This is a genomic window from Parasediminibacterium sp. HNIBRBA5674 (assembly GCF_056745525.1).
Map to the genome: position 1 here is coordinate 1 of NZ_JBQWIE010000023.1, position 57,671 is coordinate 57,671.

At 36.5% G+C, this 57,671-nt stretch carries 46 protein-coding genes (1 of these 46 running past the window's edge); 24 read left to right on the forward strand and 22 right to left on the reverse strand.

The window, feature by feature from the left end; all coding sequences use genetic code 11:
- Nucleotides 1-7 precede the first annotated feature (7 nt).
- On the forward strand, nucleotides 8-94 hold the full coding sequence (locus tag ACT9TX_RS11955) for a PID-CTERM protein-sorting domain-containing protein (RefSeq protein WP_481338585.1): 87 nt from the start codon (nucleotides 8-10) through the stop codon (nucleotides 92-94).
- Between the two features lie 102 nt (nucleotides 95-196).
- On the opposite strand, the gene ACT9TX_RS11960 is transcribed toward ACT9TX_RS11955, so the two are convergent.
- From ACT9TX_RS11960 to ACT9TX_RS11970, 3 genes are all read right to left on the reverse strand, one after another.
- Entirely contained in the window at nucleotides 197-1,204 is a 1,008-nt protein-coding gene (locus ACT9TX_RS11960; protein ID WP_481338528.1) for a hypothetical protein, read from the reverse strand.
- 80 nt (nucleotides 1,205-1,284) lie between these two features.
- Nucleotides 1,285-2,742 carry a hypothetical protein gene (locus tag ACT9TX_RS11965; RefSeq protein ID WP_481338529.1) on the reverse strand — a complete coding sequence of 486 codons (1,458 nt, stop codon included), beginning with the start codon at nucleotides 2,740-2,742 and terminating at the stop codon, nucleotides 1,285-1,287.
- On the reverse strand, nucleotides 2,742-3,278 hold the full coding sequence (locus tag ACT9TX_RS11970; protein ID WP_481338530.1) for an RNA polymerase sigma factor: 537 nt from the start codon (nucleotides 3,276-3,278) through the stop codon (nucleotides 2,742-2,744). Before ACT9TX_RS11970 ends, ACT9TX_RS11965 begins: the two co-directional genes overlap by 1 nt.
- A 266-nt stretch (nucleotides 3,279-3,544) precedes the next feature.
- Here ACT9TX_RS11970 and ACT9TX_RS11975 point away from each other — a divergent pair, with 266 nt between their 5' ends.
- From ACT9TX_RS11975 to ACT9TX_RS11995, 5 genes are all read left to right on the forward strand, one after another.
- Nucleotides 3,545-4,537 carry a YpdA family putative bacillithiol disulfide reductase gene (locus ACT9TX_RS11975; RefSeq protein ID WP_481338531.1) on the forward strand — a complete coding sequence of 331 codons (993 nt, stop codon included), beginning with the start codon at nucleotides 3,545-3,547 and terminating at the stop codon, nucleotides 4,535-4,537.
- 51 nt (nucleotides 4,538-4,588) lie between these two features.
- The gene (gene ftsY / locus ACT9TX_RS11980) at nucleotides 4,589-5,545 is read left to right on the forward strand and encodes a signal recognition particle-docking protein FtsY (RefSeq protein WP_481338532.1); all 957 of its coding nucleotides are present in this window, start codon (nucleotides 4,589-4,591) and stop codon (nucleotides 5,543-5,545) included.
- Between the two features lie 108 nt (nucleotides 5,546-5,653).
- A complete protein-coding gene (locus ACT9TX_RS11985) occupies nucleotides 5,654-6,061 on the forward strand; it encodes a hypothetical protein (protein WP_481338533.1) in 408 nt (135 codons plus the stop codon).
- Between the two features lie 161 nt (nucleotides 6,062-6,222).
- On the forward strand, nucleotides 6,223-6,588 hold the full coding sequence (locus tag ACT9TX_RS11990) for a BlaI/MecI/CopY family transcriptional regulator (protein ID WP_481338534.1): 366 nt from the start codon (nucleotides 6,223-6,225) through the stop codon (nucleotides 6,586-6,588).
- Between the two features lie 4 nt (nucleotides 6,589-6,592).
- Nucleotides 6,593-8,878 (forward strand): N-acetylmuramoyl-L-alanine amidase, encoded by a 2,286-nt coding sequence (locus ACT9TX_RS11995; protein WP_481338535.1) that lies wholly within the window; start codon nucleotides 6,593-6,595, stop codon nucleotides 8,876-8,878.
- Here ACT9TX_RS11995 and ACT9TX_RS12000 read toward each other — a convergent pair.
- From ACT9TX_RS12000 to ACT9TX_RS12015, 4 genes are all read right to left on the reverse strand, one after another.
- Entirely contained in the window at nucleotides 8,868-10,820 is a 1,953-nt protein-coding gene (locus ACT9TX_RS12000) for a DEAD/DEAH box helicase family protein (RefSeq protein ID WP_481338536.1), read from the reverse strand. The genes ACT9TX_RS11995 and ACT9TX_RS12000 overlap by 11 nt on opposite strands.
- A gap of 22 nt (nucleotides 10,821-10,842) precedes the next feature.
- Nucleotides 10,843-11,445 carry a hypothetical protein gene (locus ACT9TX_RS12005; RefSeq protein ID WP_481338537.1) on the reverse strand — a complete coding sequence of 201 codons (603 nt, stop codon included), beginning with the start codon at nucleotides 11,443-11,445 and terminating at the stop codon, nucleotides 10,843-10,845.
- Nucleotides 11,446-11,448: 3 nt separating this feature from the next.
- Nucleotides 11,449-13,419, reverse strand: coding sequence for a DNA methyltransferase (locus tag ACT9TX_RS12010; RefSeq protein ID WP_481338538.1), 1,971 nt, complete (start codon nucleotides 13,417-13,419; stop codon nucleotides 11,449-11,451).
- Between the two features lie 177 nt (nucleotides 13,420-13,596).
- Nucleotides 13,597-14,532: a hypothetical protein gene (locus ACT9TX_RS12015; RefSeq protein ID WP_481338539.1), complete on the reverse strand. Its 936-nt coding sequence runs from the start codon at nucleotides 14,530-14,532 to the stop codon at nucleotides 13,597-13,599.
- Nucleotides 14,533-15,075: 543 nt separating this feature from the next.
- Between ACT9TX_RS12015 and ACT9TX_RS12020 the strand changes: the two genes are divergently transcribed.
- The 5 genes from ACT9TX_RS12020 (at nucleotide 15,076) to ACT9TX_RS12040 (ending at nucleotide 19,294) form a co-directional block, all read left to right on the forward strand.
- Complete coding sequence (locus tag ACT9TX_RS12020; protein ID WP_481338540.1) at nucleotides 15,076-15,459, forward strand: helix-turn-helix domain-containing protein; 384 nt, start codon at nucleotides 15,076-15,078, stop codon at nucleotides 15,457-15,459.
- A 147-nt stretch (nucleotides 15,460-15,606) separates the two neighbouring features.
- Nucleotides 15,607-16,782, forward strand: coding sequence for a YHYH protein (locus ACT9TX_RS12025; RefSeq protein WP_481338541.1), 1,176 nt, complete (start codon nucleotides 15,607-15,609; stop codon nucleotides 16,780-16,782).
- A 17-nt stretch (nucleotides 16,783-16,799) separates the two neighbouring features.
- Nucleotides 16,800-17,321: a YbhB/YbcL family Raf kinase inhibitor-like protein gene (locus tag ACT9TX_RS12030; protein ID WP_481338542.1), complete on the forward strand. Its 522-nt coding sequence runs from the start codon at nucleotides 16,800-16,802 to the stop codon at nucleotides 17,319-17,321.
- 39 nt (nucleotides 17,322-17,360) lie between these two features.
- Nucleotides 17,361-18,884: a purple acid phosphatase family protein gene (locus ACT9TX_RS12035; RefSeq protein WP_481338543.1), complete on the forward strand. Its 1,524-nt coding sequence runs from the start codon at nucleotides 17,361-17,363 to the stop codon at nucleotides 18,882-18,884.
- A 137-nt stretch (nucleotides 18,885-19,021) separates the two neighbouring features.
- The gene (locus ACT9TX_RS12040) at nucleotides 19,022-19,294 is read left to right on the forward strand and encodes a hypothetical protein (protein WP_481338544.1); all 273 of its coding nucleotides are present in this window, start codon (nucleotides 19,022-19,024) and stop codon (nucleotides 19,292-19,294) included.
- Between the two features lie 24 nt (nucleotides 19,295-19,318).
- Here ACT9TX_RS12040 and ACT9TX_RS12045 read toward each other — a convergent pair whose 3' ends face one another.
- Together ACT9TX_RS12045 and tgt are read right to left on the reverse strand one after the other, a co-directional pair.
- Nucleotides 19,319-20,413: an LptF/LptG family permease gene (locus ACT9TX_RS12045; protein ID WP_481338545.1), complete on the reverse strand. Its 1,095-nt coding sequence runs from the start codon at nucleotides 20,411-20,413 to the stop codon at nucleotides 19,319-19,321.
- Between the two features lie 302 nt (nucleotides 20,414-20,715).
- Nucleotides 20,716-21,855: a tRNA guanosine(34) transglycosylase Tgt gene (gene tgt / locus ACT9TX_RS12050; RefSeq protein WP_481338546.1), complete on the reverse strand. Its 1,140-nt coding sequence runs from the start codon at nucleotides 21,853-21,855 to the stop codon at nucleotides 20,716-20,718.
- Nucleotides 21,856-22,050: 195 nt separating this feature from the next.
- Here tgt and ACT9TX_RS12055 point away from each other — a divergent pair, with 195 nt between their 5' ends.
- Nucleotides 22,051-23,178 carry a glycosyltransferase gene (locus ACT9TX_RS12055; protein WP_481338547.1) on the forward strand — a complete coding sequence of 376 codons (1,128 nt, stop codon included), beginning with the start codon at nucleotides 22,051-22,053 and terminating at the stop codon, nucleotides 23,176-23,178.
- A gap of 103 nt (nucleotides 23,179-23,281) precedes the next feature.
- Entirely contained in the window at nucleotides 23,282-23,908 is a 627-nt protein-coding gene (gene rsmG / locus ACT9TX_RS12060) for a 16S rRNA (guanine(527)-N(7))-methyltransferase RsmG (protein ID WP_481338548.1), read from the forward strand.
- 83 nt (nucleotides 23,909-23,991) lie between these two features.
- On the opposite strand, the gene ACT9TX_RS12065 is transcribed toward rsmG, so the two are convergent.
- Nucleotides 23,992-24,738 (reverse strand): lysophospholipid acyltransferase family protein, encoded by a 747-nt coding sequence (locus ACT9TX_RS12065; RefSeq protein ID WP_481338549.1) that lies wholly within the window; start codon nucleotides 24,736-24,738, stop codon nucleotides 23,992-23,994.
- Nucleotides 24,739-24,748: 10 nt separating this feature from the next.
- The gene (gene ung, locus ACT9TX_RS12070) at nucleotides 24,749-25,438 is read right to left on the reverse strand and encodes a uracil-DNA glycosylase (protein ID WP_481338550.1); all 690 of its coding nucleotides are present in this window, start codon (nucleotides 25,436-25,438) and stop codon (nucleotides 24,749-24,751) included.
- 193 nt (nucleotides 25,439-25,631) lie between these two features.
- Here ung and ACT9TX_RS12075 point away from each other — a divergent pair, with 193 nt between their 5' ends.
- The 6 genes from ACT9TX_RS12075 to ACT9TX_RS12100 all read left to right on the forward strand — a co-directional run bounded on the left by ACT9TX_RS12075 (nucleotide 25,632) and on the right by ACT9TX_RS12100 (nucleotide 31,772).
- The gene (locus ACT9TX_RS12075) at nucleotides 25,632-27,761 is read left to right on the forward strand and encodes a carboxy terminal-processing peptidase (protein WP_481338551.1); all 2,130 of its coding nucleotides are present in this window, start codon (nucleotides 25,632-25,634) and stop codon (nucleotides 27,759-27,761) included.
- A 205-nt stretch (nucleotides 27,762-27,966) separates the two neighbouring features.
- Complete coding sequence (locus tag ACT9TX_RS12080; RefSeq protein WP_481338552.1) at nucleotides 27,967-28,506, forward strand: UpxY family transcription antiterminator; 540 nt, start codon at nucleotides 27,967-27,969, stop codon at nucleotides 28,504-28,506.
- Between the two features lie 39 nt (nucleotides 28,507-28,545).
- On the forward strand, nucleotides 28,546-29,031 hold the full coding sequence (locus ACT9TX_RS12085; protein ID WP_481338553.1) for a KdsC family phosphatase: 486 nt from the start codon (nucleotides 28,546-28,548) through the stop codon (nucleotides 29,029-29,031).
- A 50-nt stretch (nucleotides 29,032-29,081) separates the two neighbouring features.
- Nucleotides 29,082-30,101, forward strand: coding sequence for a Gfo/Idh/MocA family protein (locus ACT9TX_RS12090; protein WP_481338554.1), 1,020 nt, complete (start codon nucleotides 29,082-29,084; stop codon nucleotides 30,099-30,101).
- 3 nt (nucleotides 30,102-30,104) lie between these two features.
- Nucleotides 30,105-30,566 (forward strand): acyltransferase, encoded by a 462-nt coding sequence (locus ACT9TX_RS12095; protein ID WP_481338555.1) that lies wholly within the window; start codon nucleotides 30,105-30,107, stop codon nucleotides 30,564-30,566.
- 90 nt (nucleotides 30,567-30,656) lie between these two features.
- Nucleotides 30,657-31,772, forward strand: coding sequence for a DegT/DnrJ/EryC1/StrS family aminotransferase (locus tag ACT9TX_RS12100; protein ID WP_481338556.1), 1,116 nt, complete (start codon nucleotides 30,657-30,659; stop codon nucleotides 31,770-31,772).
- Here ACT9TX_RS12100 and ACT9TX_RS12105 read toward each other — a convergent pair.
- Together ACT9TX_RS12105 and ACT9TX_RS12110 are read right to left on the reverse strand one after the other, a co-directional pair.
- Nucleotides 31,764-34,472, reverse strand: coding sequence for a PKD domain-containing protein (locus ACT9TX_RS12105; protein WP_481338557.1), 2,709 nt, complete (start codon nucleotides 34,470-34,472; stop codon nucleotides 31,764-31,766). The two genes, ACT9TX_RS12100 and ACT9TX_RS12105, sit on opposite strands and share 9 nt — an antisense overlap.
- 181 nt (nucleotides 34,473-34,653) lie before the next feature.
- Complete coding sequence (locus tag ACT9TX_RS12110; RefSeq protein WP_481338558.1) at nucleotides 34,654-35,508, reverse strand: alpha/beta fold hydrolase; 855 nt, start codon at nucleotides 35,506-35,508, stop codon at nucleotides 34,654-34,656.
- A 367-nt stretch (nucleotides 35,509-35,875) separates the two neighbouring features.
- Between ACT9TX_RS12110 and ACT9TX_RS12115 the strand changes: the two genes are divergently transcribed.
- Entirely contained in the window at nucleotides 35,876-36,193 is a 318-nt protein-coding gene (locus ACT9TX_RS12115) for a hypothetical protein (RefSeq protein ID WP_481338559.1), read from the forward strand.
- Nucleotides 36,194-36,413: 220 nt separating this feature from the next.
- Entirely contained in the window at nucleotides 36,414-37,418 is a 1,005-nt protein-coding gene (gene gap / locus ACT9TX_RS12120) for a type I glyceraldehyde-3-phosphate dehydrogenase (protein ID WP_481338560.1), read from the forward strand.
- A 155-nt stretch (nucleotides 37,419-37,573) separates the two neighbouring features.
- Here the strand turns inward: gap and ACT9TX_RS12125 are convergent, their stop codons facing one another.
- On the reverse strand, nucleotides 37,574-39,961 hold the full coding sequence (locus ACT9TX_RS12125) for a TonB-dependent receptor domain-containing protein (RefSeq protein ID WP_481338561.1): 2,388 nt from the start codon (nucleotides 39,959-39,961) through the stop codon (nucleotides 37,574-37,576).
- Between the two features lie 183 nt (nucleotides 39,962-40,144).
- Here ACT9TX_RS12125 and ACT9TX_RS12130 point away from each other — a divergent pair, with 183 nt between their 5' ends.
- Nucleotides 40,145-41,203 (forward strand): sensor histidine kinase, encoded by a 1,059-nt coding sequence (locus tag ACT9TX_RS12130; RefSeq protein ID WP_481338562.1) that lies wholly within the window; start codon nucleotides 40,145-40,147, stop codon nucleotides 41,201-41,203.
- A 2-nt stretch (nucleotides 41,204-41,205) separates the two neighbouring features.
- Nucleotides 41,206-41,949 carry a LytR/AlgR family response regulator transcription factor gene (locus tag ACT9TX_RS12135; RefSeq protein ID WP_481338563.1) on the forward strand — a complete coding sequence of 248 codons (744 nt, stop codon included), beginning with the start codon at nucleotides 41,206-41,208 and terminating at the stop codon, nucleotides 41,947-41,949.
- 17 nt (nucleotides 41,950-41,966) lie between these two features.
- Here ACT9TX_RS12135 and ACT9TX_RS12140 read toward each other — a convergent pair whose 3' ends face one another.
- Both ACT9TX_RS12140 and glmS read right to left on the reverse strand, forming a co-directional pair.
- Nucleotides 41,967-44,183, reverse strand: coding sequence for a DUF4954 family protein (locus ACT9TX_RS12140; protein WP_481338564.1), 2,217 nt, complete (start codon nucleotides 44,181-44,183; stop codon nucleotides 41,967-41,969).
- Nucleotides 44,184-44,270: 87 nt separating this feature from the next.
- Nucleotides 44,271-46,109 (reverse strand): glutamine--fructose-6-phosphate transaminase (isomerizing), encoded by a 1,839-nt coding sequence (gene glmS / locus ACT9TX_RS12145; protein WP_481338565.1) that lies wholly within the window; start codon nucleotides 46,107-46,109, stop codon nucleotides 44,271-44,273.
- A gap of 91 nt (nucleotides 46,110-46,200) precedes the next feature.
- Between glmS and ACT9TX_RS12150 the strand changes: the two genes are divergently transcribed.
- Nucleotides 46,201-46,803, forward strand: a complete 603-nt coding sequence (locus ACT9TX_RS12150) for a GNAT family N-acetyltransferase (protein WP_481338566.1) — start codon at nucleotides 46,201-46,203, stop codon at nucleotides 46,801-46,803.
- Between the two features lie 133 nt (nucleotides 46,804-46,936).
- Here ACT9TX_RS12150 and ACT9TX_RS12155 read toward each other — a convergent pair whose 3' ends face one another.
- The 6 genes from ACT9TX_RS12155 to ilvB all read right to left on the reverse strand — a co-directional run.
- Complete coding sequence (locus ACT9TX_RS12155; protein ID WP_481338567.1) at nucleotides 46,937-47,356, reverse strand: clan AA aspartic protease; 420 nt, start codon at nucleotides 47,354-47,356, stop codon at nucleotides 46,937-46,939.
- Between the two features lie 102 nt (nucleotides 47,357-47,458).
- The gene (locus ACT9TX_RS12160) at nucleotides 47,459-48,964 is read right to left on the reverse strand and encodes a glutamate synthase subunit beta (RefSeq protein WP_481338568.1); all 1,506 of its coding nucleotides are present in this window, start codon (nucleotides 48,962-48,964) and stop codon (nucleotides 47,459-47,461) included.
- A gap of 111 nt (nucleotides 48,965-49,075) precedes the next feature.
- Nucleotides 49,076-53,593 carry a glutamate synthase large subunit gene (gene gltB / locus ACT9TX_RS12165; protein ID WP_481338569.1) on the reverse strand — a complete coding sequence of 1,506 codons (4,518 nt, stop codon included), beginning with the start codon at nucleotides 53,591-53,593 and terminating at the stop codon, nucleotides 49,076-49,078.
- Nucleotides 53,594-53,970: 377 nt separating this feature from the next.
- On the reverse strand, nucleotides 53,971-55,461 hold the full coding sequence (gene ilvC / locus ACT9TX_RS12170) for a ketol-acid reductoisomerase (protein ID WP_481338570.1): 1,491 nt from the start codon (nucleotides 55,459-55,461) through the stop codon (nucleotides 53,971-53,973).
- A 231-nt stretch (nucleotides 55,462-55,692) separates the two neighbouring features.
- Nucleotides 55,693-56,334 carry an acetolactate synthase small subunit gene (gene ilvN, locus ACT9TX_RS12175; protein ID WP_481338571.1) on the reverse strand — a complete coding sequence of 214 codons (642 nt, stop codon included), beginning with the start codon at nucleotides 56,332-56,334 and terminating at the stop codon, nucleotides 55,693-55,695.
- A 135-nt stretch (nucleotides 56,335-56,469) separates the two neighbouring features.
- On the reverse strand, nucleotides 56,470-57,671 hold the 3' portion of the coding sequence (gene ilvB / locus ACT9TX_RS12180; protein WP_481338572.1) for a biosynthetic-type acetolactate synthase large subunit. The gene runs 574 nt beyond the window's last position; only the last 1,202 of its 1,776 coding nucleotides appear in the window; its start codon lies off the right edge, out of view — the gene reads right to left on this strand; the stop codon is at nucleotides 56,470-56,472.

Here is a 57,671-nt window from a genome sequence, read left to right on the forward strand (position 1 = left end):
TGTACCCATAGATGGCGGCCTAAGCTTACTAGTAGCCGCAGGTGTTGGTTACGGGGCTAAAAAATTGAAAGAAAGAAAGGCAGCAATAAAATAAGCTTTCCCTCTTAGCAATAGTTAATATTAACAGGGCATTCAAATTAATTTGAATGCCCTGTTTTATTTTCATCTGATACGTATAAATGCAGTTATGCTTTAATTAAAGTTTATCAATAAACTCAAGCATAAAGGCAAGTGTTTTCTTTACTGGATAAAAACTTATAGGATTCGCATTGGCATTTTTAATTACTCTACTATCAAAATAATAATCACCATTAATTTTTGAAGTCGCAACAAGCGTAAACTCTGTATTTACAGGAATGTTATGAGTAAAAAACGTTTTACTATCAGCATCAACAAGTAAACTGACAATTGTTTTGCTATTTTTTAGTACTGCAAAAACAATTGTGTTTTTGTTGGTGAAATTTGGAGATAATGTAACGTTCAGTTTAGTTTTTGCGAGGTTACTATCTGCATAGCTAGCAGCGCCAAACCATCTAATTCTGTTGGTTGTAAATTCATAACCTAAAATTCTGCTGCCGCTACCGTTGCTGTTGTCTCTCCAAAGGTCCGCTTTGCCATCATTTGATGGTGACCATGCAAATACGCTATCCTTAAAATATTTGACAGCATTGCCAGCAAAAAACTTCATATTACTACTAGCAGCGCTGTCTTTAATTCTAATTTTTACTTGGCTGTTAGGTGCTACATTTACCTCTTGCCCATCTTTTGTTAATCTAATATCACAGTAGTTACTTGCTTCTAGTAACGAGAAGATATTGGTTGTTGGTACAGCATATTTTACAAAATCACCCTTCTTTTTTAATAACGTAATTTCTACTTTTATTTTACTGTTATTGCTTGTAATTGGGCTGCCATTTGCATTGGTACAGCTATTGGCAGGAAAGGTAATTTGTAAACTATCGCCAGAAGATAATTTGCTTTCTGATAAGCAATCAAAGCTGTCTACAATAGGTGTGCTTCTGGTTATTTCTGGGAAAATGATTTTATTGAGTGTGGTTGCATTGTAGCCTGTATTAGCCCATACAGTATCGTTCAATTGGTTATTTGCGTAAGAAACAAATTCGTCTGAAATGGCTTTGTTGCATGCGCTAAAAGCCGTTGTAGCCGCAAGTATTATTAAGATATGTTTGAAAAATTGTTTCATTTTTTACTACTTTTTTGCAAGCATTGTAATTATCACTTTTTGAAAAGCTTCTTAACTATTTGCTTTACATTGATGATGCTTTAATTACCTACACCGCTGCCTTTACTGTTTAGTTTGAATCTTATACCAAGTGTTAAACCTGCAGCATTAAACCTTTGGCTATAGCCAGCTACAGAGGTATTTGTATTAGAAATGCCATATCTAAAATATGGTTCGGCAAAAACATCTAATCGCTCACTAATGTTGCGAATAATGCTTACACCAGCATACAAACTCAGGTTTAAATTGCTCTTATAAAAGCCATTATTGTTTTTAGCACTTAACGGTACTAATTGAAACGATGTATCTAAGGTTTCGCCTTGATACCATGATGTAAGGTTTGCGATAATACCACCGTTAATAGCATAATGCCATTTATCGTTACCATTTTCATAACTCAGTAGTAATGGTATCTCTAGGCTTTTGTAATGGTTATTAGTTACGCGTTTTCTGTAACCAATTTGTTGTACCGTAGCAGTATCTCTTACTGTAGTATCACTAAGGCCACCACCACGCACAATGGTTCGCACAGTAACCACACTTGTAGTGGTAATAATGCTGTCTGATTTACTGGTAAACTGTTCGTTGCGTTGTGTGTATTGTAAGCCAGATTTAATTAAAAAATTATCATTAATCGTTTTACTTACTCTAAGGCCGAAAGTAAAGCCCCCATTCATTTTGGTGGTGCTATCTATGCGTTGCAAATAATTGTCACTTACACCATAAGCAAATACATTCTTCATGGTATAATCTGCAGAACCATAGGCTTCTAAATACCACGTTGCAGGTTTGTAATTAGGGCAGTCTAAGCCAAAAATGTTGCTTTGATTTTTTAGTTTTAATGATGTGATGTCTTTAGTGTTATAACTAAATAACTTAGAAAGTGATACGGTATTTGCCTGTGCAAATTTCGCTACAAGTTCATCAGAATTATCCTGTGCTACACCATCGTTTTGTGTAAACGGTAATTGTTGTTGCTGTCTTTTGGTGTCAGCAAATTGATTATCGTTTTGAGTGTTTGCTTTGCGCTTTTTATTACGTGTCGCTTTGAAAATATTATTTTTAATTCTATCTTCTTTGTTTACAGCAACACTAGTTGTGTTGTTGTTGTCATCGCTTTTGTCATCATCATTAGCAACAGCATTATTATTGTTATCGTTATTACGGCTTTTATTTTGGCTTAATGTAGTATTGTTATCTATAGTTTCTGTTTTTGATGGTTGTGATGGGTTATTGTTTAGCTGCTTGCTTGGTACTTGGCTTTTCGTGGCAACCTCTTCTGAATTGTTTTTGTTGCTGATAACGAAGCAAGTACCGCAAATCAGTATGAGGCAGGCCGCAGCCACCATATACCACCGCTTATCTGTCCACCAATAAACAATGGGCTTTTTAGTTTCTTTCTCGGCCACAATTTTATCCCACAGGCCATTAGGCACGGGGCTTTTGTGGTTGTGAAGCATGTCCTTCACAAAGTCATCAAAATTTATTTCGTTCTGCATTACACTGCAATTTTTTCTAATTGTAAAATCTGGCTTTGTAGCGTTTTTCTTGCTTTTACAAGTTGGCTACGGCTTGTGCTTGCTTGAATACCTAGCATATCAGCTATTTCTTCGTGGCTATAACCTTCTATAACGTTTAAATTAAATACTATTCTATAACCGTGAGGCAAGTTATTTATTAGCTTCATCAATTCTTCTTGCCCCAAACTACTATATGCATACGATGGTAGTTGTGGATCGTTATTACTATCGTCTTTTATTTCTGCAAAATGAATACGCTTTTTTTGCAAATGCTTTAAAGCCACATTTACAACAATGCGTCTCATCCAGCCTTCAAAAGAGCCTTCAAACTTAAATTGATGCATGTGTTTGAATATGCGAATAAAACCTTCCTGCAACATATCTTCTGCCTCCATCGCATCATTTGCGTAGCGCATACATATAGACATGAATTTACCAGCGTATTGCTCAAAGAGTAATCGCTGACAAGTCGCATTGTCATTTACACAACCTTTAATAAGTTCGTGTTCAGTCAAGGGGTATAGTGGTTTTAAGATGTACACGAATAAGACTAGATGCCTTATTAATTATGTTTGATGCCTGACCAAATCATAATTTTAACATGAAGATAAAAAAAGCTTGTGAATAGCGGCTAAATTGCACTGTTAAAGATTTAACTGTTACCACATAGGCAGATAGATACAATAGATATTAGCGAGATAATGCATTAGATTTTTAAGATTCCCTGTGAAAATGTTTTCAGCGTGAATCTGCGAAATCTGCGAGAAAAATTAAAATAAAAATGACTCAATTTGATATAGCAATTATTGGTGGTGGGCCTATTGGTTTAGCATGTGGTATTGCCGCCAAGCAAGCAGGCTTAAGTTACGTGATTCTTGAAAAAGGCTGCTTAACTAATAGCTTGTACAATTATCCTTTGAACATGACTTTTTTTTCTACACCAGAAAAACTAGAAATAGGTAATGTGCCTTTTATGAGCTTGAATGCCAAACCTACAAGGGCAGAAGCACTTGAATATTATAGACGTGTAACGCAGTTGCATCAACTGAATGTAAAATTATTTGAAGCCGTTACTAGTACAGAACGTTTGCCCAATGGCAGTTTTACAATTACTACTTCAAAAAATACTTATCAAGTTAGTAATATTATTGTGTCAACTGGCTTTTACGATATACCTGTATTATTAAATGTACCGGGTGAGCATTTACCTAAAGTAAATCATTACTACAAAGACCCGCATTTTTATGCTTTTCAAAAAGTGTTGGTGGTTGGTGCTAATAATTCATCGGTAGATGTGGCATTGGAAACTTGGCGTAAAGGCGCAGATGTAACCATGGTTATTCGTGATGAAGAAATAGGTACAAGGGTAAAATATTGGGCAAGGCCAGATATTATTAATCGTATTAAAGAAGGTAGTATTAAAGCCTATTTTCAATCGTCTATTACTGAAATAACTGAACAAACTGTAACCATACAAACACCTGAAGGCTTAGTGACTGTAGAAAATGATTTTGTAATGGCTATGACAGGCTACCAACCCAATTTTACCGTACTTGAAAATTTAGGTGTGGCACTTAGTGATGATGAGATGAAACAACCAGTTTACAATTCTGAAACTATGGAAACAAATCAGCCAAATGTGTACTTGGCAGGTGTGGTTTGTGGCGGCATGAACACACATAAATGGTTTATAGAAAACTCTCGGGTGCATGCAGACATGATTACAAACGCTATCGTTAATAAACTATCTAGAAATCCACAGCAGCAGTCTTAAAACTTTAATTACTTTCGTCCGCAACATCTTATCTCAAAAAAACACGTTTATATGGGCTTCTTCGATAAATTATTTGGCAAAAAAGAAAAAGAAAGCTTAGATGAAGGGTTGCAGAAAACCAAAGAAGGTTTTTTTGCCAAAATAACCAAAGCCATTGCTGGTAAAGCTTCTATAGATGATGAAGTGCTAGATAATTTGGAAGAAGCATTAGTAGGTGCAGATGTTGGTATTGAAACCACGTTGGCCATTATTAAGCGTGTAGAAGCAAGAGTAGCCAAAGATAAATATGTAAGCACTAGCGAACTTAATACGCTTTTACAGCAAGAAATAGAAGCGGTTTTGGTAGATGCAGATAATACATCCTACAAAAACTTTGAAATACCTGAAGGGCAAAAACCTTACGTGATTTTAGTAGTGGGTGTAAATGGTGTGGGGAAAACCACCACCATTGGTAAGCTAGCCCATAATTATAAAAAAGCTGGTCACAATGTAATACTTGGTGCTGCCGATACATTTAGAGCAGCAGCGGTAGATCAATTGACTATTTGGAGCGAAAGGGTAGGAGTGCCAATTGTAAAGCAAGCTATGGGTAGCGATCCTAGTGCTGTAGCTTTTGATACCGTAACAAGTGCTGTAGCTAAAGGCAGCGATATTGTAATAATAGATACTGCTGGTAGGTTGCACAATAAGGCTTATTTAATGGATGAGTTGACCAAGATAAAACGTGTCATTAAAAAAGTATTACCTACTGCACCAAACGAAGTAATGTTGGTGCTAGATGGTTCTACAGGGCAAAATGCCATTGAACAAGCGAAACAATTTACAGCAGCTACTGATGTTACTTCGCTTACCATTACTAAACTAGATGGTACCGCAAAAGGTGGTGTGGTATTGGCTATTGCCAATCAATTTAAAATACCTGTGAAGTTTATAGGTGTGGGTGAAAAGATAGATGATTTGCTAGTGTTTGATAAGCACGAATTTGTTGATAGCTTATTCAAGTTGTGATAATATATCTCTCGCTGATGTCGCTGATAGACGCAGGATTTTAAGAAAATATAAGTACTAATTTGCGAAATCGGCAGGCAAAATTCTAAAAACTAAAAATAAAAACGTATGAAAAAAATGATGATTGCTTGTGTGATTGGGTTATTTACTATCAATGCGCAAGCGCAAATAGGCGGTATGCTAGATAAAGCAAAAGCCGTAGCTGGTGCTGCCGGTGTAGATGCCAATAAACTAACCACAGGTATTATGAGCAAACTAACGCCAGGCCTTGGTTTAACTGCTGAACAAACACCTAAAGTTACTAATGCTATCAATACTTTTTTAGCTGCAAAAGCACAAATAATGCCTTTGTTACAAAGCAACAAAGCCGATTATGCACAAAAGCAATCTACACTGTTTAGTAATTTAAAAACAAAGCTTACTGGCATTTTGCTGCAAAACCAAATGAACAAGTTTCTAGGGCTAAAACCTGCAACTAATACACCTACTAATATTTTATCGCAGTTGTTTTATTAAGCGAATTGTAACGCAATTTTCAAAAAGGTTCAAGGCATCAGTTTTGGGCCTTTTTTGTTGCCAATAAGTTACTCAGAAAAATATTTTTCTTAAAACTAAAAAAATAGTTGGCAAACTAAAAAATTAGTTATTACATTTGTTCAACTAAATTTATAGTTATAATGATAAAGCCATTAACCAAAGCAGAAGAGCAGATAATGCAAAGCATTTGGAAATTAGAATCTGCTTTTTTAAAAGACATTGTAGACGCACAACCTGAACCAAAACCACATAGCAACACGGTAGCTACTATTTTAAAAATATTGGTTGATAAAGGTTTTGTTGGTATTAATGTGATTGGCCGTATGCACCAATATTATCCTTTGATATCAAAGCAAGATTATTCTAGCAATAGCATTGGCGCCTTGGTAGAAAGCTATTTCGAAGGTTCTTTTAGTGATGTGGTATCTTTTATGGTGCAACAGCAAAAGCTAAGTGTGAAAGAACTTGAGTTGCTTTTAAACGAAATTAAAAAAACTAAAAAATAGTTGTATGCTGTCAATTGCTTACTATTTTCTGCAAGTATCGCTTTGTAGCGCCTTAATGATGTTGTATTACGCATTGGTCTTGCGTAACAAACGCTTTCACCAGTACAATCGTTTTTACCTATTAGGCGTAGCCGTTTTACCTTGGTTAATGCCTTTGGTAAAAATAGACATTAACAAACCCAAAGAGGCTGTTTCTATGCCTATTCAACTGTTTTCTGTAATAGCCGATACCAATTCTGAATTTGAGAAAACTGTTGCTGATAAAGGCTTTCAGTTTACATGGGAAACATTGGTAGCTACACTGTATATCGCTGTTTCAGCTGTATTACTTACCATGTTGTTGATTGCGATGGTAAAAATTTACAAGCTATTGAAGACCAATTCTTGCAAAAATTTAGACGATGTTTATCTAGTATTAACGCAGGCAAATGGTACGCCTTTTTCCTTTTTTAAATTCATTTTTTGGCATACTGATATTGATGTAACGACTACCGCTGGCAAGCAAATGCTACAACATGAACTAACGCATGTAAGAGAAAAGCACAGCTTAGATAAGTTATTGCTACAAATAGTGTTAATCATAGGTTGGGCTAATCCTATTTTCTGGCTACTAAAACGTGAACTAGGAACCATACACGAGTTTATTGCAGATAACAAAGCCATAGATAATGGCGATACAGCAGCGCTTGCTACCATGCTATTAGCAGCAGCTTATCCGCAACAGCGTTTTGCATTAGCCAATCCATTTTTTTACTCACCAATAAAACGAAGAATCGCCATGCTTACCAACAACAAACACCCAAGATTCTCTTATGCAAGAAGGCTAGTGGTACTGCCTTTGCTAGTTGCTGTTACCTTATTATTTGCGTTTAGGAAAAAAGAAATCAAACCAATTACTTTATCTGTAGCTAGTGCTTTAGAAAATGTGGTAGGTACTGTGGCTGATGTTACCAACACGGCTGATTACTTACCTGTAGATGGTATCAACGCTAAATTGACTAAAACCTACACCGTAGTAATAGATGCTGGCCACGGTGGTACTGATGCAGGCGCACCTAGTATTGATGGCAAAAGTTTTGAAAAAGATATTGCACTAAGCATAGCCAAATTGGTAAAAGCACAAAATGCAAATGCCAACATTAATATTGTATTGACTAGAGATAACGATGTATTTATGTCACCCCAAGAACGAGTTACTTATGTAAATAAACTTGGTGCAGATTTGTTTGTGAGTTTGCATTGTAATTCTAAAGCTTCAGCAAGTGATTTAAATGGTAGAGCGAAAGGTAATCCAATGGAGGGCGTTGAAATAATTATTGCGAATAAACAAAAAGCCAAAAATTATCAAGCCAATTATGATTTTGCTAATTACCTGCAAAATAGTTTGCAACCTTTAAATGCTAGAGATAAAGGTATTTTAACAAGACAAGTAGGTATTTGGATATTACAAGAAACCAATTGCCCTTCAACACTTATTGAGTGCGGCTATATGGATGTGCCAAATGATCTCAAAAAATTAACAAAATCTGACTATCAACAAACATTGTCAACCAATATTTTAAAAGGTATTGAGACATATTTGGTGAGTAAAGAGAAGGGTATAAGTGATTTGGTTGTTGATACTGTGCCAAAGAAGAAGGTAGTAATTATCGATAGTAATAAAGTACTTACGTTGACAAGCAAGTCAACAGCTTTAAATAGTAAGCTGCTAAATGATACAGTATCAATAAAAACTAAGAATTCAGTTCTAGATAGTGTTTTGATAGTAGTAGCTGGAAAGAAAGTTACTAAAGCTGAAATGGGAAAAATTCATGTATCTAGTTTTAAAAGTGTTAATATACTAAAAGACAAAAATGCTACCGATAAATATGGTGAAGCAGGTAAAAACGGGGTAATTGAAATTGAATTGCTAACAGAAAGTGATGATCCAAATAATGACAAAGTTTTTACCGAAGCACAAACATCTGCAGAATTTCCTGGTGATGTTTTGGCTTGGAAAAAATATTTAGACCGCAACCTGAAAATACCTGAAGAGGCGAGAACTAAAAATGCGCCAGCTGGTAACTATTCAGTTGAAGTAGCTTTTGTAATACATGAAGATGGTAATTTAAGTAATATTAAAGCAATGACTGACCCTGGTTTTGGTACAGCTGATGCTGCTATTGCTTTGATTGCAAAAGGCCCTAAATGGCAGCCTGCAGTACAAAATGGTATAAAGGTTGTTTCTATAAAAAAGCTAACTATCACTTTTATAATTGATGAAAATTCAAAAACTAGTTCTAGTAAATAATCTTCCCAACTTCTTCTAAAACATTTCTACAAACTGCTAATTTTTCTACTACTGAAAGATTAGCAGTTTTCGTTTCTATACTTTTAATTTCTACTTGTATGTCGTTTAAATAGTCGTTAATAAAGCTGTTGATACTATTTAAAAATGGTAACTGAGCCTTTATTTTTTGAAATTGATATTGTGGCAACTGTTGTAAGGCTTTTCGTATAATGGCTTCGCCAAAATCTTTTAAATGGCAATGTGCTACAACCGTTGTTGCAGTTGCTTTTGGTACTAGTTTAAAGGCAGATTGTTGTATTGCTAAGCCTGTACTTATTGCCGCTTCAAAAATTGTTGTGCTAAGTATCTTTTGTAAATCTTCAGCTTTTGTAATTGAAGATTTAGTCTTTTTTGCAACTTGCTTTGTCACCTCTTTTAGTACCTTTTCATTTGCTACGATACCAATATCTACAAGGGCTGTACGTAATTCAGTAATGTAGGCAGGATTGTAAGTGCAGTGGTATAAAAGAGTTTCGCACCATCGCAATGGTTGTTTATCGTCAGCATCAAATTGCCTTACAAAATGTATTGCTTTTTGAGGCAATGCAAAAGGGCAATATCTAGCGCCACGGCCTATTAACTGTGCCTCGCTTACTGTTGTTTTATCTGCTTTTTTATTGGTGGTTGTAGCGCTTTCGTACAATCTTACAATGTCAAACAAATTCAAAACATCCCAGCCTTCATTTAATTTATCTACTGCAAAAATGGCTCTGTATTTGTTTGTTTCATCTTCTAGCGTGTTTACTGCTATTTGCTTTTGCTCGCTATCATCTTTGCTATTTACCACCAATAACTTATCTGCACTAAAATCTGCCTGTAGCATTAATACAATATTTTCTAAGCTTACTTTTTGCGCAGCAAAAAAGTTAAAAGCATCTTTAACAATGCCATGTGTTTGCTTGCTTTGTATTTGTGCAAGGTCTTGTATGGTTAATTGCTGTATACGATTACAAAAGGTTTCATAGTAGGCCTCGCTACTAGCTATGGTTTTTGATTTAAACAGTATCACAGGTTTAATAGCTTGCTGTTGTTGCTCAAATAACAATTGCCTGTATTCGCTTGCTATTAATGCTTGTAGTGCCATATCAAAAACAGGTGCATCAGTTTGTAACAGGGTTACTTCTTTCGAATAACCATCTTGCCTAAATTGATGCAAGGGATAATTGTAAATGAGTTTATCAGCATACTTTTTAGCGATATTTGGATGGCTTAAATCTGCGGTAGCAGTAAACTCAATAAGTAGGTTGTTCTGATTTGCTGTTGCAATGTTTTGCACTGTTCTTTCCCAACTTATCAGGCCTTCTTGTTCTTCTTTACTTATGCTAATGTCTTTCTTGGTTTCAGCATTAATGTGGTGTGCTTCATCAGATAATAACACGATTGGTTTGTCGGTAAAATCATCGTAAGTAATACTATTTTCTCTAGGCGTTTGTAAGTTGCTATGTAGACCTTGTATGGTGGTGAAAATAATATTTATCTCATTATTGTTAACTGCTTCAAAGTTGCTGACTTCTTTGATGTTGACTTGTTGATAATTGATGATTATTTGCTGCGCAAATAAGTATTTAGACGATTGTGGGTTCAGAAAATTATCTCTTGTTTTATCAATAATATTGGTGCTATTTACAAAAAACAAAAAGTTACGATAGCCTTGTTGATAGAGTTGTAATATCAAGCCAGCCATTATTAAAGTTTTACCACTACCTGTAGCCATGTGGTACAATAAATGATTAGGTTGTTGCGTGTTTATTAAAAAATTAAACCGCCCAAGGGCTTCTAATTGGTATGGTCTTATAAGATATTTTGGGTGCAAATTTTCAAGCACACAAGCAAGTATAAGACTGCTATAAAAGTCAGTATCTACTTGTGAATAACTATCTAATGTATGGCTGAGTGCTTGCATTGGTTACTTGTGAAAATTTAAATCATTTGTTCTGCGGTAAAAATCCCTTTTGCGCTAGCAACATATCATTGCCCCAAAGCTTTACTAGCAAATGAATGTCAATAGGGAAGAAGCTAGAGGAACCATCGATATTATACTTTATTGGGCAAATCATTTTGCCAGATTCTATTTGGCAAAAATGCTTACCATTATTAGCTATCACAATGTTGCCATTATCAATTTGCTGATATACTTTTTGTAAATCTATCACGGCATATTTTATAAAGTCAGTACAAAGTGCCACTTGTTCTTTATTACCGTTAATAATGCCATAAACAAAGTAATTGGCTTTTATTTTATAGTATTCTGATGCATGTCTATTGGCCACAGGATTTTGGTCTCTTCTATATCTAATAGTAAAGTCGCTGTATTGCTGATACTTCTGTTCTCTAAAGCGTTCTTGCACGGTTTTAAATTCATTTTCATGGGTAAATACATAATCAATGCCTTTAAACATATCAATCTCTTTGGCCTTAGTAGCGTCTAATAAATATGGCTGCCAATTAAGTGGTGTATAAATTTGGGGTAAGGCAATATTGCGATGCACTGTGTCAGTAAAAGCCCTGTCAATTGTGTAGTTAGCCATACACTACTTTATTTTAAGTGAATAGAATTGATGGTTCAACACAATCTCTTGTTTCGATAATTGGTAATCTACATCTTCAACTTCTGTGTAAGGCAAATACAAATAATTCAGGTCAATTAGTTGAAGCAATACCTTTTTTTTGCTTTCAATATTTAAGTCAGAAAATGCTTGGTGGTATTGCATCATAGCTGTTTTATCTACTTGGAAATTTACAAAGTTGCTATTGATTATCTGTTGTGTTAATACTTGTAGACTATCACTATCAGTAGCATTTAAAATTTGCTCTGCCCATAGTTCATTAAGCTTGTGTAACTCACAGTAAACAAAACTGCGACCACCTAGCCAGTTTACAGCTTTGCTTATGCCTGTAGTATCGCCACTTATAACATGTTGCAACCTAACTATACTATCATTTTCGCCATAGTCTAGCTGTTCTATACCTATATAACGCCTATTAAGTTTGTGTGCTACTGCTGCTGTAGTACCGCTACCAAGGTGATAATCAAGCACAATGTCGCCCACATTAGTTGCCATTTCTATAATGCGTTTTAGTAGCTTTTCTGGCTTTTTGCCATTACTAAAACTAATGCCACCTTCACTTGCAGCGGTAGTGCCAATATCAACCCATAAGTCTGATGCTAATACACCAAAATAAGGTTTGCCATTTTCTATTACAATGCGTTCTTGCAGTGGTACTAGCATGCCACCATCGTACACCAAAACTGTTTGTTTGTTACTATTCACAAATGCTTCTACTATGCCTTTTGTTTTATTGGCTGTTGCAAATGCCTTAAACTTTTCACCTGCTTTTTTTATGTTTTTTTCAAGCGAATATATTTGTGCTGCATGTTGCAATGCGTAAGTTTCTATCGTTTGTTCTATGCTGTATAATTCAATATCAGTAAGGCTTTGTTTCTTTTTCCCCTGTAAATATTGTTCGCTAATTAGCTTGCTTATATCTTGTATTGTATAGCCGTTATTTGTTTGTGTTACTTCGTACTTGTAGTTGGTGTTAAAAGTGGTTTTTGTGTAAAAAGGCTTAAACCGAAACGATGGCGATTTTGCATAAAACAAAATGTGCTCTTTTACTTTAAACAAGCGTTCACCACGCTTTACATTAATGGCATTTACACCACTTTCTGTGCTTGACTTCAGTACAATGTGTTCTTTAAAATTGGCTCTGCCAAATACTTCATCGCATAGCACTTTTAGGTAGGCAAATTCAGTATCATCTACTTGTATAAAAATGCTACCATCAGTAGCTAATAATTGCCAAGCAATACTTAATCTGTTTTTCATAAAAGTAAGCCATGTACTATGGTTAAAACTATCGTTGTATAAAAAGCTATCATTGCCTGTATTGTAAGGTGGGTCTATGTAAATGAGTTTAATGCCATTGCCATAAACCGGTAGCAAACTATGCAGCGCCATTAGGTTATTACCACGAATAATAAAATTGTCTTGCGCACTTAAGCTTTCAGGTATATGTTTACCATTACTATCGTACTTTTTAAAACCAGTAAATGCTTTTGGGTGCAATAATCTATCAATGGTATCTGCAGCCAATGTTTCGTGCCAAAACACTTCATTCTTTTTACTATCCTCTTTACTTTGCCCACCTTCTAGTACAGTATCTTTATAAGGCCATGTTAATACTACTTCTTGGCTAGCACTAATAAAATTATTGTCATTAGTCAATCCAATTTTATTGGTAAATGCAGTATAACTATCTGGTAAAAAAGCCTTGCTACTAATGCATTGCTGAAACTTTACTTTGTCGAATACCCACACATCTGCCACCTGCTGAAAGAAGTATTGCCTCATGACAGGTTGAGACAACAACAATGACAACAACTGTGGTTGTAGTTGCAAAGCAGCAGCCACAACACTACTTTTCAGCAATTGCCCATTACTCGCCACAAACTGTTGTTCTTTACTTAAAAGCGTGGTTAGTTGTTGTAAAACCTCTTGCATTGTATATACCTATTATCAAACGGGCAAAGTACAAAATATTGTAGATACTATTGGTACACAAATGTTACAGATTTAATGGGTTAAATGGGGTTACTTCTTTACTATGCCATAGCCGCATAAAAAAATCCCTTGAAGCATTATCAATCTTCAAGGGATTTTTGGTTTACAGATATGCTATTATTCCTCAACCCATACCCTTACTTGCGTAGCTGTAGCCCCAAGGTTGCGTGCCACTAAATAATTACCACTAGTAGCAAGGTTATAAGTAGTACGTTGGCGGGTATCGCCTTTGCCTATTACTATTACTTTAGTACCAGGTGCAGTAGCAGTTTCGCTAATGCTTATTTCTACTATTTCTGGGCCATCGTTGGTTACATAAAATAAGCGATTTGCTTCATAAGGTTTGTTATACAGCACTGCTAAGCCATTTGCAGCCACAGTTACAGTTGCATCTGGCGCCACACGTGTGCCTGTAGCGTCTAGCAAGCGGGCAGCTTGGTAGGCAGCATATAATGTAGGGTTTTTAATGCCCTGTGGTTTCAGGTATACATCTAGTTCCTCACTTAGCATGGTTCTAGTAAGGGTAATAGTGGCATCTAATTGTTCGTTTTGCAAGCTACGGTTGTCAATCGCCGTGGTAGGTGCTTCTTCTAGCTCTATAAAATCTGTAAGTAAACTTTGCAGGCTAGTAACATCAGCTTCTGTAACACCAAATGAGGTTAGTTTGTCTTTTACTGAATCAATATGATTTAGCAACAATGTTACATTGGCTATGGCGGTTTTGCCCGAGCTGCGGTTAAAGTCGGTATCGGCAAAGTCTAACTTGTTTTTTAGCTCTAGCAGTTTATTTTTTACTGCGTAAGCTGTACCGCCTGCTGCCACAAGTATTGCTTGCTGATTGAGTAATAGGCGAGCCGCAGCTTTTTTATCAGTAATGCCACTTTCATCGGCGCCACCTTCGCCAGCATAGTTAAAAATATCGGTTATGAAGTTCTCTAGCCTTGTTAATATGGCGGCTGCATCGGGTATGGCAGCTATGGCAGTGGCATACTTAGCAAACCATAGTTTTACCCTTAAAAACATACCAATGTAATTTTCTTGTGTGTTTGTCATACGCATATAATTTAGTTGTGTGAATGTAAAAAATAATGTAATAAGGTGTAATTAGTTTATTTGTAAATTAACATTATTTTAATAGTGGCTATACATAAGTAAAATTGGGCGACATTTAAACTAAGAAGTTTTGTAAATAGCCATTGACTGCCTTACACAAATAAAAGTGATAATTACAAGCATATCAGTTAGGTTAACTTACTAGTTTATAGCTATTGCAATAGCATCTTTTGCTTTTACATAGGCTTGTAAAAAATTCATACATACTCAACTACCTTTTGCATTATTATTTAACTAGCTTACATTATTATTTAAATAAGTAAAGCTATAAGTGAAGTATAATTTGTTACTTGTAAAATACAATTTGATAATGATGAAGTATCAACTGTTAATTTTATAGTATTGAGTAATAATTATTAGCTAACTATTGTTACTAATAAAGTAATAATGGTTATATTTGAATAACTAAGAAAAAGTAGATGGCCTAAAGTTATTGGCGTAGCCATCTATTATGTTATCTGTAAACATTGTTAATTTTTTTGTATGCCTAAGAGACAGCCAAGAGCCACCCGCAACCGTGCCGCCGAGCAATTACAATTTTACCCACAGCGTTTAATAGCCGCTAGAAACATACCGCACCCTGTAGCTTGGCTGCAAAAGTTAGGCTTTCATGCGCCTACGGCGGTAGCCATAGCCAATGGTACTTGCGCTAGCCTTAAGTGGAGCCAAATAGAAACCTTGTGCACTGCCTTAAACTGTACGCCAAACGACCTATTAAAGTTTGACCACAAGCACAAGAACCTACCTGCCAATCACGAGTTACTGAAACTACAGCGCACCGATAACTTGCCTAACCTGCAAGAACAATTAAGGCAGCTAAGCCCAGAGAAGTTAGAAGAATTACAAGTGTATTTAAAGGGGGAGTGAGGTTGTAGGCTAAAAGATTTTGAAACCTTTTGGGGCTGGTGTTGGTTCATATCAGCCGACTTTATCTTTAGAGTTATAATTTATTTTAGATTAGTTTTAAACCTTTGTAAAAAAGGTATATCCTAAAAGCGCTTAACCCCCTAAAAAATGAAACGATTTGCACGAATTGCCTGGCTGGCTATGGGTATTATCGGTATTTTTTCTTCTAAAGCCATAGCACATATTGGTGGTCATTATCACCAAGTACAACAATTAAATACTTGGCTATTGGCTAATGGCACTGCGCTTCAAGGTAATTTTTTTATGGCCAAACAAGATGCCATTGTACTTGAGCAATTAGATGGGCAATTTATTACTGTACCTATTGCATTACTAGCCTCACAAGACCAAACTTTAGCAAGGTATAAAAGTAAAAAATACAATGCCATTCATTCGGATGAAGTCTTACAAGTGTATCACTTAGCTGCTGTGGCATTGCTAGAGGCAGCCTTTGAGCCATATAAACCATCGGTACAAACTCGCTTCGACGATACATATTACTATGTATCATCTAATGGCTTGCCTAATCATAACATGATGGTAGGTATTACTAGCTGGCAGCAGCAAGTACCATTACCACAAACTTATACGGGCGCAAATAGTTGGGCAATACCACTACAACCAGCAATAGCAGCTACGCCTTTAAGCACTAAAACAAATTTTATGCGTGGTGCTGTAGCCATTGCTGTAAATGGCATACCCATTTTTAATGCCTTAAATAATCGTGGTGAAGATGCCTATGCCATAGGCGAGCTAGACCAATGGGGCGGCCACTGTGGCAAGGGTGATGATTATCATTACCATGCAGCACCATTGCATTTGCAAGCTACATCTGGTTTGTTGCCTATTGCTTTTGCGCTAGATGGCTTTGCTGTGTATGGCGCTAAAGAACCTGATGGCACTACAATGCAGCCACTAGATGACTGTCATGGTCATGCGCTTAACAATGGTCAATATCACTATCACGGCACCACTACCTACCCTTATGTTGTAGGCGCTATGAAAGGCAAAGTAGCCATAGATGATAGCAAACCTGCACCAGAAAATCAAGTAAGTCCACAAGCTACTGCAAAACCAGTAAGGCCACCATTAAGGCCATTGCGAGGTGCTGCTATTACAAGGTTTATGCAAACGTCAACCAATAGCCGTAAGCTAACTTATACCCTAGAAGGCAAAGAGGGTTCGGTAGTTTATAATTGGGATGGCAATATTTTTAACTTCACATTTACCGATATTAATGGTATTGTAACCACTAATACCTACGAACGTAGACCAAACAAATAACCTAATACGAACGCCTTATGAGACAACTTTTGTATTGCTTACTATTATTACCATTATTTAGTAAAGCCACCATAACAGATACAACCAACCATGGATTTACAGCCTACAGTAGTGCTTTTGCAAACAATGGTAATTATCCAAAACTCTACACTTGCGATAGTAGCAGTATTTCACCACCAATAGCTTGGAAAAATATACCCAAAGGCACAAAATACATTGCCATAACCATGCACCATACACCAAAAGATGGCGGTAAAAAAGTGTACATGCTGTTGTATAATATTCCTGCTAGCGCTACTAATTTGCCGCAAGGCGCAACAAATATTGGTACGTGGGGCAGCAATACACAAAACAAAAATTTAAGCTACTCACCACCATGTTCTAAAGGGCCAGGTGCTAAAAGCTATATCATTACTGTGTATGCTTTATCTGATAGCTTACAGTTTACCAATAGTGCTGTAACACTCGATGATTTTTTTGAAGCAAGTAAAAGTGTTACACTAGCTACAAGCAGCATTACAGTTAATTATACCAGGTAATATTATTTGCAAACTCATCTACAACTAATACAGTAACCCATGCACAACAGGCGATATTTTATTACTAAAACGATGGCTGCTAGCTTAGCATTTGGCTTGTCTTCTATTAATAAACTGGCAGCTTTTACTGGCAATAATACCAATGTCAATATTCTGCTTGGTAGACCAACCAATACAAGTATTACGCTCAATATTTTTAGCAGTAATAACGCGGATGTGTATGTAGAATATGGCAAAAATTCAGCACAATTAACTAGCCAAACAGCTAGTACTAATTTGCTAAAAAATATGCCTAAAGAAGTAGTAATAGATGGCTTGCTAGCCAATACACGCTACTATTACAGGCTGTGTGTAGTTGGTGACGGCGATAAGCGTATTTACAAGGGTACTGTATATAGTTTTCATACGCAGCGCTCTAAAGAAAGTGACTTTGTATTTACCATTACTGCTGATTCGCACCTTGGTACGTTAAAGCACTGCGACCCACAATTGTATCAACTTACGCTTAACAATGTTGCCAAGGATCAGCCTGATTTACACTTTGCATTGGGTGATGAATTTAGAGCCTCTAGAGTACAAAACCCAAACTATAACAATATAGAGCAATTGTACTTTGCACAGCGAGCACATTTAGAAACACTTTGTACCAATGTGCCTTACTTTTTTATTTTAGGTAACCACGAACTTGAAGCCAAAGCTTACTACGATGGTACAGATAATTGCCTAGCTACATGGAGTGCTAATGCCAGAAAAAAATTTGTGCCCAATCCTTTGCCCAATAACTTTTACAGTGGCAATACGTCTAACAATCCACTAGAGGATAAACGACAAAACTATTATGCCTTTGAATGGGGTAATGTTTTGTTTGTAACACTAGATGTATTTTGGTATTCAAACATATCGGCAGAAGATGAAGAGATGCGTGCACAAGAACAGAAACGTGACGAAGGGCTTAGTAAAGAAGAGCGCATGAGAGCCCGCCAAGAAGAAAAGGAGAAAAATAAACAAGGCGGTAATAAACACAAAGATCAATGGGCATTTACCATTGGTGATGAGCAATACCAATGGCTACAACACACGCTGTCACAAAGCAAAGCCAAGTTTAAGTTTGTGCTAGGCCATCATGTAATGGGTAGTTGTAGAGGCGCTGTAGAATGGGCTGATAAATTTGAATGGGGCGGAAATAACAGAAAAGGAATAAATGAGTTTGCCGCTAATAGACCCACTTGGCAAATGCCTATCCATCAGTTATTTGTGAAGCATAGAGTAACTGCTTTTATACAAGGCCACGACCACTTATTTGCAAGACAAGATTTAGATGGTATTGCCTACATTACGTGCCCTATGTGTGCCGATCCTGGGTATAATACTTACAATGAAGACGGTTACTTATCAGGCGATAAACTAAGTAATACAGGTCACTTAAAAATGATTGTAACAGCCAAAGATGTGCAAATGCAGTACATAAAAGCGGTATTACCAAAAGATGAAAACTTGCAAGGCAAAAACGGCGCAATAGCCTATGCATGGTCATTTACCAATAAACAAAAGCTAACTGTATAATGATAAGATTGCTGCTTTTGATTTGCTGTGCATTTACAATATTTATCAACGCGACAGCACAAGGTAACAATCGCCAAAACAAAGAATCAAATCGGCCAAAAGAGTCAGGCATTTTTTATACTGATGTACCCAAACATTTGTATAACATAATTATAGGTAGACCTACGCAAAGTACAGCAACGATAAGCGTTTTGGCTAATGACAGCTTGCAAGGATATATACAATATGGCAATGTTAATTCTGCTAAAGAATATGGCTACACTAGTGAGGTAATTTTAAATAATTCTGGCTATTTGCGTGTGAATATTAGCAATGACAAATCGGTGATTGATTATGTACAAACGAGTATCAGTAATAAGTATAAAAACAAGAAAGTTTTATTAAGCTATACAAAAGATGGTAGTAAGTGATTTAATTTTTGATTATTATTTTTTCTATTTAGGCGCTTTTTTGTACAAGTAAATAGCCACAAACATAAAAATGGTATTGGGTATCCAAGCGGCAATAATTGGCGGCAGGTTGCCTTTGGTAGAAAACACGGTAGAAAACTGTCCAACCACTATAAACAATGCTGCTATAATAAAGCCTAACGCTAAGTGACCGCCACTACCACCACGTACTTTGCGGCCTGCTACTACAGCGCCAATTAAAGTAAGTAGTAGCACTGTAATGCAAGTGGCATCACGTCTGTACAATTCTATTTTTAGTTCGTTTAAGTTTTCTGCACCACGCAGTTCTTCTAGCTTAATGAAGGTGCTTAAGTCGTTTGAGGTAAGCTTGTCTTTGGTGTATTTATCTCGGCTTAAATCGAGAGGCTTAAAGTTAAAGTTCACCACACGTTTTGGTTCCATCACTACCGATTCGCCAAGTGTATTCAGCCTACGTTCTATAATGTTTTCAAGTATCCATTTTCTACTTGCAGTATCCCAATGTAAGTTATCAGCACGAGTATTAATGGTGAGTTTATTGCTAATAATGCGGTGCATGAAAAATGGCCCACCACGTTTGTTTAAAGTATCGTAGTTATTGATGCCTGCAAACGAAAAGCTATCTACACGGATATATAAATTGCTGTTTTGATCACGTACTAGCGCATTGTAAGAGTTGTTATTATCTATGTATCTCGCTTCAAAGCTGCCTCTAATTTGATTGGCTTTAGGTATTACAAATCTGTTGGCAAAAAATAAGATGCTTGCTAACAAAATACCGCCTACCCAATAAGGGCGTAAAAAGCGGGCAAAACTAGTACCACTTGCAAGGATGGCTATTACCTCGCTACGGCCTGCCATTTTAGATGTGAAAAATATAACTGCAATAAATACAAACAGCGGAAATAATAGTGCAATGATGTGTGGTACAAACCCGTAGTAGTATAGCGTTATAATACGAAAAAAACCAAGCTTTGATTTTACAAAGTCATCAGTTTTTTCGCTCACATCTACCACTACAGCAATTACTGTGAATAAGAAGATGGCAAAAAAGAAAGTGGTTAAAAAGTTTTTAAGTATGTACCAGTCTAGTTTCTTCATTGTTGAATGAGTGACGGCAAAGATAATTGGTGTGGCGTAAGTGAAATGTGAAAAATGAAATGGTCAATGGTCAATGGTTGTGTTGCGCAAATTCGTGTAATTCATGAAATAAAGGGCAAAAAAAACATCCTTATAGAAGGATGTACGAATTACGGTTCTTAAGAGGTAACGGATCAGTAAGTGTTGTAAAAATAGCAGGTCTTTTCATCTGAAAGTGCCATTTGTTGGTATCGTGAATAAATAAAAACGGGCTTCTTTGCTTATCCACAAAGAAGCCCGCCGTTAAAGCATTCTAGCAATATTTACAACCTTGTTTTTAAGGTTTCTATCATCTCGTTTTTCCAACTATTAAAAGTGTTGTTAATGATGTGTTGTCTTGCTTCGCCCACAAGCCATAAATAGAAAGCTAAGTTGTGAATGCTCGCTAATTGTAAGGCTAAAATTTCGCCTGCTAAAAATAAGTGGCGTAAATAAGCTTTAGAATAATAATTGCTTGTTTCGCAGGTAAAGCCAGTATCTATAGGGCTAAAATCTGTTGCCCATTTTTTGTTTCTAATGTTGATGATGCCTTTAGACGTAAACAGCATACCATTTCTACCATTGCGTGTAGGCATTACACAGTCAAACATGTCTACACCCAACGCTATGTTTTCTAAAATATTCCAAGGCGTACCTACACCCATTAAGTAACGTGGTTTATCGGCAGGCAAAATATCGCAACACAAAGCTGAAAACTCGTACATCATTTCTTCGCTTTCGCCTACGCTTAAGCCGCCAATAGCATTGCCTACTGCATTTTTACTAGCAATATATTCGCTAGAAGCAGTACGTAAATCTTTGTAAGTACTACCTTGCACAATAGGGAATAAATTTTGCGTATAGCCATATTTATCAGGCGTTTCGTTAATGCGGTTGAAACATCTGTCAAGCCAACGGTGCGTTAATTCCATACTTTTTCTAGCATAGGTATAATCACTAGGATAGGGTGGGCATTCGTCAAACGCCATAATAATATCTGCACCAATGCTACGCTCTATATCCATTACTTTTTCTGGTGTAAATAAATGTTTGCTGCCATCAATATGGCTTTGAAACAATACACCTTCTTCAGTGATTTTTCTATTTGCTGCCAGCGAGAAAACTTGGTAGCCACCACTGTCTGTTAATATAGGTTTATGCCAGCCATTAAATTGGTGCAAACCGCCAGCAGTTTCAAGTACCTCAGTACCTGGGCGTAAGTATAGGTGGTAAGTATTGCCTAGTATGATTTGTGCGTTTACATCGTTTTTAAGCTGCTGTTGGTTTACTGCTTTTACGCTACCAACAGTACCAACAGGCATAAAAATGGGCGTTTTAATCTCGCCGTGGTCAGTAGTGATAGTGCCAGCCCTTGCTTTGCTATTGCTATCGGTATGTTCTAGTTTAAATTCAAGTGATGCCATCGGGCAAAAGTAAAGGAACAAGGCACAAGATGCAAGTTTCAAGAATCAAGAAACAATATTGAAGTAGCAAATACCAATAAACAGTAACAAGCATCTAACAACTTGCAACCTGCAACTTGCAACCAATTGCTTCCCTTTTTTCCACATACACACAAAGCAAGGCTAAGCGCATACACGATATGTTACATTTGCAGCATGAGTGAGTATTTTTCTTTAATAGGACAGATTGTATTTATCGTGTTCTGTGTTGTGGCTGCTGTGCAGATTTTCTATTATTTATTTTTCTTTAGACGATTGGCTGTTTACGAACCGCCTTTAAAAGCGGTAAATATTTCTCAACCTGTATCGGTTATTATTTGTGCAAGAGACGAAGCTGATAATTTAGCAAAAAACTTACCTGGTATTCTGGTGCAAGATTATAAAACAACCCATGAGATTATTGTAGTAAATGATAATTCAACCGATGAAACTAAGTATGTAATAGATGAGTATAAAAAATCTTTCAAAAACTTGGTGAATATTGAACTGACACAAGAAGCTAAATTGATAATGGGTAAGAAATTTCCTTTATCAATGGGTATTAAAAGTGCTAAATACGAAACCTTGATTTTGACTGATGCTGACTGTGTACCTGCCTCAGAATTTTGGGTAGACCATGTACAGCAAGCTTACCACGAGAATACAGAAGTAGTGCTTGGCTATGGTGCTTATCATAAAAAGCCCGGATTGCTAAACAAGTTGATTCGTTTTGAAACCTTTCATAGTGCGTTGCAATATTTTTCTTATGCTTTGGCAGGTATACCATATATGGGTGTGGGTAGAAATTTGAGTTATAAAAGAGAGGTATTTATGCGTAATAAAGGCTTCTCATCTATGAATATGATACCAAGTGGTGATGATGATTTGTTCATTAACAAAGTGGCCAATAAGCATAATACAGCTATTATGATTGACCCTGCATCGCACACATTAAGCGAAGCCAAAAAAACTTGGAACGATTGGATGCGCCAAAAATATCGCCACTATACTACTTCTAAATATTATAAGCCTATTCATAAGTTCTTATTAGGTCTTTATTCGCTTACATTGGCTTTGTTTTATCCATTATTTGCAGCAAGCGTAGTAATGCATACTTGGTGGTTAGCCTTATCTGTATTGGGTTTGCGCTTGATTATTCAAGCAATTATTCTACATAAAACCATGAAGAAGCTGAATGAACATGACTTGTGGCCATTCTTTATTTTGTTCGATATTTGGATGTTCTTTTACTTCTTAATTACCGTGCCTGCATTGTGGAAGAAACCTAAACAGAAATGGAATTAGTAACCGCTGATTAATTATGATTCATGCGATTTTCCATGATTCGTTATCATCAAATCAAACTAATTAATCAAAGCACATCATTTAAATCACTTTAATCTCGGTAATGGAAACAATTTTAAAATATTTCGCAGACTTTACACCACAACAAATAGAGCAGTTTCAGGCTTTAGAAGGCTTGTATAAAGAGTGGAATGAGAAGATAAATGTGGTATCTCGTAAAGATATTGATAGCATTTACTTACACCATGTTTTGCATAGTCTTACCATAGCTGCGGTAGCAGATTTTAAAGAAGGTATGGAAATTATAGATATTGGTTGCGGTGGTGGTTTTCCTGGTGTACCATTAGCCATCTTTTTTCCACAAGTAAAATTTCATTTAGTAGATAGCATTGGTAAAAAGCTAAAGGTGGTTGAAGGGGTTTGTGAAGCTGCTGGCATTACCAATATTACCACACAACACACAAGGGCAGAAGATATTAAAGGACGCAAATTTCATTTTGCAGTAAGTAGGGCAGTAGCACCTTTAAAAGAATTGTGGCAATGGGCAAGCCCGTTGGTTCGTAAAGGCCATACTGCAGAATTGCCTAATGGCTTAATCTGCTTAAAAGGTGGCGATTTGCACCAAGAAATATCTGAAAGCTTAACAAGGCCTAAAATGCTACCTATCTACGATATTTTTAACGAGGATTATTTTCAGGAAAAATATCTCATTCACGTGCCTAAGTTGTAGTGTTTTTTCACCACATAGACACAAAGACGCATAGTTCTTCTAGCTATTTTCTTATGTGTCTATATGCCTATGTGGTAAATTATCTAAGCTCTACTTTCGTAGTAATTCCACATGGTTTCGAATACTTGTTGCTTTAAAGCTTCTGCATCGTTGCCTGCGGCTATAGGCGGTAGAAAATGTATTTCTAATTTTTTTGGTAATAAATAAAATGGTTTGTGAATTGGCATTGCCTCTCTTGTACCAAAAATAAGTGAAGGCATGATGGCATTTTGCGTATCAACGGCTAATTTAAAAGCCCCATCATGAAATGGCGCTAATGGCTTGTTGGTCTTATTTCTAGAGCCTTCTGGATAAATACACATGTGAAAGGTTTGTTGCAAAGCAGCTTTCATTAAGTCGTAACTTTTCTTTCTGCTTGCAAGGCTTTTTCTATTTACCAAAACAGAACCACGTGCATAAAACCAACCGAAAATAGGCACTTTGGCGAAGCTATCTTTAGCAATGGTTTGATTAGCACCGGGTACAAAAGGTGCTGACAATGGTACATCTAGCAAGGCATTGTGGTTGTATGTAATGATATATGTGCTACCTTTTTTAAAGTTTTGTTTGCCTACAACCTTCATTGGGCAGCCAATCATGTACAGCCAAGTACCCGTCCAAAACTGCGATACTTTTATAAACCAATACATGCCTTTTGGATTAGGAATAAGTTGGGTAGCCAATGCAGGAATCACAATAATTAAGAACGTAAGTGTAAAGCTTAAAAGCCCCCAAAAAGCCCAAATGCGGGCAAAAATTGCAATGAAAATATTGTCCTTTTTTGCAGACATAAAATAATATTTAGTTAGTAGTTGAAGGGCTCAAATTCCAATCTATTGGGTCTAAGCCATCTTTCATTAATAGTTGATTGATTCTGCTAAAATGCTTGCAACCAAAAAAACCATTGTGTGCACTTAAAGGCGATGGATGCGCAGCTTTAAGAATATGGTGTTTGGTAGCATCAATAAGCACTTGTTTGTCCTGTGCAAATTTGCCCCATAAAACAAATACGACATTCGTTTTTTCGTCAGATATTTTTTTAATCACTGCGTCTGTAAAGTGCATCCAGCCAATTTTTGAGTGACTTGCAGGCTCATTTGCTCTTACAGTAAGTATTGCATTTAGCAATAGAACACCTTGCTTTGCCCAATGTGTAAGATTGCCAGTTTTAGGTATAGGCATACCAATATCTGCATACAATTCTTTGTAAATGTTTACCAATGATGGTGGCGGTGGCACACCATCTGGAACGCTAAAGCTTAAGCCCATAGCCTGACCTGGGTTGTGATAAGGATCTTGCCCAAGTATTACCACTTTTACTTCGTCAAATGGTGTTTGGGTAAATGCATTAAAAATCATTTGTCCCGGTGGGAAAATGGTAGCACCTGTTAATTTCTCGGTTTTTAAATGCGTAGCTACGTGCAAAAAATACGGTTTGGTAAACTCAGATTTTAGCATCTCTTTCCAGCTAGCTTCTATTTTTACATCCATACCTCATTGTTTTAGTAATGGCGAAAGTAGTTGATGATTGGCTTTGTTGAACAGTAGAGTTTTATTTATCACCTAAAAATGGCAATAAATACTAGGTATTTGCCATTGCTATATCTTAGCGTTTCTTTATCAATTACCTAAACCGTTATTGGTTTATATTTGATGTATTGTTATGAATAAAATAGTTGCGTTTATGATACAGAAAAAAGGTTGGGTGCTTTTTATAGTACTAGCGTTTGCGGGAGCTTTTTTTGCATTTAGAGGTGTAAATCCAAATCCTGTACCTACCACACAGAAACAAAAGTTGTTAGCTGCTATTGGTCAGTTGTTACAAGAGCAACACTACAGCCCAAAACCTTTAAATGATGCTTTTTCCAAAGAGGTATTTAAGAAATTTATTGAAGAATTAGATGGTGATAAAAGCTTGTTTTTAAAATCAGATATTGATGCCTTAAAAAAGTATGAGAACAATATTGACGATGAAATAAAAGCCTCTTCTGATTTGAAGTTTGTGCCAGCTATTAATGCAATTTACGATAAGAGAACTGCTGAGATAATTGGCATTTACAAAAACATTTTAAGTAAGCCATTTGACTTTAAAGTAGATGAAACTTTGGTTACTGACCCTGAGAAATTAGCTTATGCTAATAACGATGCAGAGCGTAAAGATAGATGGCGTAAACGCTTAAAATTACTAACACTTGAGCGTTTTACAAACTTACAAGAAGACAGAAGTAAAAGTAAAGTTGATAGTATTATTAGTAAAACAGATGCTCAGCTTGAAGTTGAAGCAAGAAGTAGTGTTTTAAGAGCTTTGGATAGAACTTATAACCGCATAAAAGTGAAGTTTACAGAAGACGAGCGTTTTAATGCCTACATCAATGTGATTACAAATGCAATGGATCCTCACTCAGATTATTTTGCACCAGTAGAAAAGCGTGCTTTTGACGAGCAGATGAGCGGTCGTTTTTACGGTATTGGTGCGCAATTGCAAGAACAGCAAGATGGCAGCATTAAAATTATGAGTTTAGTACCAGGTGGTCCTGCATTTAAAAGCGGTGAAATAGTGGTGAATGATGTGATTGTAAAAGTAGGTCAAGGTGGTAAAGATGAGATGGTAGATATTTCTGGTTATGAAGTAACCGATGCAGTAAAATTGATTCGCGGCAATAAAGGCACAGAAGTAAAACTAACTCTTAAAAAAGCTGATGGTACTTATAAAACAGTCGCTATTTTAAGGGATGAAATTGTACAAGACGAAGGCTTTGCACGTAGTGTGGTAGTTAAAAATGGCGATAAAAAAATTGGGTACATCATGCTACCTGATTTCTATGCAAATTTTGAAGATCCTAAAGGTGCAAGAAGTAGTGTAGATGTAGCAAAAGAAGTTGTAAAACTGAAAGATGAAAAAGTAGACGGTATTGTTATTGACTTGCGCAACAACGGTGGTGGTTCTTTATACGAAGTAATACAAATGGTAGGCTTGTTTATAAAACAAGGTCCTGTGGTGCAAGTAAGAGATAGAGATGGCAAAAGCATGGTAATGGATGACAGAGATCAAAGTGTATTGTACGATGGCCCTTTAGCAGTAATGGTAAATGAATTTAGTGCAAGCGCAAGCGAAATATTTGCGGCAGCAATACAAGATTATAAACGTGGTGTGATTGTAGGCAGCACGTCTACTTATGGTAAAGGCACTGTGCAACGTAGCGTACCATTGGGAAAAAGACTAGACTATTTCTCAGACCGTACAGAATTTGGTTCAGTTAAATTGACTTTCCAGAAATTCTACCGTGTAAATGGTGGATCTACACAATTGAAAGGTGTTGAATCTGATATTGTATTACCAGACATATATGAGTTGTCTAAGTACAGAGAGAAAGAAAATAAATCTGCTTTGCCTTGGGATGAAATTAGCAAAGCACCAATCCAATCTTACACAGGTTTTTCTAGTGTAATTGATGCTGAGAAACAAAAGCTAAAATTTGATACGACTTTTAATCTAATTAAAACAAGTGTTGAGCAATTAGCAAAAAACAACGATGCGCCAATTAATTTGCAAATAGACAAATACAAAGCTGCTCAAAAGCAATTACGTGCAACTTCTACTCAAATTAATAACTTAATCAAACTAAAAGATTCATTAGATATTGCAGTGCTTAAACCAGATTACGATAAGTTTTACAATAATCCATACAAAACCAAGCAAGATGTGTATCAAGATTGGTTAAAGAGAATTAAAACTGACTTGTATATTGACGAAACGGTTAAGATTGTAAGTAATATGATTGCGGCTCAAAACCCAGTAGTTACCACTAAGTAATAATTTTTATACTGTGTTAAAAAGGCATTCATTCCAATGAATGCCTTTTTTGTGAATTAAATCGCCTTAGTTGGTAAAATATACCCCCTTTCTCGTTGTTTTTTTAATTTTTTAAAGCAGAAACTACCTTAAATTGCCAGTCCAATAGAATACCCCTACTCTTGGAAAGATTATTACCGATTGTGAATTTTTAAAAAACGGTACTATGGAACCAACAGATACAATAATTGAAAGCGTACCCCAAGAAGAGAAAAAATGGTTTGTTATTTATACCAAACCGCGCTGGGAAAAAAAAGTAAATACAGCGTTATTAAAAAAAGAAATTGACGTGTGGTGCCCTATACAAAAGGTGCAAAAACAATGGAGTGATAGAAAAAAAATTATTGATGAGCCGCTTTTTAAATCTTACGTGTTTGTAAACATTAATTATGCTACAGAGCGAACAAAGGTTGCAATGACAGACGGGGTATTAAATTTTGTGTACTACTTAGGTAAACCAGCCGTAATAAGAAATGAAGAAATTGAAGTAATTAAGCGCTACCTCGATGAAACTGGTGCCAATGTGAGTATTATAGATGCCAATAGCTTTAAGCAAGATACAAAAGTACGTGTAAATAATGGTGTGTTTCAAGACCAAGAAGGCACAGTATTGCGTACAGGTAAGCGTAAAGTATATGTTCAGTTAAGAACTTTAGGTCAAGTAATGGTTGTTGAATTCCCTGCGGCGGCTTTAATAGCTGTATAAGAAAATATTGATTGATAATTGTATAATAGCATAACAGAAATGTTTAACAATATAAAGGTTTTTTTGAGTGATGTAGATGGTGTAATGACAGATACTGGTATGTATTATACAGAAAGCGGTGATGAGTTTAAGAAGTTTAATACCCATGATGGTATGGGTTTTAATTTGATTCAAAAAGCTGGTATTAAAATAGGTATTGTAACTACAGAAAATACCAAAATGGTAGAACGTAGAGCTGCTAAGCTTAAAATGGACTACTTGTATCAAGGCAAAGGCTTTGGGGGCAAATTAGAATCTGCTTTAGACATTTGCAAGAAAGAAGGCATCACAATAAAAGAAGTGGCTTATATTGGTGATGATGTTAACTGTATTGAATTGTTGAAAGCTGTGGGTGTGGCAGCTTGCCCAGCAAATGCTACAAAAAAAGTAAAAGCTATAGAAGGCATTATTCAATTGCAAAAAAATGGTGGTGATGGCGCTGTGAGAGAGTTTATTGATATGATTTTAGACGAGATTGCGCCTTAATACTGCATGTATTTTTAAGTATCAGATGCTTGCCCTAGTTTTATACCCTCATGACTAAAATTAACTTTGCTATTATTGGCTGCGGTAGAATTGCTGAGCGTCATGCAAAGCAAATTGTACATTTTGGCAACTTGGTAGCAGTTTGCGATAGTGTTGAATCGAAAGCTAAAGTACTAGCAGAAACCTATAGCGTTAATTATTACACAGATATTTCGTTACTACTTTCTAGCGAAACAGCAATAGATGTGGTGGCTATTTGCACACCTAATGGCCTACATGCAATGCATGCTATTCATGTATTACAAGCAGGTTATCATGCTTTGGTAGAAAAGCCAATGGCTATAACAGTTGCAGATTGTGAAGCTATGATTACTGCTGCAAAGCAAGCTGGCAAACATTTATTTGCTATTAAACAAAACAGATACAATCCTCCTGTTGTAGCGGTAAAACAAGCAATAGACAATAATAAACTAGGTAAGATTTATAGCATACAACTTAGCTGCTTTTGGAACAGGAACGCTGATTATTACCAAAATTCTTGGAAAGGTACAATGGCGCTAGATGGTGGTACATTATTTACCCAATTCAGCCATTTTATTGATTTGTTGTATTGGATGATTGGTGATGTAAAGCAAGTGCAAGTAATCACAAAAAACTTAGCACACAAAGGCGTTATTGACTTTGAAGATACGGGCGTAATTGCGCTTGAATTTGACAATGGTGCTATTGGAACTATTAATTACACAGTTAATAGTTATCAGAAAAATATGGAAGGCTCGCTGGCCATTTTTGCAGAGAAAGGTACTGTGAAAATCGGTGGTCAATACTTAAATGAGTTAGAGTATCAAAACATCCAAGATTTCTCAATAGACAATTTGCCAAAAGGTAATGTAGCCAATAGCTATGGCACTTACGAAGGCAGCATGAGTAACCATGACAAAGTGTATGAAAATGTGGTTGATGTATTGCAAAATGGTGCAGTTATGTACACTACCGCATTTGATGCTATGAAAACGGTTGAGATTATTGATAAGATTTACAAAGCAGCTACATTTACCAATAAAGCTTAGTGTATGCCTTTTAAAGAATTAACAGTTGCTATTAAAGATGTGGTGTTTGGTGAAAATGTAACTGTGGTGCAGCCTGTTAATTTATATGGCTGTAATATTGGCAATAACTCCTTTGTAGGCCCTTTTGTAGAAATTCAAAAACAAGTAGTTATTGGTGGCAATTGTAGGATTCAGTCGCACAGTTTTATTTGTGAGCTAGTAACCATAGGAAACAATTGCTTCATTGGCCATGGTGTAATGTTTGTAAATGATCTTTTTTCAAATGGTGGTCCTGCAAGTGGCGATAAGACTTTGTGGAAAGCTACAACCATTGGTGATAACGTATCAATAGGCAGCAATGCTACTATTTTACCAGTATCTATTTGCGATAATGTTGTGATAGGTGCAGGTGCTGTGGTAACAAAGAATATCACAAAGCCAGGTATTTACGCAGGTAATCCAGCCAAGTTTTTAAGAGCGATATAAATTTTGAGTGTTTGCAGCATATTTAATTGCATTTCTCTCACCTACTATTGACTATTGACTATTGACTATTGACTATTGACTATTGACTATATGCATATCCCTTTTGTAGATTTAAAAGCACAGTACCTATCTATTCAGCATGATATAGATAAAGCAATTGCTTCTGTAATTGCAGATACTGGGTTTATAGGTGGTAAGTATGTGCAGCAATTTGAACAAACTTTCGCAAAGCTGCATGATGTAAAGCATTGTATTAGCTGCGCAAATGGTACAGACGCTTTGTATATTATTATGAAAATGCTTGGTATTGGCAAAGGTGACGACGTAATTACCGTGGCTAATAGTTGGATAAGCAGCAGCGAAACGATTTCTCAAACGGGTGCTACACCTGTTTTTATTGATTGTGATGCTGATTATTATTCTATTAATGAAGCAATAATAGAAGCAAAAATTACTACGAAAACAAAAGCTATTTTGCCTGTTCATTTACATGGGCAAATGTGTAATATGCAAGTCATAAAAGCCTTAGCTGATAAGTATGGTTTATCAGTCATCGAAGATTGTGCGCAGTCACATTTATCTTCATTTAATGGTCAGCTTGCAGGTACATTTGGTAACGCCACTGCGTTTAGTTTTTATCCAGGAAAAAATTTAGGTGCTTATGGTGATGCCGGCTGTATACTTACTGATGATGATGCCATTGCCGAAAAATGCAGGATGTATGCAAGGCATGGTGCTTTAGTAAAACATCAACACCAAATAGAAGGCATTAACTCAAGAATGGATGGCTTACAAGCAGCTATTTTGTTAGCTAAACTACCTTATCTACAACAATGGACACAGCAACGAATTAATCATGCAACTTACTATTCAAAGGCACTTGCTGGTATAAAAGAAATTGTACTGCCGGTGATAAGACCAAATACCAAACACACGTTTCATCTCTATGTTATTCGCTGCGAGCAAAGAGATGCGCTAGCTGCTTTTTTAAAAGAAAAAGGTGTTGAAACAGCTATTCACTATCCAACACCTTTACCATTATTACCAGCCTACAAACATCTGCATTATCAAGCAAAAGATATACCTGTTAGTAGTGCTTGTCAGCATCAAATTTTGTCTTTGCCTATTTATCCAGAGCTTACAACTACCCAAATTGATTTTGTTGCAAATGCTATCAAAGACTTTTACCAACAACAATTATCGTAATAGAGTAACTGTATCTCGTTTGGTCAATAGTTGATTTTTATAGTCAATGGCTTCAGCATAAACTACATATACACCCGGTTCTGCCGGCTTGCCTTTGTATGTGCCATCCCATCCTTTTGTATAGTCATTGGTATAGAACAAAAGTTCGCCCCATCTATTATACACAGCAAAATAATGAAAGGTTTTAAAGCCAACAGGAAACACTTTAAGTACATCATTTAAGCCATCTTTATTGGGTGTAAAGCCAGAAGCAATGTATAAGTCTGGGCCTTTGTAGCGCTTAATTAAAATTTTAGTATTGTTATCGCAGCCTTCTTTTGTAACTGAATGCAAGCTATAAAGTTGCTCTACATCTAGCGTTGCGGTTGGTGTTTCTATGTTGGTACTATCTAAACCTGTAGGCGGTGACCATATATATATTTGCCCTGGATCACCATGTGCGTTTAAGTGTACAGGCTCGCCTTTGGCTACAATGGTATCTCTACCCGCAGAAGCTTTGTTCTCATAAATTTGAAACGGCCTTATAATGGTATCCTTACAACCATATTTACTTCTGCCCAATAATGTGAGTGGATGATTGCCTGCTTGGTAATAAATTTTTGAAAATAATTTACCGCCATTAAACAAGCCATTACCAAAATCCCAAAACCAGTCAGCCACATTACCTGTTAAGTCTACCGCTTTATAGTTAATGTATCTGTACACACAAGAATCGTTGATGTCAAGTACAATATGTGGTTTTGGATTAACGATAAAAGTGCTATCAATTTCTTTGCTTTTACAGCCATAGTTGCTTTCTGTAATTAGCTTGCCACTATGTGTACCTGCTGGTAAATTAATTGCTGGATGTTCTGCTGACAAATAAGTGGTGTTATCAAAATTCCAATACCATTTTGCTTGCGATTCTGTTAAGCCGCCATTTGGTATGGTAGATGTGTTGGTGAATTTGATAGTTTCATTTTCACATAAAGGTATTATCGTGCCATAATTGTAAGCAGCTACAGGTTGATGTTTAATATCTATTAAAGCAGTCATTGTATCTGAGATACAACCTTCTTGTGTGGTTACTACAAGCTTTGTATTTACAATACCGCCATTAGCTGGTATAAAAGGCGTTGGTGTTTGTACTTGTGTAATACGTCCATCAATATTCCACCACCATTTATTTATTATGGCAATATTATTAGTCACGCTTGACTTGTCAGTTAGTGATAATAATGTTTGATTTTGGCAGATAATTGGTGGATATGTAAAGTTTACAATTGGCTTAGGTACAAGTGTTATAAAAGTTGGCTTTTCTGCAATACATGTACTATCGTTAATTACTTTCAAATTTACCTTTAATGTGCCAGAAATAGTGTACACATGTTTTACTAAAGTATCAGAAAAAGTAGTGAGGGTATTGCCGTCACCAAAATCCCACAAATACTGTGATTTATACTTATTACTTACATTGCTTGTAAAAATATATTCATTATTATTTTGGCATTGCCGCAGTGTATTTACAGTATAGTTTGATGTTGGTGTAGGTAATATGGTGACGGTAATTTTTTTCCTAAAACTCTCGCACCCAAACAATACTTTTTGCGACACATAGTACGTAAATGTACCTGCTGTAGTTGTTACTGGCGTAAATGCCTTTGTGCTTGGTGTACCGCCTGTTGCAGTTGTGTACCAAAGCAATTCGTTACCATTTACAGGTGTGGCTGTTAGCGGGTTGGCTACAGCGTACTGGCAATATTTGTATTCGTTTACAGCATTTGGGGTATCTGGTACAGGTAAAGGTTTTACTACTGCGTTAAAAGTATCTCTACAACCATAACCAGGATAAGGAATAGCATCAACATGAAATACTGAAGAATTAGGTGGTGGTGGGCTTATAGTAATTGATTGTGCGTTACCTACTATAGAGCTATAGTCATTATTGTACCAAGTATAACTTTGAAAACCGTATGGAGCGTTTAATAACAGTGCGTTTGTTTCAATACAATAAGGCGCAGTAGCAAGAATATTTGAACAACCACTTGCTACATCTAAATAGCCATAGCCAAAATGACCACCCAATGTGCAATCAGCGGTTTTAAATTCTAGCCGTACTTGCTTACCATTTAAACCAGCAAATTGTAGTGATGCAGGCGTCCATTCTTTGTACAAAATATCTGAGTTGATACTTGATGTTTTGAAGCCAGGTAAAGAACCTGTAGACACATAATCGAAAGACGCGCAATTAATAACAGCACCAGTAACTACATCGTAGGCCGATACAAAAAAGCGTGGTTGCTCGTAAATAAGATGTCCAGGATTCTCAAAAACAACTGCGTAGAAATAAGTAAACGTGAATGTATCAACATTAAGAGGTACTGTAAACGTATACGAAATGCCTTCGCCTTGTGCACCTGTTCCATCGTTACCAAGCTTTACTGAATAATTACCACCATAAGGGCATAATTGAGTAAAACCGCCATATTTATCTTTTGCCGTAGGCGACGATATAATTTCGTGCCTGCCAGCAGTAGGTGCAGAAGGATTTAATTTAATAACATTTTTTCCTGCATTTACACTCGTAGTGCCAATAAAACAATCCCAGTTTGTAAAATCACCATTCTCAAAATCTATGTTTGGCGGGCAAGTATTTTGACTTAGTGTAACATTTTGCAAAGCAACTAAACTAATTAACAGGAGTAAAATTTTGACTTTCATTTACTTAAACGCTTAATAATGTACTTTATAAAACTAAAAGTACATACTTTTTGAATTGCTTTAATAAATGATGCGTTATTTTTTAATAATTTTTACAATTTTTAAATTCTGAGCGATTAGTGGTTAATGATGTACATGGTTGGTATTGTACCTTAATGTGATCTAATAAATTGTCATAAAATTAGTATATCGTCAACAATACTTTTTTTACGTCGTTATACCAAGGTGCCCAAGGAATAAAATGTGGAGCATTGTGTAAAATGGTCGTTTTTATAAATTGTGCATGTACTAGTTTTTTGGTAGCATAGTTAACATTAGCCACAGGGACAAAGCTATCTTTATCGCCATGAATAATCCATACAGGGCAAGTAATACTGTCAAATTGATTGGCTAATGGTTTAAGGTCGGTTTTTAAATACCAGAGTTCTTCATTGCTTGGCTTAAAAGCCCCCGGTAGTATAAATTGTAAAGATGAGTGCAATAAAAAACCGCGCCATTTTTCTTTTGGCTCAAGTGCAGGATCTAGCGCAGCGGCTAGTAATACCATACCAGAAAATATCTTGGGATTATCTGCCACCAATTTTACTGCCAATGGCCCGCCAAGTGAGTGGCCTACAATGTAAATAGGATGGCCATTGTTTAGCTGCTGTAATAGCGGGCTAATAATATCAGATTGCTCTTGCAAATTTTTTGCATTGCCAAATTCGCTGTAACCAAAGCCAGGCCTATCTATTGCTACCATTCTAAATTTTTTAAGTAAATCGGTATCCTGTAAATAGGTTTTAAAAGCATCCCAACTGCCTGGCGAGCCATGTACTAAAAATAGGGTAGGCAAAGTGTCGCTACCAGTTTGTGCATAGTGTAGTTGAACGCCATTATTGGTAATAGTGTGTAATTGTAATGGAACATGTGCAGCTTTAAATTCAACTTGGGCTTTACTATCACTGATGCGCATTTTCATACAGCTTTGGGCAAATATTACCCAAACTACTAGTGTAATTGCAATAGTTATCATTGATTTTTTAAATAGTGGCATTCTAATTTTTTTACTGATAAGGTATAATGTTACAAACGTATACAACGTATTTATGGTTCTATTTTTAGTGAATCTATTTTCTTAGATAGATAGCTTGGTTAAGTTATCACTAAGTAAAGATATAAAAGCATCTTGCATGCTACAATCAACACTATGCCCTTGGTTGTTAAAAACTGATTAAGCATTTGTGATAATTTTTTTGTGATAATTTAATTTATTACAAATTTTTTATCACAGTTTTGTGATAAATTTTATAAAGCCAATAAATTCATCACAAATGAATCAAAAACCCAACATTAGAGAAAGGATAGAGGTAACCTAATAAGCATTTGCTGAATTTCTACATCTTAGTCTTAGTCAAATTGCCATGTATGAAACTGGTAAGCGAGAGCTACCTACACAGGCATTACTTACTTTTAGCCAAATAGAAATTTGTTTACTACAACCACCCACAGATTTAGATGTAGTTAGTGATACAAAGCTGTTGAATAAACGTTATAAAACTTGTTTACTACAAATTGAAAGAGCTAAGCGTCAATTAGAAAAGTTGGTGCAGCAATACCAGCAATGCTGCAATGCCATTACAGTAGCGAATAATTTGCCCAAAGCACTACCGCAAGCAACACCTCCACAGCTTTTGTGGTTACAGATCGATATCCGTATAAGACCCTTAGAGTTAAGCTAATTACTGCCATCTGTAATTGCCAATTAGCAGTTTAATTTTATGTTCAAGGTTTAATGAATGATTACTAAATGCAAAAAATGGTAGCACCAATATAGAAATAATAGCACTTCAAACGCTTGTGGTAGTAATCTTTCAATTTAGTGTAGTAATACTATTATGCAAAGCTTTAACTTCGCTCCCGTTAACAAAAAAGCATTTCAATCAAATAAAAATAAGAATCATGGTAAAAGTAGCTATTAATGGTTTCGGACGAATTGGCCGTTTGGTATATCGTCAAATTTTTAATATGGAAGGTATAGACGTTGTAGCCATCAACGATTTAACTAGCCCTGCTGTATTAGCGCATTTATTAAAATATGATAGCGCACAAGGTCGTTTTAATGCAGAAGTTACTGCTACAGATAGTTCTATTATTGTAAATGGTCACGAAGTAAAAATTTACGCACAGCGTGATCCTGCACAAATTCCTTGGGGGCAACATGGTGTTGATGTGGTAATTGAAAGTACTGGTTTCTTTACTGATAAAGCAAAAGCTGAAGCTCATATTACAGCAGGTGCTAAACGTGTAGTAATTTCTGCACCAGCAACTGGCGAAATGAAAACTGTGGTTTTTAACGTTAACCACAGCATTTTAGATGGTAGCGAAACAGTTATTAGCGGTGCATCTTGTACTACTAACTGTTTGGCACCAATGGCACAAGCGTTACATAATGCTTTTACAATTAAAGCTGGTAGCATGACTACTATTCACGCTTATACCAATGACCAAAATACTTTAGATGCACCGCATCCAAAAGGCGATTTGCGCCGTGCACGTGCTGCTGCTGCTAACATTGTACCTAATAGCACAGGTGCTGCAAAAGCAATTGGTTTAGTACTGCCAGAATTAAAAGGCTTATTAGATGGCAGCGCACAACGTGTACCAGTAATTACTGGTTCTGTAACTGAGTTGACTGCTATTTTAGATAAGAAAACAACTTTTGAAGAAGTAAATGCTGTAATGAAAGCTGCAAGCAACGAAAGCTTCGGTTATACTGAAGATGAAATTGTAAGCAGCGATATTATTGGTATTTCTTACGGTAGCTTGTTTGATGCAACACAAACTAAAGTTATTACTGTAGGTGATACACAATTAGTAAAAGTTGTAAGCTGGTACGATAACGAAATGAGCTATGTAAGCCAATTGGTACGTACTGTTAAATACTTTGCTGGTTTAATTAGCTAGAAAATTTGAGTTACTAATACTATGTAGGTTCTTTTGTCTTTAATTTGTTGCTTCAACACACAGATTACCCACTAGTGCGTTTACAACATACATTAATGAATATATAAAATAGGCTACCAATTTTGGTAGCCTATTTTTATTATCTCTTAAATGTATTATAATCTTTTATTTACATCATCGCTACTAGTAATTCTATCTCTTTGCTGTTTTATTTCTTTATGTCCAAAACGGTAGCTTAAATTTAGCTTTAGCTGACGGCTTTCCCAGCCACCACTTGCATCCATATACAATCCTGAAAAGTTGCTGATACCTTGCCACTGCATACTTTTAAAAACATCGCTAACTGTAATTTTCAAAGTGGCTTTATCTTGCCAAAAGCGTTTTTGTACACCAGCATCAATACCCCAAAAAGCCTTGTTTAAAAAAGTGCCACCCCAAACAGATGGCGAGTTATAAAACCCTGAAACTTCGATGGTAAACTTTTTTGGTAGCTTAATGGTATTTTGGTTATAAATACTATACGAATTAATGGCTATTTCATTCTGTCTACCAACACCTAAATCCACCTTATTTATTACTCTATTAGCACTAATATTTGCATAAACGTTCCACCATTTTGCAATGGCAAAAGGGTAGCTAATATTGATAGAAATATTTTGCTGTGTACCAGCATTGCGTTGCTGTATAAAGTTTTTATTGCCTTCAGTAGTATCTGTTATTTGAGTTGAGAAATCGGTGGTTTTACTATAACTAATGGTTGTATTTAATGTGTATTTATATGTATGTGTTAGGCTAAAACTATTGGTATATTCTGGTTGTAAAAAAGGGTTGCCTTTTTGATAACTAAGCTCATCTAATTTGCTTTCAAATGGGTTAAGATTTTGGTAGCCTGGTCTACTAATACGGCGGCTATAATTTACATTTAAGCTATTGTTTTGGTTAATTTGATACGATGTACCAAGACTAGGGAAGAAATTTAAATAGGTTCTTTTTACATTGCTATTTTTTATTGTATTGGCACTTGTTAGTTCGCCATTGGTATTGGTTTGTTCGGCACGAAGCCCAAATTGTACATTCCATTTTTTTAGCTTTTTTTGATAGTTAATATAGGCTGCATTAATGTTTTCAGTTAAGGTGAAATGGTTGCTTAAATTAATATCAATTGTATTTTGTCCGTTAATAATGTTTGAAAAATTGAAACTGTTTTTGGTAGTTACAAAAGATGCCTTAATACCAAACCCTAAACGGCCACCTTTAAAATTTTGCTCATAATCGCTTTTAAAAGTGAAGAGATTAATGGTTCTTTTAGTAATGATATTATAATTCTTTTCTTGCAATAGGGTTTGTAAATCTGGTGTACGATATTGGTTAGGTTGCACAGTGTTATTATTGCTAGTATATGTACCGTAATCCAAATCGGTATTCAGTTCTCGCCCAGTAGTATCGGTGTAGTGGTGGTTGATATTGAAGTTAGTATTTAGCTTATTATCATTGCTTGTATTATTGGCAATTAATGTTCGGCTTGGTATTTTAGATGTTAGGTTTAGTATGGGTGTTGCTGCATTATTTTTATCAAAAGCAGCATCTGAAAATACAGTTGCTAAAAAGCCAAGGGTATTTTTCGAGTTAATAAAATAATCTAAGCCAGCTTTCAGGTTTTGACCTTTATAGCGGCTGTAGTTGGTATTTTTTTTGTTGTAAATACTATCTGATTGTTCTCTATACAAATTAATATAGCTTTCGTTACTGCCCCAATTGTTGCTGTAATTGCCAAATAGGTTTAGAAACTTATTGCGATAATTTAGGTTAGTGGCTGTGTTGTATTTGCCCAAAATACCAATGCCATACCCTGCATTAATACTACCCTTTGTGCCATAATTTTTATTCTTTTTCAGCTTAATATTTATGATGCCACCTGTGCCAGCAGCGTCATATTTGGCAGATGGATTTTTAACTAGTTCAATGGCTTCTACATCAGTGCTTTGTACGCTACGCAAAAAATTGGCTAATTCTTTGCCAGTTAATGGCGATGGTTTGCCATCAATATAAATAGCAACACCGCTGCCTAATAAAGCGATATTGTCGTTATTATCAATTACCACACCTGGGCTTTTTCTTAGCAAATCGAAGCCAGTATTGCCAATTGCATTTATTGAGTTTTCTATATTAAACACAATCCTATCGGGCTTCACATCTATCATTGGTTTTTTAGATGTCACAGTTACGCTTTGTAATTGATCAGATAGCGAGATTAAGTGGAATAAAATAGGTGAACTATCTGTTACTAATTTGTACTGGGTTTGGTAGCTAATAGCTGAAACATTTACTATTATTGGGTTTAATGAAGCTATTGAAATACTAAATTGCCCATTTACATCACTTATTGTACTTCTTAGTAATGAAGAATCTTTTACGTTTAACAAGCTAATAGTAGCATTAACTATAACTTCTTTTTTGTCATTAAAAACAGTGCCTTTAATAGTTTGTGCTGTGGAGGTAAAAGCAGCTATTTGCAAAATAGTAAGTGCAAAAAGTAAACGCATAATAGTTAATTTAGAACACAAACTTCGCTTGGGCTTGTGGCAGTTTTAAGATACAATCTATAAAATGCACCTAGCGTCGGTGAATGTAGGCATGCTGTTTATCGGTTGCTAATGCAGTTTGTCGGAACAAAAAGTATTGGCAACAAAATCTTGCAATATTTGTCTATTAAATTTACAATTATCATGCAATCATCCATTTTTAAAAAGCAATTATTTTGGGGCATCAAAGTTTGGCAGTTGTTTTTGTTTTTTGTGGTGTATGGTATTTTTGCTTGTCAATATTGGTTAGCTATTTATTTCACAAGTAGCGGCTATTCTAATATTTGGCGTGAGGCAATAATTGATTATTTATTTCTAAAAGCCTTATTAACATTGCCTTTGTGGTGGTTGTACTTTATTAAGCTAAAACATAAAACATTAACTTTTAAAATAATACTACATCTTTTTACTGGGCCAGTTTGGGTAGGTTGCTGGTTTTTTAGTTATCGTTTCATACAAGATTTACGCGGTAGTGGCTACTTAAGTGGCGATGGAAAATGGTGGGATGTTTATATCCCTGGTTTGGTTTATTATTTACAATTTGCCGTGTTTCACGTATATGATTTTTATTTAGAAAATAAACGGCAAAAAGAAAAAGAAAAGTTGTTAATGCAAGCAGCGTACAACAGTGAAGTGAATGCATTAAAAGCACAAATCCAGCCACATTTTTTGTTTAATACGCTCAATTCTATCAGCGCATCGGTACCTATAGAAATGGAACATACACGAGAATTAATTGCTAAACTAGCAGACACTTTTAGGTACTGTTTGCAGGCAAGCGAACAAGAGTTTATTTTATTACAGCAAGAACTTGATTTTACGAAAGTAACGCTTGATTTAGAACAGGAACGGTTAAAAAAAAGACTAGAACTGGTGTATAATATTGATGAGACATTGCTGCAAACGAAAGTGCCGCCAATGCTATTGCAGCCTATTACCGAGAATGCTATTAAACATGGTATTGCCCCTAATATTGATGGCGGTTGTATAATTATTACTATTCAAAAGTTACATGATAAAATACATATTTGTATAAGCGATACGGGCATTGGTTACAACGGCGAATTAAACAATCAACTATTGCAAAAAGGCATTGGCTTGCGTAATACCAATATGCGACTCGAAAAACTATACGGCGAAAAAATAATTATTGAACGTAACCAACCATGTGGCTTAAAATTCTCTTTTAATATTCCTTTATAAAAATGGCAGACATACAAAAAATACTTATTTGTGATGATGAAGATGATGCTCGATTATTGATACGACAGTACATGGCAGATTATCCGCAATTATTAATAATAAAAGAATGTAATAATGGGTTAGATGCAGTAAATGCGATTAATAGTTTAGAACCAGATTTGATATTTTTAGATATTCAAATGCCTGGCCTCAGCGGCTTTCAAGTATTGCAGAAAATAATTCATGTGCCACAAATTATTTTTTCTACTGCTTTTGATAACTATGCATTAAAGGCGTTTGACAATAATGCAGTAGATTATTTATTAAAACCATATACTAAACAGCGTTTTGCACAAGCCGTAAATAAGGTATTGCTAAACACAGTGAAAAATATGGATGGTATTAAAAATCTCAGCGATAATTTGCAAGCAGCTTATACTATTTATCCTGAAAAAGTATTGGTAGAAAGTGGCAATAGAATGGTATCGCTGCCAACAAACGAGATTATCTGGCTTGAGGCTGAAGGCGATTATACCAAGTTGCATATATCGCAGAAAAATTACTTAAGCAGCTACGGTATTGGTACATTAGAACAAAAATTAAATCCTTCTATTTTTACACGAATTCATCGGTCTGCTATTATTAATATCAATTTTGTAAAGGAGGTTTTTAAAGATGCTAATGGCTACTATGTGGTACTTCAAAACGATACTAACCATAAAGTAGGTCGTAATTACGTTGAGACCATTAAAAAGTTATTTGTATAAAGTTGATTGTCTGTTTACTACTGAAGCCTTTGAATAATTGTAGCCACTTCTTGTTTAAACATTAGCAAAGCTTCACTCTGCTCTTTAATAAAGCTATTGTCTTCAAGTTTTCCGATTACTTGGTTCATTTCTTCGTTGGTATCGTACACCATTTTCTTAAATGGATTGTCGTAGTCTTTTGCCCTTGCGGTATAAATACCTTTTACCATCCACTCTTTGGTAGCTATAGCTGCTTGTAATAGCTCAGAAAATTGATTTGCAGTCAACGTTTCTAAGTTTACTTGCTTTACTTCTGCATAGCAAGCCAAAGCATGAAGCATTTTTTGTGTATCGTAAGTATCGCCTTGTTTTTTATACCATTTATGTACAGCATCCCAGCCAACAATATCGCCGTTTTTAATGCTATTTTTCAATTGCTCTACATCAGCCGCAGGCATTAATTGCCCACCAATATTTAGCCATTGTGTTCTTGTAAGATTATTAGGAATAATGGCTTGTAAAGCTGTAAACGATTGGATATTTTGTTGCTGAATAGCACCTATTAATTGTATGGCTGCATAATAGCTAATAAGCTCTTGAAACAACTGGTAAGCTTGCAAACTTTTATTAAGTACTACTTTACGCTTAGAGTTTTCAATACCTGTTAATAATACTTCTAGCTCGTTAATAATACTTGCTTCGTTGTTTTCTAGTAATTGCTTGCCGATAGTTATCCAAGCTTTTTTATCATTAACAGTTTGTTGATGTTTTGTAGTATAGGCTTTACCTACAGCCTCTTCAATAATAGTTAATGCCTCTACAATTTCGTTGAGTGTATCAGGTGCTAAATAGTGGTAATCTATTTTTTGAATCTTCTCAAAGCGTTTGTCTCTGTCTACATATTTCCAACTGTTACGCTCAAGTGCATACATATTGTACATAAACCAATAACCCGGCATCACTGTGAGTTGATTGTTGGTAACATCGTTGCTTACCAATGCAAATGGTATGGGGATATTTAGTTCAGTAGGGTAGTCGCCTTTGGCTAAAATAGTAAACGAAGCAAACTTACTATTGTGTTTTAAACTTACGCATAAGCCTGGCCAAAAGCCTCTACCAGCAATAATTTCACCATCAGCAGCACGGCTATTATGATTACTACCAATGGTTGCGCCAGCGGCAATATTGCTTTGCCCCATTATTAGCGCAGCACATAAAAAAGAGTTGTTGTGGTGTTGCTCATGTGCTGGAAAAATGAGCGAGTTTAATACTTCGCAACAAGAAATGGTGGCGTTATTGCCTAAATAAGAGTTAATCAATCTTGCACCATATTTTAACTGCGAGAAAGACGCCATTACAAAACGCACTGCTTTTACACCGTAGAAAATTCTACAACCAAATCCTACAATACCATTCACCATTTCAACGCCTTCACCTATTTGTGTTTTACCGTTTTTACCTGAGTTAATGGTCAAGTTTTTAAGTTTATTCGCACCTTTTATATAAGCGTCTTCACCTATCCAGCAGTCTTTAATAATGCCACTGTTTTTAATCACCGTGCGGCTACCTATTTTACCATAGTAACCACGTTTATTATTGTATTTGGCTTCTGTAAATTGTTTAAATTTTTCTAGCAAAGCATCATCATCTCTATACTTGCTCCATAGGTAAGCATCGCCTGGTAACATGCGGTTGAAAGGCATAATGCTTCTGCCGCCATTTTCGTTGCAAACTTCTAGCTGAATACGTACAGATTCTCTTTCGCCTTCTTTTACAATGCCATTACCAAACTTGGCATGGTTGGTAGTTACCAATTCATTTACATTGATAATGATGACTTCATTGCCAATAATAAAATGGCTGAGATAATTAACGTTATCGATGCAAACATTATCACCAAAATCTGAACTGATAATGGTACTATTATACAAGCCCACAGCTACTTTCATGTCGCTAAAGCCAAGATAGAATGGCTCTAATTTACCTATGCGTACAAGCCCATAGAACTTACAGTTTTTTACAAGTTCTGGGTTAAATGCCTCTGATACATAAATGTTATTCCAATCATCACTGGTGTTTCTATTACGCACTAGTGCTTCAATTTCATAAGCAGTAAGGCGACGGTAATTGATGCCGCTTTTATTCTGCATGTTACGCAGCTTGTATTCATCTTCATTCGGCTGCAAATATTCTGCAGGAATAAAGCCATAACCAAGCTCGGTAACTGGGGTTTTTTTAATGATGTTTTGTGGCATACAAATTATGCCCCCCGCCCTAAAGGGAGCTTTTGAAAAGGGCAATCATTAGCATATCAGCACATTATCTCATCAGCAAATTACAGCTTACTCAACCGTTACACTTTTTGCCAAATTACGTGGCTTATCTACATCAAAACCTTTGGCTATACCAATGTAATAACTCAGTAATTGTAATGGAACAACACTTAAAATTGGTGCAATTACCTCGTCAATATCTGGTACAAACATTGTATCGTTTGCCATGCTTGGTATTACTTCATCACCCATAGATGCAACAGCAATTACTTTGCCTTTACGAGCTTTAATTTCTTGTACATTGCTTACTATTTTCTCATAGTATCTATCTTTTGTTGCAGCAAATACCACTGGAAGATTTTCATCCACTAAAGCAATAGGGCCATGTTTCATTTCAGCCGCAGGATAACCTTCTGCATGAATATAAGATACTTCTTTTAGCTTCAAAGCACCTTCTAAAGCTACAGGGAAATTGTAGCCTCTACCAAGGAACAAAAAGTCGCTAGCATCTTTATATTTTTCGGCAATGGTTTTAATATTGTCAACATTGGCTAAAATCTCTTTTACCTTTTCTGGTACAGATTCTAGGGCTTTCATTAGTTCTACATATCTGTTGTGGTCTATAGTGCCTTTTGCATAAGCAATTTTTAAGCCCATCATCATTAGCACAGCCAACTGACCAGTAAAGGCTTTTGTACTAGCAACACCTATTTCTGGGCCGCTATGTGTATAAGCACCTGCATGACTTAAACGTGCAATGCTGCTACCAACAGCGTTTACTACACCAAAAATAAAAGCACCTTGTTCTTTAGCATTTTCAAGCGCTACTAAAGTATCGGCAGTTTCGCCACTTTGAGAAATAGCAATAATTACATCGCCTTTGTTAATGATAGGATTGCGGTATCTAAATTCACTAGCATATTCTACTTCTACAGGTATTCTGCATAGTTCTTCAAAAAAGTATTCTGCTACCAGGCCAGCGTGCCAGCTAGTACCGCAAGCAACTATTACTATGCGTTGTGCATTTACAAGCGTATCTATATTGTTTTCTACACCACCCATTACAATCTGACCACTATGGCTTAATAATCTGCCACGTAGGCAGTCAAAAATGGTATCAGGTTGTTCGTTTATTTCCTTCAACATAAAATGGTCGTAACCGCCTTTTTCTATAGCAGCTAATTCCATATCCAATTGTTGTATAAATGGTGTTTGCTTTTCGTTGCCAAGATTTTTTAAAATCAATTCATCTGCACGTACAATGGCTATTTCGTAGTCATTTACGTACACTACTTCTTTGGTGTATTCAATAATTGGTGAGGCGTCGCTAGCTAAAAAATGCTCGCCTTTGCCAATCCCTATTACCAATGGGCTACCCTTACGTGCAGCGATGATAGTATCAGGGTCTTGTTCGTCAATTAACAGAATGCAATACGCACCTACAATACGTTTCAAGGCAATGCGCAATGCTTCTTCAAGGGTACAGTTGTTATTCTTTTTAATATCTTCTATAAAGTTGAGTAATACCTCTGTATCGGTGTCGCTTTTAAAGGTGTAGCCTTTTTTTAGCAAGTCGTTTTTAATGGGTACATAGTTCTCTATAATACCATTGTGCAACATGGCAAACTGACCGCTATTGCTTACATGCGGGTGCGCATTTCTATCGCTTGGCTCGCCATGTGTAGCCCAGCGTGTATGGCCAATGCCTATGTGCGAATGTAAATCTGCGCCAATCACATTTTCTTCTAACTCAGCTACTTTGCCTTTTTTCTTATACACGTTTAGTTTGCCATTACCTATTAAAGCTACACCAGTACTATCGTAGCCACGGTATTCTAAACGCTTTAAACCTTTTATTACAACTGGGTATGCTTCTCTTGGGCCTATGTATCCAACTATTCCACACATGATTAATGGTAATTTAAGTGTGCAATATCAAATTATTTGGTCAAATTACGTTGTGAATATTGCAAGATTAGCCAATTAAATAGTTATTAAAATGCCCACGATACTTGACTTTCAAACGGATTACCTACTAGAAGATGATTGCGTGTTATTGCGACCTTTACAAGCAGATGATTGGCAAAACCTGCTATATTTTGCAGAGTATGAACAAGATATTTGGCAATACTCACTAGTGCCTGTAGCTGGCGAAAATAACTTGAAAGCATACATTAACAGTGCTCTAGCAGCTAGAGAGGCACAAAAAGAGTATCCCTTTATTGTGTACGATAAAAGAACGCAACAATACGCAGGTAGTACACGCTTTTACGATGTACAACTAGCCAATAATACCTTACAACTTGGCTACACTTGGTATGGCAAGCAATTTCAGCGTACAGGCTTAAACCGCCATTGCAAGTATTTATTGCTACAATTTGCCTTTGAAACCTTGGGTATAGCATGTGTAGAATTTAGAGCCGATGCCAATAATGCACGCAGTATTGCTGCTATGAAAGCTATTGGCTGCACTGTAGAAGGAATTTTGCGTAGCCACCTACCTATGCCTAATGGCGGCAGAAGAGACAGTATTGTATTAAGTATTTTAAAAGAAGAATGGGATAATGAAGTAAAAGCGAAGTTGAGGGGTATGTTGTTGTAAAAAAGTAATAAATGCTTTTATAAGAGATATTAACAATTAGCCACAGAGCAAAGAAGGGTAGTGTTTGTAAAATCTCTGTTGCTTCTTTTGCCCTGCGTTTCTTTTTCACTACTGGAAAAATCTTTGTAATTCTCTATTTCAATTTCATTTGTGCAAAATACGGATGGTCTGGATGTACTTCTAATGTCTGTCTTTTTGGATCTATAATAACATCCATATCTTCCATTGGTATTGCACCTAGTAATACTTCGTTATCGGCTGGTAAAACAAGTGCATTACAAATAGTTGTTCGATTTTTAAATTTAACAGTTACTGGACCCACTAAATCGTAGGTCTCAATTTCGCCGTTAGCCAATTGCCCCGTTCGTCTTTCTACAAATGGCAGCTGTAATTGCGATTGTATGGTTTCATTAATGCACATATTATAAGCCCCAGAATCTACCAAAGCATTTACATGTAACGTTTTTATTTCTTCTTCGCCAATAATATTTCTTTTAGCCAAAGCAATATCTACGGTATTAATTAATTGTAAATCTGCATAAACTAAGCCCATGGTAAGTATTTTTTAGTGTGAATTGAAATCAAATATAAAACAATACTGCCACCTATTTTTCAATAGATGGCAGTGTAAATATCATACTCTTATTCGTATCAATTAAATCATTGCTTCTAGTATACTATGGTCTTTGGTTTCTAAAATAGAACTACCCATTAAAAACTCATCTACTTTTCTAGCACATTCACGGCCTTCGCTGATGGCCCAAACCACTAAGCTTTGTCCACGTCTCATATCGCCTGCGGTAAATACTTTAGCAATATTCGTTTGGTAAGCTTTTTCGGTTGCTTTTACATTGCCACGTTCATCAAGTTCTACATCAAGTTGCTCTAGCAAACCTTGCTTTTGTGGATGCAAAAAGCCCATGGCTAGTAATGCTAATTCGCAAGGTATTTCTCTTTCGCTGCCGGCTACTTCTACAAACTGTGCGGGTCTGCCGTCAGCCGTTATTTTCCATTCAAGGTCTACTATGCGTAAAGCTTTTAGATTGCCATTCTCATCACCAATAAAGGCTTTGGTGTTTACAGCCCAATGTCTATCAGCGCCTTCTTCATGCGATGAAGTGGTTTTTAATACCATTGGGTAAGTAGGCCAAGGCATATTTGGTGTTCTTGTTGCAGATGGTTTTGGCATCAATTCAAACTGTGTTACAGACTTAGCACCATGACGGTTACTTGTACCCACACAGTCGCTACCAGTATCGCCACCACCTATTACTACTACGTTTTTACCAGTTGCTCTTAATGTTTCTGAGAAAATATTACTTTCAATTGCAGCATGTGCATGAGGATCTTTACCAGCAACCGTTTTGTTGTTTTGCTTTAAAAACTGCATAGCAAAGTACACACCATTTAGTTCTCTACCCGGTACAGGTAAATCTCTTGGTACAGTGCTTCCACCAGCCAATACAATAGCGTTGTATTCACGTAACAAATCACTAATATGCACATTTACGCCCACATTAGCGTGACATTTGAAGGTAATTCCTTCTTCTTCCATTACAGCAATACGCCTGTCAATTACGTTTTTTTCTAGCTTAAAATCTGGTATACCATAGCGCAACAAGCCACCTGGTGCATCATCTCTTTCAAACACTGTTACGGTATGACCAGCATAGTTTAATTGCGCAGCAGCAGCCAAGCCAGCAGAGCCGCTACCAATTACTGCCACTTTTTTGCCAGTGCGTAAGTTAGGTTTTCTAGGCACTACAAAGCCTTCTTTAAAAGCAATCTCTATAATGTGTCTTTCAATTTCTTCAATAGCTACAGGCGGTTGATTAATACCAAGCACACAAGCACTTTCGCAAGGCGCAGGGCATATTCTACCAGTAAATTCAGGAAAATTATTAGTGCTTACTAGTATCTCGTAGGCTTCTTTAAAGTTGCCATCGTACACAGCATCGTTAAATTCAGGAATCACATTGCCCAAAGGACAGCCACTGTGGCAAAAAGGTACACCACAGTTCATGCAGCGTGCCGATTGTTTACCAAGTTCTTCCTGCGAATATTGATGCACAAATTCTTTATAGTCTTGCTTGCGCTCTTCAACCGAACGCTTAGAAGGTAAGGTTCTTGTGAACTCTAAAAATCCTGTTGGTTTACCCATTTTATTATGCGTTATAAGTTATTCGTTTAAAGTTTTTTTGGGTTACCAGCTTTGGTACATCCATTAAACTTCGTTGCGTCGCACACTTGTGCGTTTGGTACTCTTTTCAGCTTATGCCTTTTGCTTTTGGCCAGCTGCTTTTTCTTGCAATACTTTTTTGTAATCTCTAGGGAAAACTTTTACAAAGTTTTTCAATTGATTATCAAAATCATCAAGTACAAATTTGGCTACTGTACTACCAGTATATTCGTAATGCTTGCTGATAAAGCCTTTTAGTTCTGCAATATCTTCTACAGATACAGGATCTAAGTCTATCATTTCCATATTACAGTTGCCAGCAAATGTGCCTTTAACATCGTACACATAAGCAATACCGCCACTCATACCTGCGGCAAAGTTTCTACCAGTATCGCCAAGTATTACTACACGGCCACCTGTCATGTATTCGCAACCATGGTCACCAACACCTTCTACAACCACACGGCCACCAGAGTTACGTACTGCAAAACGTTCGCCTGCTTTACCTCTAATAAATACATCACCATCAGTAGCGCCATACATAGCTACGTTACCAATAATAATATTGTCTTCTGGTGTAAATGTTGATTTTTTAGATGGGTACACAATCAATTTAGCACCGCTTAAGCCTTTGCCAAAATAGTCATTGGCATCACCTTCTAATTCTAGTGTTACGCCTTTGGTATTAAATGCACCAAAGCTTTGACCAGCAGTACCAGTAAACTTAAAGTGAATGGTATCTGGCGCTAAACCTAACGAACGGTAACGTTTAGTAATTTCATTAGATAAAATAGTACCTACCGTTCTATCGGTATTTTTAATGCTAAATGAACCTGTTGCTTTCTCTTGATTGTCTAAAGCACCTTTAGCAGCTTCAAGTAATTTCCAGTCAAGCACATCACTTAAGCCATGGTCTTGTTCTTCTGTATTATACAAGCCTACAAATTCATTTGCTGGCTCTTTATATAATATTGGCGATAAGTCTAGGTTCTTATATTTCCAGTGTGTGATATTGTCTTTTTGCTGTAAATACTCAACTTGACCAATCATCTCATTTACAGTTTTAAAGCCAAGATCAGCCATAATCTCTCTCAACTCTTCAACCATAAATTTAAAGAAGTTGATAACATGTTCTGGATCACCTTTAAAGCGTTTTCTTAATTCAGGGTCTTGTGTAGCCACACCTACAGGACAAGTATTTAAGTGGCATTTACGCATCATAATACAGCCTTCAACTACTAATGCAGCAGTTGCAACGCCCCATTCTTCAGCACCTAGTAAAGCAGCAATAGCAATGTCTCTACCAGTTTTCATTTGCCCATCGGCTTGCAACACTACACGGCTGCGTAGTTTGTTTTTTACCAATGTTTGATGACTTTCTGCCAAACCTAATTCCCATGGTAAGCCTGCATGTTTAATAGAACTTACAGGGCTAGCACCAGTACCACCATCAAAGCCTGCAATTAATACAACGTCTGCTTTTGCTTTTGCAACACCAGCAGCAATAGTACCTACACCAGCTTTTGATACTAGTTTTACACTAATTCTAGCTTTACGGTTGGCATTTTTTAGGTCAGATATTAACTGAGATAAATCTTCAATAGAATAAATATCGTGGTGTGGTGGTGGCGAAATTAAACCTACACCTGGTGTTGAATGACGCACACGACCTATCCAATCGTCTACTTTATGGCCTGGTAATTGACCACCTTCACCCGGTTTAGCACCTTGTGCCATTTTAATTTGTAGCTCATCTGCTTCAGTTAAGTACAAGCTAGTAACGCCAAATCTTGCGCTTGCTACTTGCTTAATAGCGCTACGCATACTATCGCCATTTGGTAATGGTGTAAAACGAATTTCATCTTCACCACCTTCACCTGTATTACTTTTACCACCAAGGCGGTTCATAGCAATAGCGAGTGTACTATGCGCTTCATGCGATATTGAGCCAAAGCTCATGGCGCCTGTTGCAAAACGTTTGTAAATATTTTCAGCAGGTTCTACCTCACTGATATCTATAGATGGACGTAAATATTTAAAGTCTAATAAACTTCTTAAAGTACAAGCTTTTTGTTCTTGGTCGTTTACAGCTTTAGAATATTTTTTGAAAGTTGCATAATCATTAGTACTTGTAGATTGCTGCAACAAGTGAATAGTAGTTGGATTAAACAAGTGAAACTCACCTTTGCGTTTCCATTGGTACATACCACCTACAGTTAATCTTTCTACAGGAATGTCTTTTTTGCTAAATGCAAATTGGTGTTTAGCCAATGTTTCTTTCGCTATTTCATCTAGACCCATACCTTCTATACGAGAAGTTGCACCAGTGAAATATCTATCAACTACTTGTTTATTTAAACCTAATATCTCAAATATTTGCGCACCTTGGTATGATTGCAAAGTAGAGATACCCATTTTAGAGAATACTTTCAACAAGCCATCACATACTGCTTTTATGTAGTTTTTCTTCAACTGATCTGGTTCTAAAGTTGTATCCAATTTGTTGGTCAACTTCATATCTCTGATGGTAGATAATGCCAGATAAGGGTTAATGGCCGTAGCACCAAATGCAAGCAAGCAAGCAAAATGATGAACTTCCCAAACGTCACCAGCTTCTACAATTAAGCCCACTTGACCTCTATAACCTTTACGAATTAAGTGGTGGTGAACAGCCGCAGTAGCTAATAAAGAAGGTATTGGTGCGTGTTTACTATCAATTGCTCTATCTGTTAACACAATCACATCAAAACCATCTTCAACTGCATCTGTTGCATAGCGACAAAGTCTTGCTAAACCTTTTTCTAAAGAGCCAGCTTTTTCATCGGCTCTAAAGTACATCTGTAAGGTTTTAGCTTGGAATAAGCCAGTATCAATACTTCTAATTTTCTCCAGTTCGTGGTTAGAAAGTACTGGTTGTTTTAGGGCTACACTATGGCAAGCCAAAGGATCTTCAACTAGTAAGTTGCCATTATTACCAGCAAAAGAAGCCAAACTCATTACCAAGCGTTCACGAATTGGATCAATTGGCGGATTGGTAACTTGTGCAAATAATTGCTTGAAATAACTGCTTAAATGTTGTGGTTGTTGGCTTAATACTGCTAAAGGCGCATCTGTACCCATTGAACCAATTGGCTCTTTACCATCTAATGCCATTGGTGCAATAATGGTTTCTAAATCTTCGGTTGAGTAGCCAAATGCTTTTTGGTATTTGAATACTTGCTCGTGTTCAAGATGCGTGAATGTTACACGAGGTTCTGGTAATTCTTCTAGGTTAATTTTATATTTATTTAGCCACTCACCATAAGGTTTTTGTGAGCAAATATTCGCTTTCAAATCACTATCGCTAATGATTTTTCCTTGCTCCATATCTACCACAAACATTTTACCTGGTTGTAAACGGCCATTTTCAATAATAGTGGTTGGGTCTACAGGTAAAGCACCAGTTTCTGATGCCATAATTACACGGTCATCATTAGTAACACAATATCTTGAAGGGCGTAAACCATTTCTATCTAGTGTAGCACCAATTATTTTACCATCTGTAAATGAAATAGAAGCCGGGCCATCCCATGGTTCTTGGAAAGTTGCATGGAATTCGTAGAATGCTTTTTTAATTGGATCCATTTTTTCTGCATTATCCCAAGCTTCAGGAATAAGCATCATCATTACATGTGGTAATGAGCGGCCACAAAGCGTTAATAATTCTATTACGTTATCTAAGCAAGCGCTATCTGATTGACCTTCAAAAATGATAGGTGATAGCATATCCATTTCTTCTTTTGTAAAGTAGGGTGAGAAGAAATGACGCTCACTTGTTTTAAACCAGTTAACGTTTCCTTGTACGGTATTAATTTCACCGTTGTGAGCAATGTAACGAAAAGGCTGCGCCAATTTCCATGAAGGAAAAGTATTGGTAGCAAAACGAGAATGCACCAAACCGTAAGCACTTACCATTCTTTTATCGCTTAAGTCAGGGAAGTAAGTACGTACTTGATGGCTAGTTAACTGCCCTTTGTACACCACAGTTTTGTAAGATAAAGAAGCGATGTAAAAACCTACTTCATCTTTCTTGATGGTATTATTGATAGTATGGCTTGCATAGTTGCGTAGCACATATAATTTTCTCTCGAATGTTTCTACGTCACGTACATGATCTGGACAAGCAATAAAAACTTGCTCCATTTCTGGTTCAACAGATAGGGCAGTAGGGCCAATGTCAAACGTGTTAACTGGTACTTTTCTGTATGCTAAAATTTCGAAGCCTAATTTCTCAGCGGCACGGTTAAAAATGTCACGACACTCTTCTTTTAAGCGCATGTCTTTAGGGAAAAATAAAACACCTACACCATACTTACCGTAAGCTGGTAAATGCACACCTGTTTTCACCAATTCATCAAAGAAAAACTCATGCGTTGTTTGAATCATGATACCTGCACCGTCACCTGTATTGCTTTCGCAACCGCAGGCGCCACGGTGTTCCATGTTTTCTAAAATGGTGAGCGCATCAGAAATGATTTGATGAGACTTGTTGCCCTTTATGTTTGCAACAAAACCAATACCACACGCATCGTGTTCAAAAGCCGGGTCGTATAAACCTGTTGTACTTGCCATCTGAGTTCAAATTAAAAAGTAAGCAATTAATATCGTTTGTTCAGCAAGCTGTCGTTAGCCACCAAAGATAATTCAATGAAATGATTTATTCAATAGATTGTTTCAAAGTTTTGGGCTATTTTGTTAGACAAGATAGTCAAAATGAGTGATTTTTTTATTAATTGTACTAAAAAAACTGTTATTATTAGTTTAGTTTTTGATAAAAGCTGATTAGCGTTTTAACCGTACAAGTGTGCGACGCAACAGTTGCTCAATACATATTCAAAAGTTCGTTTCATAAAAATTAACCGCAAAGAACATAAAGTAAAAACCCACGTAGTTCTCAAAGATTTTGTGCCCTTTGTGGCAGAGCCTTTGTGTTCTTTGCGGTTATAAATTTAAACCGTTTTAATAGTTTTCATTGCTGTCATAGCGCTACGTAAAACATCGCCTACAGCCTCAATTTGATGAGAGCGAATCACTTTGTTTACGGCAATCAATTCTTTATTATCTACACCATTGTCTTTACCATCGTTGTAGTTTTTACCAATAACATCAGTATCAATGTTGGTCATAAAATCGGTTAACAATGGTTTGCAAGCATGGTCAAATAAGTAACAACCATATTCTGCTGTATCAGAAATTACACGGTTCATTTCGAACAATTTTTTACGTGCAATGGTGTTAGCAATCAATGGTGTTTCGTGCAATGATTCGTAATAAGCGCTTTCGGCTTTAATACCGCTTTGTACCATGGTTTCAAATGCCAATTCAACACCTGAACGTACAAAAGCAACCATTAATAAACCATTATCGAAAAATTCTTGCTCGCTGATTTTTACATCACCAGCAGGTGTTTTTTCAAATGCAGTTTCGCCTGTTGCAGCTCTCCAAGTCAATAAGTTTTTGTCATCATTGGCCCAATCTTCCATCATGGTTTTAGAGAAATGACCGCTCATAATATCGTCTTGGTGTTTTTGGAACAATGGACGCATAATGTCTTTCAACTCTTCGCTTAGTTCAAAGGCTTTAATTTTTGCAGGATTGCTCAATCTGTCCATCATTGCTGTAATACCGCCTTGTTTTAAGGCTTCGGTAATTACTTCCCAACCGTATTGAATTAATTTAGAAGCATAACCAGCGTCAATACCTTTTGCAATCATTTTATCGAAAGAAAGGATAGAACCAGTTTGTAACAAGCCACAAAGGATAGTTTGCTCACCCATTAAATCGCTTTTTACCTCAGCAACAAAGCTTGATTTTAACACACCAGCTCTATGACCACCAGTACCTGCAGCATACGCTTTTGCTTGTTCCCAACCTTTACCTTCAGGATCGTTTTCAGGATGCACCGCAATTAAAGTAGGTACACCAAAACCACGAACATACTCTGCACGAACCTCGCTACCTGGGCATTTTGGTGCCACCATAATAACGGTAAGGTCTTTACGAATTTGCATACCTTCTTCTACAATATTAAAACCGTGTGAGTAAGAAAGCGTAGCCCCTTGTTTCATTAAAGGCATAATAGCACTTACCACAGCCGTATGTTGTTTATCAGGCGTCAAGTTTATTACTAAGTCAGCCGTAGGAATTAATTCTTCGTAGCTACCTACAGTAAAGCCATTTTCAGTAGCACTTTTCCAAGATTGACGTTTTTGCTCAATCGCCTCTTTACGCAACGTATACGCTACATCCAAACCAGAATCACGCAAGTTTAAACCTTGGTTTAAGCCCTGAGCACCACAGCCCACAATCACTAATTTTTTACCTTTTAATGCGTTTACGCCATCAGCAAAATGGCTGTTATCTAAAAATTCGCAAACACCCAATTGGTTTAGTTGCTCTCTTAGTGACAATGTGTTAAAATAATTTGCCATCGTTTTCATGCCCCCAGCCCCTAAAGGGGTGTTTTTGGGCGGTTTTAATTGTTATTAAAAATATTTATTTGACCAGCTTTTGTACTACTATTTAACATCGTTGCGTCGCACACTGCAACGTTTTGTACCCGTCTGAACTAGGATTTTGTAGGATTTCCTTGATTTTTGGAATCTTAAAATAGTCACTTAAATAATCCATTTAATCCTCTCAATCATTCCAAATCCAGGTTCAGACAGACATTACATCGTAAACACTTCTTCACCTTGGTTTAAGAATTCGTTTTCAGCTAATTCTTCTGCAGGTTGGTAGGTTTCAAATTCTTTCAGCTTATCGTGAAAACCATTGCTTGCTTTAATGATTGCAACCCTTGCGCTACGTACAAATTCTATTAAGCCATAAGGCGCTAATGCTTCTATTAAACCTTCGGTTTCTTCGCGGTGGCCTGTGGTTTCAAAAATGGTGTAGTCTTTACGAATTACTACCGCTCTTGCACCAAACTCACGTAACAACCGCTCTACTTTAACTTTCTCAGTAATAATATCGGTAGGCACTTTGTACAAGGCAAGTTCTTGCCACACAATTTCTTCGTTGGTATTAAAGTAAGCTTTTAGTACTTCAACTTGCTTTTCTATTTGGCGGCAAAGCTTGCGTACCACGTCTTCATATTCATTAATCAAAATGGTAAAGCGGTGAATACCTTCTGCTTCAGATGGTGATGTGTTTAAACTTTCGATATTAATTTTTCTACGAGAGAAAATGATAGCAATACGGTTTAATAAACCTACTTGGTTTTCTGTGTATACCGTAATTGTAAATTCTTGTTTGCCCCCAGCCCCTAAAGGGGTGCTTGTAGAGCCGTTTATATTTTTATGTTCTGACATTTTATTTGTTTGTATATTTTCGATTGTCAAATTTTTATTCAATCGTTCCAGTGTGCGACGCAACTAATGTTACATTGAAAAACAAAAGCTGGTCAACAAATCCCTTTTCTTACTCCCCTTTAGGGGCTGGGGGCTTTACACTTGATCTCTTGTTAAAACAATTTCCGAAACGCCTCTACCTTGTGGTACCATTGGAAAAACGTTGTCTTCTTTGGCTACCATTACCTCTAGCATGTACGAACCATCGTGGTCAAGCATGGTTTTTAAGGCATTGCGTAAATCTGCTCGTTGGCTAATTTTTGCACCTTCAATGTCGTAGGCTTTTGCAACCATTACATAGTTAGGGCTTTGAATGTCAACGAAAGAGTAACGCTTGTCGTGAAATAATTGCTGCCACTGACGCACCATACCTAAAAACTGGTTGTTTAAAATCAACACTTTTACGTTGATGCCAGTTTGCATAATGGTACCAAATTCTTGGATGGTCATTTGAATACCTCCGTCACCAATAATGGCTACAACAGTGCGCTCTGGTGCACCAAACTTTGCACCAATAGCGGCTGGTAAACCAAAACCCATAGTGCCTGCACCACCAGAAGTAATGTTACTTTTTGATTGGTTGAATTTTGCATAACGGCAAGCTACCATTTGGTGCTGACCAACATCGGTAACAATGATGGCGTCACCATTGGTTAGTTCGTTCAATACATTTACTACCTCGGCCATTGTCATTTCATCATGCGTAGGGTGCATTTCTTTGCTGATGACAACGTCGATTTCTTTCTGTTTGTATTCATGAAATGTATTTAACCATTCGCTGTGTTGTTTAGCTTCAATCAACTTGGTAAGCATTGGTAAGGTTTCTTTACAATCGCCCCAAACTGGTACAGCTGTTTTCACGTTCTTATCTATTTCAGCAGGATCAATATCTAAGTGAACCACTTGTGCTTGCTTAGCATATTTATCTAAACGACCAGTAACACGGTCATCGAAACGCATACCTACAGCAATTAGCACATCACATTCGTTGGTTAATACGTTAGGGCCATAATTACCATGCATACCCAACATACCTACGTTTAATGGATGATCTGTAGGTAAAGCGCTTAAGCCCAAAACTGTCCATGCAGCCGGTAAACCGCCTTTTTCTATAAAAGCTTTAAACTCTTTTTCGGCTTTACCTAAAATAACACCTTGGCCAAAAATCACGAAAGGCTTTTTAGCACTGTTAATGAGCTCAGCAGCTCTTTCAATATATTCTTTACGAATGATTGGTTTAGGGCGGTAACTACGAATGTGATTGCATGGTGTGTAACCAGCATAGTCAAACATTTGAA

Excerpts from the sequence above, each read along its gene's own strand:
- ACT9TX_RS11960 (WP_481338528.1), bottom strand. The coding sequence starts at position 1,204 with ATGAAACAATTTTTCAAACATATCTTAATAATACTTGCGGCTACAACG.
- ACT9TX_RS11965 (WP_481338529.1), bottom strand. The coding sequence starts at position 2,742 with ATGCAGAACGAAATAAATTTTGATGACTTTGTGAAGGACATGCTTCAC.
- ACT9TX_RS11975 (WP_481338531.1), top strand. The coding sequence starts at position 3,545 with ATGACTCAATTTGATATAGCAATTATTGGTGGTGGGCCTATTGGTTTA.
- ftsY (WP_481338532.1), top strand. The coding sequence starts at position 4,589 with ATGGGCTTCTTCGATAAATTATTTGGCAAAAAAGAAAAAGAAAGCTTA.
- ACT9TX_RS11985 (WP_481338533.1), top strand. The coding sequence starts at position 5,654 with ATGAAAAAAATGATGATTGCTTGTGTGATTGGGTTATTTACTATCAAT.
- ACT9TX_RS11990 (WP_481338534.1), top strand. The coding sequence starts at position 6,223 with ATGATAAAGCCATTAACCAAAGCAGAAGAGCAGATAATGCAAAGCATT.
- ACT9TX_RS11995 (WP_481338535.1), top strand. The coding sequence starts at position 6,593 with ATGCTGTCAATTGCTTACTATTTTCTGCAAGTATCGCTTTGTAGCGCC.
- ACT9TX_RS12000 (WP_481338536.1), bottom strand. The coding sequence starts at position 10,820 with ATGCAAGCACTCAGCCATACATTAGATAGTTATTCACAAGTAGATACT.
- ACT9TX_RS12005 (WP_481338537.1), bottom strand. The coding sequence starts at position 11,445 with ATGGCTAACTACACAATTGACAGGGCTTTTACTGACACAGTGCATCGC.
- ACT9TX_RS12010 (WP_481338538.1), bottom strand. The coding sequence starts at position 13,419 with ATGCAAGAGGTTTTACAACAACTAACCACGCTTTTAAGTAAAGAACAA.
- ACT9TX_RS12015 (WP_481338539.1), bottom strand. The coding sequence starts at position 14,532 with ATGACAAACACACAAGAAAATTACATTGGTATGTTTTTAAGGGTAAAA.
- ACT9TX_RS12020 (WP_481338540.1), top strand. The coding sequence starts at position 15,076 with ATGCCTAAGAGACAGCCAAGAGCCACCCGCAACCGTGCCGCCGAGCAA.
- ACT9TX_RS12025 (WP_481338541.1), top strand. The coding sequence starts at position 15,607 with ATGAAACGATTTGCACGAATTGCCTGGCTGGCTATGGGTATTATCGGT.
- ACT9TX_RS12030 (WP_481338542.1), top strand. The coding sequence starts at position 16,800 with ATGAGACAACTTTTGTATTGCTTACTATTATTACCATTATTTAGTAAA.
- ACT9TX_RS12035 (WP_481338543.1), top strand. The coding sequence starts at position 17,361 with ATGCACAACAGGCGATATTTTATTACTAAAACGATGGCTGCTAGCTTA.
- ACT9TX_RS12045 (WP_481338545.1), bottom strand. The coding sequence starts at position 20,413 with ATGAAGAAACTAGACTGGTACATACTTAAAAACTTTTTAACCACTTTC.
- tgt (WP_481338546.1), bottom strand. The coding sequence starts at position 21,855 with ATGGCATCACTTGAATTTAAACTAGAACATACCGATAGCAATAGCAAA.
- ACT9TX_RS12055 (WP_481338547.1), top strand. The coding sequence starts at position 22,051 with ATGAGTGAGTATTTTTCTTTAATAGGACAGATTGTATTTATCGTGTTC.
- rsmG (WP_481338548.1), top strand. The coding sequence starts at position 23,282 with ATGGAAACAATTTTAAAATATTTCGCAGACTTTACACCACAACAAATA.
- ACT9TX_RS12065 (WP_481338549.1), bottom strand. The coding sequence starts at position 24,738 with ATGTCTGCAAAAAAGGACAATATTTTCATTGCAATTTTTGCCCGCATT.
- ung (WP_481338550.1), bottom strand. The coding sequence starts at position 25,438 with ATGGATGTAAAAATAGAAGCTAGCTGGAAAGAGATGCTAAAATCTGAG.
- ACT9TX_RS12075 (WP_481338551.1), top strand. The coding sequence starts at position 25,632 with ATGATACAGAAAAAAGGTTGGGTGCTTTTTATAGTACTAGCGTTTGCG.
- ACT9TX_RS12080 (WP_481338552.1), top strand. The coding sequence starts at position 27,967 with ATGGAACCAACAGATACAATAATTGAAAGCGTACCCCAAGAAGAGAAA.
- ACT9TX_RS12085 (WP_481338553.1), top strand. The coding sequence starts at position 28,546 with ATGTTTAACAATATAAAGGTTTTTTTGAGTGATGTAGATGGTGTAATG.
- ACT9TX_RS12090 (WP_481338554.1), top strand. The coding sequence starts at position 29,082 with ATGACTAAAATTAACTTTGCTATTATTGGCTGCGGTAGAATTGCTGAG.
- ACT9TX_RS12095 (WP_481338555.1), top strand. The coding sequence starts at position 30,105 with ATGCCTTTTAAAGAATTAACAGTTGCTATTAAAGATGTGGTGTTTGGT.
- ACT9TX_RS12100 (WP_481338556.1), top strand. The coding sequence starts at position 30,657 with ATGCATATCCCTTTTGTAGATTTAAAAGCACAGTACCTATCTATTCAG.
- ACT9TX_RS12105 (WP_481338557.1), bottom strand. The coding sequence starts at position 34,472 with ATGAAAGTCAAAATTTTACTCCTGTTAATTAGTTTAGTTGCTTTGCAA.
- ACT9TX_RS12110 (WP_481338558.1), bottom strand. The coding sequence starts at position 35,508 with ATGCCACTATTTAAAAAATCAATGATAACTATTGCAATTACACTAGTA.
- ACT9TX_RS12115 (WP_481338559.1), top strand. The coding sequence starts at position 35,876 with ATGTATGAAACTGGTAAGCGAGAGCTACCTACACAGGCATTACTTACT.
- gap (WP_481338560.1), top strand. The coding sequence starts at position 36,414 with ATGGTAAAAGTAGCTATTAATGGTTTCGGACGAATTGGCCGTTTGGTA.
- ACT9TX_RS12125 (WP_481338561.1), bottom strand. The coding sequence starts at position 39,961 with ATGCGTTTACTTTTTGCACTTACTATTTTGCAAATAGCTGCTTTTACC.
- ACT9TX_RS12130 (WP_481338562.1), top strand. The coding sequence starts at position 40,145 with ATGCAATCATCCATTTTTAAAAAGCAATTATTTTGGGGCATCAAAGTT.
- ACT9TX_RS12135 (WP_481338563.1), top strand. The coding sequence starts at position 41,206 with ATGGCAGACATACAAAAAATACTTATTTGTGATGATGAAGATGATGCT.
- ACT9TX_RS12140 (WP_481338564.1), bottom strand. The coding sequence starts at position 44,183 with ATGCCACAAAACATCATTAAAAAAACCCCAGTTACCGAGCTTGGTTAT.
- glmS (WP_481338565.1), bottom strand. The coding sequence starts at position 46,109 with ATGTGTGGAATAGTTGGATACATAGGCCCAAGAGAAGCATACCCAGTT.
- ACT9TX_RS12150 (WP_481338566.1), top strand. The coding sequence starts at position 46,201 with ATGCCCACGATACTTGACTTTCAAACGGATTACCTACTAGAAGATGAT.
- ACT9TX_RS12155 (WP_481338567.1), bottom strand. The coding sequence starts at position 47,356 with ATGGGCTTAGTTTATGCAGATTTACAATTAATTAATACCGTAGATATT.
- ACT9TX_RS12160 (WP_481338568.1), bottom strand. The coding sequence starts at position 48,964 with ATGGGTAAACCAACAGGATTTTTAGAGTTCACAAGAACCTTACCTTCT.
- gltB (WP_481338569.1), bottom strand. The coding sequence starts at position 53,593 with ATGGCAAGTACAACAGGTTTATACGACCCGGCTTTTGAACACGATGCG.
- ilvC (WP_481338570.1), bottom strand. The coding sequence starts at position 55,461 with ATGAAAACGATGGCAAATTATTTTAACACATTGTCACTAAGAGAGCAA.
- ilvN (WP_481338571.1), bottom strand. The coding sequence starts at position 56,334 with ATGTCAGAACATAAAAATATAAACGGCTCTACAAGCACCCCTTTAGGG.